The sequence below is a fragment of the Rhodoferax sp. genome (genome assembly GCF_028715765.1).
In the GTDB taxonomy this organism is placed as follows: domain Bacteria; phylum Pseudomonadota; class Gammaproteobacteria; order Burkholderiales; family Burkholderiaceae_C; genus Rhodoferax.
Genome location: NZ_JAQURE010000001.1, coordinates 54,829 through 112,499, shown reverse-complemented (window position 1 = coordinate 112,499; position 57,671 = coordinate 54,829). Strand labels below are relative to the sequence as shown.

Genomic DNA, 57,671 nt, shown 5'->3' with positions numbered 1-57,671 from the left:
GCCGTGCCTTGCATCATCACCAGCAGCGCCTCATAGCCCTGGCGCTGATGAAAAGACTCTTCTTTGCAGACCCGGATCATGGCGCGGGCGTAGGGACCAAAGCTGCAGCGGCACAGCGGAATCTGGTTCATGATGGCCGCGCCATCCACCAGCCAGCCCACCACACCCACGTCAGCCCAGTTGAGCGTGGGGTAGTTGAAGATGGAGCTGTATTTGGCTTTGCCGCTGTGCAGGTCGGCCAGCATCTGGTCGCGCCCCTGGCCCAGGGTTTCGGCGGCGCTGTACAGGTACAGGCCGTGACCGCCTTCGTCTTGCACCTTGGCAATCAGGATCGCCTTGCGCTTGAGGCTGGGGGCGCGGCTGATCCAGTTGCCCTCGGGCAGCATGCCGACAATTTCGCTGTGGGCGTGCTGGCTGATCTGGCGCAGCAGGGTTTTGCGGTAGGCCTCGGGCATCCAGTCTTGCGGCTCAATTTTGCCGTCGGCAGACACCTTGGCATCAAAACGCGCCTGAAACTCGGGGTTTTCCAGGGCCGCCGGTTTGGCCGCTTTTTTCTGGCCGGGGGTCTCCTGCACGTTGAACGATTGCGTGTACATAAGTGTGACTCCTTGGGTTAAACATAACTAATTGGCCAGCCACGCTGGTGGGCGCTTGTCCAGAAACGCGGCCACGCCGTCGCGCCCTTCAGCGGTGGCGCGCTGCGCCGCAATGCGCTGGGCGGTGGCCTCGGTGATGACATCGTCAATGGGCTGACCTTGCACGGCGGCAATCAGTTCCTTGGCTGCCGTTTGCGCAGACGGCGCACCGGCCAGCAGCGGCTCAATCAAGCTGGCCAACACGGCATCGAGCCCCTCCTGCGGCGCCACCTCGTTGATCAGGCCAATGGCCAGCGCGCGCTCTGCCGAGATGCGCTCGGCACTCTGAAAGTAGCGCAACGCGTGACGTGGCCCGATGGCGCGCAGCACATAGGGGCTGATCACCGCCGGAATGATGCCGAACTTGACCTCTGAGGTGGAAAACACCGCATCAACGCTTGCCACTGCCATGTCGCAGGCGGCGGCCAGCCCGGTGCCGCCACCCAAGGCCGCGCCTTGAATGCGGGCAATGGTCGGTTTGCGCATGCCTGAGAGCGTGCGCAGCATCCTGGCAAAGCGACGCGCGTCGGCCAGGTTGTCAGCCTCACTGCCCTGAGCCGCGCGACGCATCCAGTTCAGGTCGGCCCCGGCTGAAAAATGTTTGCCGCGTCCAGCCAGCACCACCACGCGCACGCGGGTGTCAGCGTCGAGCTGCAGGCAGGCTTGTTGCAGGTCGTCAATGAGCTGCTCGTTGAAGGCGTTGAGCACTTCCGGGCGGTTCATCCAGATCGTGGCGACCTTGTGGTGTCGTTCAATGGCAAGGGTGTCAAACATGATTTTTTTCAGGAGTGTGATGGCTGGCGACCGGGGTGGCAACGGCAAGCCAACGCATGGGGCGTTGGCTTGTACCTGTCGCCCTTACTTGGCCAGCGTCCAGTCGCCGCCCTTGATTTCCAGCATCTTGAAGGCCGACAAATCCAGACCCATGTGGTCGGTGGCCGACATGTTGACCAAGCCGCCAGTGCCGACAAAACCCTTGGTGGCTTCAATCGCATCGCGCACCTTGGCCTTGTCGGTGCTGCCGGCGCGTTTGATGGCATCCACGGCCAGCATCAGGCCGTCATAGGCATGGCCACCAAAAGTGGAGACATCGGTTTTCCACTTTGCTTTGAAGGCATTGGCGTAGCCTTGGGCCACGGGCTTTTGCGGGTCGTTGGCGGCCAGTTTGTCAGCCACCAGCAACGCCGCAGCGGGCAGGCGCACCCCCTCGGCTGCTGGGCCAGACAGCTTGATGAACTCTTCAGAGGCGACACCGTGGGCGTGGTACAGCGGCAATGTCATGCCCAATTGTTTGTAGCCTTTGGTGGCAATCGCCGGGCCCTGGCCCAGGCCAAAAATGAACACGGCTTGCACGCCAGCGGTGTTGCGGATTTTGGTCAGTTGCGGGCTCATGTCGGTGTCCTTGGGGCCATAGGTTTCGTTGGCTACCAGGTCAATGCCGTACTTGGAAGCCACACCCATGGTTTCCTTTTTGCCGGACTGGCCAAAACCACTGGTCTCGGAAAACAGCGCCACTTTGGTGATGCCATGTTTTTTCATGTCTTCAAACACTTTTTCAGCCGCCATGCGGTCGGTGTGGGGGGTTTTGAAAATCCATTTTTTCACCGGCTCCACAATCACCACGGCACCGGCCAGCGAGATAAAGGGCACACCGGCTTTTTCAACCAGCGGCGCCATCGACATGGTGGCGCCGGTGGTGGTGCCGCCGACGATGATGTCGACCTTGTCGTCGTCAATCAGGCGTTTGCCAAAACCGTTGGCTTTGCTGGCGTCACTGCCGTCGTCGTAATGCACCAGTTCCAGCTGACGGCCAATCACGCCGCCTTTTTTGTTGATGTCTTCCACGTACATCTGCAGGGTTTTCAGCTCTGGGTCACCCAAAAATGCCGCCGGGCCGGTGACCGACAGCACCGAGCCGATTTTGATCGTGTCAGCGGCCATGGCGGCCAATGTGCCCACCGCCAAAGCGGCACCCACAGCGAGTTGTTTCAGTTTGAATTTCATGGTTTTGTCTCCTACAGGGTTAAAAAATTTTCATTCCGTTGCCGGATCACACGCGCTCTATCACCAGGGCAATGCCTTGCCCCACACCAATACACATCGTGCAAAGCGCATAACGCCCGCCACGCCGTGCCAGTTCAACCATGGCGGTGGTCACCAAACGGCCACCGCTCATGCCCAAAGGATGACCCATGGCAATGGCGCCGCCATTGGGGTTGACTTTTTCCTCGTCGTCCCGCAAACCGAGGTCACGCAAGACCGCCAAACTTTGCGCGGCAAAGGCTTCATTGAGTTCAATCACGTCCATCTGCGCCAGCGTCAAACCTGCTTTGGCCAGCACCTTGCGCACGGCCGGGGCCGGGCCAAACCCCATGATGCGCGGGGCCACGCCAGCGGCTGCCATGGCCACAATGCGGGCGCGCGGGGTCAATCCGTTGGCGCGGGCAGTGGCTTCGTTGGCCAGCAACAGCGCGCAGGCACCATCGTTCACGCCGGAGGAGTTGCCGGCCGTCACGCTTAGCTCGGGGCCGTTGACCCCCTTGAGCTTGGCCAGCATGGCCAGCGTGGTTTCGGGGCGGGGGTGTTCGTCGGTGTCCACCACCAGCGGGTCAGCTTTTTTGCGCGCGATGTGCACCGGCACCAGCTCATCAGCAAAGCGCCCGGCCGCGTGGGCAGCCGCCCAGCGCTGCTGCGAGCGCAGCGCAAAGGCATCCTGGTCGGCGCGCGAGATGTGAAAGTCGGCGGCCACGTTGTCGGCTGTTTGCGGCATGGAGTGCGTGTCGTACAGCTGCTTCATCAGCGGGTTGGGAAAGCGCCAGCCAATGGTGGTGTCAAACATGGCGGCACTGCGCGACCAGGCCGACTCGGCCTTGGCCATGACAAAGGGCGCACGCGACATGCTTTCCACACCACCGACAATCATCAAATCGGTCTCACCCGACTTGATGGCGCGTGCCGCCATGCCCACGGCATCCATCGATGAGCCACAGAGCCGGTTCACGGTGGTGCCCGGCACTTCTACCGGCAGGCCCGCCAACAAGCCCGCCATGCGCGCCACGTTGCGGTTGTCTTCACCGGCCTGGTTGGCACAGCCATAGATGATGTCGTCCACGCTGGCCCAGTTGACCTGGGGGTTGCGCGCCATCAGGGCTTTGAGCGGGATGGCGGCCAGGTCGTCGGCGCGCACACTGGCCAGCGCACCGCCGTAGCGGCCAATCGGGGTGCGAATGGCATCGCAAATAAAGGCTTCGGTCATACGTTGCGTGACAAGTCACGTCCTGTTAATCAAAAATAATAGCTACTCACGCTTATTTCATAAGGGCTAGAGCACTAAAAGGCTTATAAAACTGTGGTAAGGAGGCTCACAGCTGTTTGGGCCGCTCGTCAATCACCCGGCGCGCTTTGCCTACCAGCGTGCGCGGTATCGCCTCAGGGGGTAGCACGCTGACCTTGGTGGTGATGCCGATGATGGTTTTGATGTGGTGTTGCAGCTCTCTGGCAACCAGCGCCACATCCGCCGGGGACAGCTGTGCCGCCGCTTCGCGTTGCAGCTCACAACGCACTTCCACGTTGTCCAGGTGGCCGTCGCGGCTGAGCTGAATCTGGTAATTGCCTGAGAGCCGCTTGTCGCGCAATATTTGTTCTTCGATTTGCGTCGGAAACACATTCACACCACGCACGATCAGCATGTCGTCACTGCGCCCGGTGATCTTGCCCATGCGCCGGAACGCCCGTGAGGTGGGCGGCAGCAGGCGCGTCAGGTCGCGGGTGCGGTAACGAATCACCGGGAAAGCCTCTTTGGTGAGGGACGTGAACACCAGTTCGCCGTCTTCGCCATCGGCCACCACTTCGCCGGTTTCCGGGTTGATGACTTCGGGGTAGAAATGGTCTTCCCAGATCACCGGGCCGTCTTTGGACTCGATACACTCACACGCCACGCCTGGGCCCATGACCTCGGTCAAGCCGTAGATGTCGATGGCATCCAGCCCCAGTTTGCGTTCGATTTCAGCGCGCATGCCCTCGCCCCAGGGCTCCGCGCCGAAGATGCCGATCTTCAGTGAAATCTGCTCCGGCGTGATGCCTTGGCGCTCAAACTCTTCGGCAATCACCAGCGAATAACTGGGTGTGACCATGATGATTTGCGGCTGGAAGTCAATGATCTGCTGAACCTGCTTTTCAGTCTGGCCACCCGACATCGGCACCACCGTGCAACCCAGCCGCTCGGCGCCGTAGTGCGCGCCCAGGCCGCCGGTGAACATGCCGTAGCCGTAGGCGTTGTGCAACATGTCGCCGGCGCGGCCACCGGCGGCGCGAATCGAGCGCGCCACCAGGTTGGCCCAGTTGTCAATGTCTTTGAGCGTGTAGCCGACCACAATGGATTTGCCGGTGGTGCCGCTGGAGGCATGCAGCCGCGCCACCTTGTTTTGCGGCACGGCAAACAGGCCAAACGGGTAGTGGTCGCGCAGGGCGGTTTTGGTCATGAACGGAAACCGGGCCAGGTCGGCCAGGGTTTTCAGGTCGCTCGGGTGCACCCCCTTGGCATCAAAAGCGGCCTTGTGAAACGGCACGTTGTCGTAGGCGTGTTGCAGTGACCACTTCAGGCGCTGCAGTTGCAAGGCGCTGATTTCGTCGCGGCTGGCGGTTTCAATGGGGTCGAGTTCACCGGGCTGGGGGTGTTTGGCGGTCATGTCAGTCTCCTCGGGTTTGGATGTGTTGTGATGTGAATCGGGTGCCGCGTGGCGGCAGCTCAGGCGCTGGCATCGGCTTGTTCAAAGCCGGCAATCACCTCGCCTTTGATACGGTAGCTTTTCCCGCGAAACAAGGCAATGGTTTTGCCGCTGCGGGTGCGCACCGTGATGTCATAGACACCGGTGCGGCCCGACAGCGAGCGCTCCACCGCTTCGGCTTCCAGCACATCGCCTTCGCGTGCGGGTGCCAGAAAGTCGATGTTGCAACTTGAGGCCACGGTGTTCTGGTTGTAGCTGTTGCAGGCGTAGGCAAAGGCTGTGTCGGCCAGGGCGAACATGAAACCGCCGTGACAAATGCCGTGCCCGTTGACCATGTCGCCACGCACTGACATGGCCAACAGAGCGTAGCCCGGTTTGACGCTGAGCATTTGCAGGGCCAGGCCTTGGGCAGCATGGTCGCGCGACCACATGGCCTGGGTCACGGCATCAGCCAGTGCTTGCGGGTTGGCGTATGAATCGGTCATGAAAACACCTTTGCGGCATAAAGTTGCTGTTGAATCAGGGGCGAGGTGCGGTAGCGGTCTTCGCCATAGGTTTGCGCCAGATGAGCCAGCACGGTGCTGACTTGTGGCAAACCCATGGCGTTGGCCCAGGCCAGCGGGCCACACGGGTAATTGACACCCAGGCGCATGGCGGTGTCCACCGCGGCTGCGTCACACACGCCCTGGTTGACGGCATCCGCTGCCTCATTGGCCAGCATGGCCACCGTGCGCATGACGATCAGGCCGGGGATGTCTTGCAGCTGCGACACGGCAAACCCTGCTGCTTGCAGCAGACCCATGGCGCTGTGGGCGGCCGCGCTGTCGCATTGGGCGGCCACACTCACGGCCAGCCGGGTGGCTTTGGCATAGTCCAGCGCCAAATCGATCAGCACGGTGTTGGGCGTGTGGGTGTCAAAGGCGCAGCGGGTGGCGCTGCGGCCATCGGTCACGCGCAGGGTGGCGCCGCCCGCAGTGGCCAGCGCGTCGCCCATCGCCTGCGCTTGGGTGAAGCTGACGTTGTGGGTTTGCAAGCGCGTTGCCAGCGCACGGGCCGCGGCAGATGGCCCATACACCACGATGTCATGGGGCAGGTCTTGCGCTGGCACGCTGTCGGGCAGCGGTTTGCTGGCGCCGTCCTGGTAGTTGTAAAAACCCCGGCCCGATTTTTTGCCCAGAAAACCGGCATCGACCATCTCTTGTTGCACCAATGAGGGCAAAAAGCGTGGGTCATTGAAAAACGCGCGCCAGACCGAGTTGGTCACGGCAAAATTGACGTCATGGCCAATCATGTCCATCAGCTCAAACGGCCCCATGCGAAAGCCACCGGCCTCGCGGCAACACGCATCGAGCGTGGCGCAATCGGCCCCGCCCTCGGTCAACACGCGCAAGGCTTCGGCGTAATACGGGCGCGCGACACGGTTGACGATGAAACCGGGCGTGGACTTGGCGTGCACCGGGGTTTTGCCCCAGGCGGCAGCCGTGGCAAACAAGGTGTTGGCCACGTCCCGCTCGGTCGCCAGGCCGGACACCACCTCGACCAGCGCCATCAGCGGGGCTGGGTTGAAAAAGTGCAGCCCTGCCAGGCGTTGTGGGTGTTTCAGCGCCGCGCCAATGGCGGTGATGGAAATCGACGAGGTGTTGCTGGCCAGAATGCAGGCCTCAGACACCACGGCTTCCAGCTCTTTGAACAGCGTTTGCTTGACCTGCAAATTTTCCACAATGGCTTCCACCACCAGGGCCGCATCAGCCAGGTCAGCCACTTGTTCGGCCGCCTGCAGGCGCGCGCCTGCCGCCTGAGCCGCCTCCAATGTGAGCTTGCCTTTGGCCGCCAATTTTTCAAACTGGGCGCAAATGCCGTCAATCGCTTGAACCGCAGCGCCAGGGCGGTTGTCGAGCAGCTTGACGGTGTGCCCGGCGGTGGCCGCCACCTGGGCAATACCGGCCCCCATGGCGCCCGCGCCAATGACAGCGACCACGGCTTGGGTTGAAAGCGCTTGTGTCATGGCGGTTCAGTTACCGGTGAATTTGGGCGCGCGCTTTTGCTGGAAAGCGGCCACGCCTTCCTTGAAGTCGTCGCGCCAGCCCAGCTCGCGCATGAAACCGGCTTCAAAACCGAGTTGTTGTTCCAGCGTGTGGTTGGGTGCCGCGTGCATGGCCAGCCGGGTGGCGACCAGCGCGCGGGTCGGCATCTGCGCCAACTGCGCGGCCAGCTGGTTCACGGTGGAGGTGAGCTCGGCGTCGTCCACGGCCTGCCAGATCAGGCCCCATGCTTCGGCTTTTTCGGCAGGCAATTTGTCGGCCAGCATCGCCAACCCAAGAGCGCGGGCCATGCCCACGCGCTGTGGCAAAAACCAGGTGCCACCGGTGTCGGGAATCAGGCCGATTTTGCTGAAGGCCTGCAAAAACGAGGCCGATTTGGCAGCAATCACCAGGTCACAGGCCAGCGCCAGGCTGCAACCTGCACCAGCAGCGACGCCATTGACCGCTGCTACCGTGGGCACCCGCAGGTTTTGCAGTGCCAGAATCAATGGCTTGTAATGTTGCTCCACCACGGCACCAATATCGGGCTGCAAATGGCCCACCGTCATGTCGGGGTCGGCCAGGTCTTGCCCGGCGCAAAAGCCGCGGCCCGCACCGGTGATGACCAGCACACGGATGCTTTTGTCGGTTTGCACCACATCAAGCGCGCTGCGCAATTCAGCGTGCATGGCGCCGGTAAAACTGTTGAGTTTGTCGGGGCGATTCAGCGTCAGGCGGGCGATGCCGTCTTGGGCTTCAAAACGAATGTTCTGGTAGGTCATGGTGCGGCCTTAGACGTGATAACGGCGCTGCACCACGCGGAAACGGTTGGCCACAAAAGCCGAGTCCGAATACGAGGCGTTGGCCGCCGGGTTGCCGCCAGTGCCGTGGTAATCCGAGAACGCGGCCGACTGGTTGACAAACACCGCACCGGTCAGATTGATGGACAGCGCCACTTTGGCGCGCCAGGTGGCCGCCGTCATGGCTTCAATGACTTCCGGGCGGGTGGAGTAAATACCGGCGGTGAGTGCGCCGTGGGTGGCAATGACGCGCTCCGACAAAGCAATGGCAGCGGCGGTGTCGGCTACTTTCACGACAAAGGTGATTGGGCCAAAACGCTCTTCCAGGTAAGCAGATTCGTCTGCTGCATCGCAGGCCAGCAGCACCGGCGTGCGCACTTGTGCCTTGGGGAAATCGGGGTTGTCGAGCTTTTTGGAAGCCAGCAGCACGCGGCCCAAGGAGCCACCCTCTGCCAGCGCAATACGCGCCAGCGTGTCGGCCGACTGCACCGCGCCCAGCACGGCACAAGCCACTTCGGGCTTGGCCAGAAAGCCTTCAATGGCACGCGCCAAGTCCGCACACACCTCGTCATAACTCTTGTGGCCGTCTTCGGTGTCAATGCCGCCCGCAGGTACCAACAGCGCCTGCGAGGTGGTGCACATCTGGCCGGAATACAGCGACAGGGTGAACGCCAGGTTGCGCAGCATGGGTTTGTACGCGTCGGTGGAGTCGATCACCACGTTGTTGATGCCAGCCAGTTCGGCATACACCTGCGCCTGGCGGCAGTGGTCAATGAGCCACTGGCCAAACACATTGCCCCCGGTGAAGTCCACCGACTTGACCGCCGGGTGGGTCACCAGTGCTTGCGTGGTTTCGGGCTGGTTCGGCACGCACAAGGTGACCAGGTTGGGGTCGATGCCGTGCTCGGCCAATACCGCACGAAGGGTGCGCACGGTGATGGCTGCGGGCAGAATCGCATTGGGGTGCGGTTTGACAATCACCGCGTTGCCAGTGGCCAGCGCGGCAAACATTCCCGGGTAAGTGTTCCAGGTGGGGAAAGTGCCACACCCCACCACCACGGCCACACCGCGGCCGACGATCTGAAAATGTTTCTTCATCACCAGCGGCGGGTTTTTGCCCTGCGGCTTTTCCCAGGTGGCCTCAGCCGGTACAAAACTTTGCTCGCGGTAGGCGTAGGTCACGGTTTCCAGGCCACGGTCTTGCGCGTGCGGGCTGCCGGCCTGAAACGCCATCATCCAGCCCTGGCCGGTGGTCATCATCACCGCGTGGCCGATCTCGAAGCTTTGTGCGTTCAGGCGGTCCAGCATCTCGATGCACAGCCCCGTGCGGCCCTCTACTCCGGCGGCTTGCCAGCCGGTCATGGCGGCCTGGCCCGCCGCAATCAGCGCCTCGATGTCGCACACCGGGTACTGCACGTTCAACTCCACGCCATAGGGCGAGTTTTCACCGCCTTGCCAGCCGGTGCTGCCGGGCTGCTGCAGGTCAAACTGCTGGCCGAGGTGCGCTTCAAAGGCTTTTTTGCCGTCGTCCGCAGCGGTTTCGCCATAGGTCTTGGGGCTGGGCATCTCGTTGTAGGCGGCCCAGTAGCCACGGGTGTGGATGGCATCTAACGCTGATTCGAGTTTGGCGCGGTGTTTTTCGAAAAGTGGGTGGGTCATGGGGGGCCTTTGTGTCTTGATCAAATTAGTAAAAAAGATAGCTGCTTGAGCTTGTTGTATAAGGGCTAGAGGCTCAAATGTTATAAATTAATGGGGGTCAGATTCCAATTAATTTGGATTTGGTTGAGGTTTGGCTTGGCAATGGTGGGTTACAAAAGCTAAAAAATTAACCATGGCTGGCGCTCACAAGATAGGGATTGAGAGGAAGCAACTGAGTCAACGGGAACTCAAGCGCCCACCGAGCCATACCGCTCAACCATTTGGTCAATCGCCCCAAAAATCGACCCCCCTTGCGCATCCAGCATCTCAATGCGCACCTTGTCCCCAAACTGCATATAGGGCGTTTGCGGCTTGCCGGTCTCAATGGTTTCGTACATCCGCACCTCGGCAATGCAGCCATAACCGACCCCGCCGTTGGCAATCGACGAGCCCTGCAGCCCACCTTGCTTGTTCGACACCGTGCCGGAGCCAATGATGGAACCCGCACACAGTTCACGCGTTTTGGCGGCGTGGCTGATGAGTTGTGCAAAGTTGAACACCATGTCGGTGCCTGCATCGGGCTGGCCAAACAGCGCACCGTTCAGGTGAACGGTCAAGGGGCGATGCACCCGGCTGTCCGCCCAAATGGCACCCAGTTCGTCAGGCGTGACCGCCACCGGGCTGAAGGCCGATGCGGGTTTGGACTGGAAGAAGCCAAAGCCCTTGGCAAGTTCGCCGGGGATCAGGTTGCGCAGTGACACGTCGTTGACCAGCATCAGCAAGCGCACCGATTTGGCCGCCTGTTCGACATCAAGGCCCATGGCCACGTCGCCGGTGACCACCGCCACTTCAGCTTCCATGTCAATGCCCCAGTCTTCGGACAAGGCACGCACCGGGTCGCGCGGGCCGACAAACGAGTCCGAGCCACCCTGGTACATCAACGGGTCGGTCCAGAACGAGGGCGGCAATTCGGCCCCACGGGCGCGGCGCACCAGCTCCACATGGTTGACATAGGCCGAGCCATCGGCCCATTGGTAGGCGCGTGGCAGGGGAGAGTGGCAGGTGGCCTGGTCAAACACATCGGGGTTGCTGAAGGCACCGCTGTTCAAGGCCTCATACACCTGGCGCAACTGCGGCTCGCAAGCCTCCCAGTCGTCCAGCGCCGCTTGCAAGGTGCGGGCAATGGCGGGCACGGCGCGGCAGTGGGTCAAAGCGCGGTTGACGACCACCAAGGTGCCGTCGCGTCCGCCTTGTTTCAGGGTGGCAAGTTTCATGTGTGCTTACTCCCCGGCATAAGAGCCGTCGTGCATCCAGCGGGCGTGCTGCGGCGCTTTTTTGGTGATGGCCCATTCGTTGAGCATGTCCCATTTGGCCTCGTCAAGCAGCTTGGCCATCTTGGGTGTGCCGGTGTTGGCGGCGAGTTCCAGCCGGTGGCCACTCGGGTCAAAAAAGTAGATCGATTTGAAGATGGTGTGGTCGGTTGGGCCCACCACTGCAATGCCATCGGCCTCCAGCTTGGCCTTGGTTTCCAGCAACTCGTCGACCGTGGCCACTTGCATCGCCAGGTGCTGCGTCCAGGTTGGGGTGTTGAGGTCGCGGCTCATCTCAGGTTTGGTAGGCAGCTCAAAAAACGCCAGCACATTGCCGCCGCCCGCATCCAGAAAGACGTGCATGTAGGGGTCGGGCTCGTGGGTGGACGGCACTTCGTTCTCGGCAATCGCCAGGATGAAAGCCATGTTGAGGTACTTGCCGTACCACTCCACGGTTTGTTTGGCATCTTTGCAGCGGTAGGCCACATGGTGAATTTTCTGGATGTGCATGGGGGAAACCTTTTTATTTGTGGGACAGACCGCAGCTACGCTTGGCGAGCCAGCTCTGTCCTCAACTGATTAAGAGTCGTTTCGGGCGATTTGCATGGCTTCGCGCAGCACACTGATGTCGCCCACGTGGTTGGCCAGCAGCAGCACCAGCTTGGCGTTGACCATGGCGCTTTGTTCGTCGCTTAAATCGCGGTGGGTGTCAATCAGTGCTTCGTAAAAATCATCGCCGGGGGTGAAGGCGCGAAAGTAGCGTTTGCCGGGCTCAAAAAAATGGGCTTGCAGGTTCAGGGACATGGCGGGTTCCTCAGTGTTGGTTGCAGGTGGCACGGGCCAGCGCGGCTTGGACCTGAGCCGCATCAAACACACGCCAGCGCGCGGCCACATGCTGATCGGGGCGAATCAGGTAAGTGGTGCCGTCTTGCGCATCAAAGCGCTCGGCAAAACGGTCGGTGTGGTCTTGCAACAGCGTCAAACCGGTGGCTGTTGCCGCCTTGGCTGGCGACACCAGTACCACGTCAACTGCAAGGGCAGCGCCCGTGCCAGAACGCGAACCGCCATCTGAGCCAGACCCCACCGCTGCACTGGCCAAGCCTTTGAGTTGCGCCAGGGAGTCCACGCTCAGGCTGGCCGGATCGTTCACATACACCAGCAGGCAAAAGCGCTGCCCCACTTGGTCCAGCAGCCAGACATCCTGTCCAGCCACGCGCATGGGCGCATCGTCCATCGGCGCACCGGGCACCATGTCGCCGGCAAAAGGGTCGTCATCGGGCGTGTTCAGGCGTGATTCGGTCAGGTAACTCGGCACCGACAAACGCCCTGAATTAACCAGTGCACGGGCAAACGCATGGTCGCGCGCCAGGCTCAGCACCGCGTTGCGAAACATCAGCGAGGTTTTGCTCTTGGGTGTGATGAAGTCGGTAGAGCGGGTCGAGTTGAGCAGGTTTTCTTCCGCGGCAAACACCCGTTCTTCCGAATAGGTGGCCAGCAGATCGGGCGGTGCTTTGCCTTCAACCACCAATTTAAGCTTCCAGCACAGGTTGTCGGTGTCCTGAATGCCGGAGTTGGCACCGCGCGCGCCAAACGGCGACACCTGGTGCGCCGCATCGCCCACAAACAACACATGGCCGTGCGTGAAGGCGTTCATGCGGCGGCACTGAAAGGTGTAGACGCTGACCCATTCCAGCTCAAACTCACGCTCATCACCGAGCATGGCCTTGATGCGGGGGATGACTTTTTCAGGCTTCTTCTCTTCTTCCGGGTCGGCATCCCAACCGAGTTGAAAGTCGATGCGGTACACGTTGTCAGCCTGGCGGTGCAGCAGCACCGACTGCCCAGGGTGAAACGGCGGGTCAAACCAGAACCAGCGCTCATGTGGAAAATCGGCCTTCATGACCACGTCGGCAATCAAAAAGCGGTCCTTGAAAATCTTGCCTTCAATGTCCAGCGCCATCATGCGGCGGATGTTGGAACGCGCCCCATCGGCCACCACCAGCCATTCGGTCTCCAGCGAATAAATACCGTCTGGCGTTTCCACTTGCAGCATCGCACCGTCGCCCTGCGGTGCCACCGACAGCACCTTGTTTTTAAAGCGCAATTCCAGATTGGGCAGCTCCTGGGCGCGTTTCACCTCAAACGCTTCCAGGTAATACTGCTGCAGGTTGATCATGCCGGGGCGTTTGTGGTCGGGCTGCGGCAGCAGGTTGAAGTTGTACACCTCTTGCTCGCGGAAAAACGTGCGCCCCACGTTCCAGCTCACCCCCTTGTCCATACACGGCTCGCCCAGCTCCAGGCGGTCCAGCACTTCAAGCGTGCGCTTGGCGTAACAGACACCACGCGAACCCACCGACACGGTGTCGTCGTCGTCGAGCAACACCACCGGCACGCCGGACTGCGCCAGCTCGATAGCCGCCGCCAGACCCACCGGGCCGGCACCCACCACCACCACCGGGTAACGCTTCTTCTTTTCCCCGCTTTGCTCGGGCGGGCGAACGTAGTCAAATTTTGGATACTGGTAAGTGCTCAACATGGCTGGTCTCTGGTGTTAATTTTTTTGTGCCGATGTAGGTGTGACTTACTCTGCGGCTTGCAGGCCGTGCCACATTTCCTTGTCGCGCTCGGCCGTCCAGATGCGCGGGTGTTTGATGCCGCTGGCCTCGTCCACGGCGCGGGTCACGTCAAACGGCAGGCAGTGTTCATAAATGAAGACCTGGCCAAACTTGGGGTCCATGGCTTGGCGGCAATGCGCCATGGCTTGCTTCAGGTTCATGCCCTGGGCCACGGCTTCTTTGGCGGAACCCAGCAAGGTGCTGACAAAGTCCCGCGTGTAAGCCAGGCCGGCGGCCACACGCTCTGGGGTGTCGAGTGCCGGGCCACGGCCGGGCACGATTTTTTCTGGCTTGAGTGCGGCCAGCGCATCCAGCGTGGCGGGCCATTCTTCCAGCTGCGCGTCGCCGGTGTAGCAGGCGGCATCGGCTTCCAGCAGGTCACCCGAGAACAGCACCTTTTCGCTGGGCACCCAGACAATCGTGTCGCCCTTGGTGTGGCCCGGGCCGATATGCATGATTTTGACCTCTAGCCCGCTTAGATAAAGCGTGAGCTGCTCCTGAAAAACGAGCGTTGGCCAGGTCAGGCCGGGGATCGAGTCAAAGGCATCAAACAGGCGCGGAAAGCGTTCGTACTCAGACTGCATGTCTTGTGCGCCACGCTCTTTGATGAGGTCCAAAGTACCCTGGCTGGCAATGATTTCCTGCATGCCGTGTGCCTTGTAGCCCGAAGCCCCCAGCACCCGCACCGCGTGGTAGTGCGACAGCACCACGTATTTGATCGGCTTGTTGGTGATCTTGCGAATCTCGGCCACCAGGTTTTGCGCCATCACCGGCGTGGCCAGCGCGTCACAAATCAGCACCGCATCGTCTGTGATGATGACACCGGTGTTGGGGTCGCCCTCGGCGGTGTAGGCCCAGCAGTGCTCGGAGAGTCGGGCAAAGGTGGTCTTCTTGACTTCGAGGTCGGCTTGCGAGGCAAATTTTTTGGTCATGTCTTGTCCTTAGGTTAATTTTTTACATTCCCAGGTACGCGGCGCGCACCTGTTCGTTGTTGATGAGTTCCTGGCCGGTGCCCGTCAAGGTAACGCTGCCGGTTTCCAGCACATAACCCCGGTCGGCAATGTCCAGCGCAGCCAGCGCGTTTTGCTCCACCAGCAAAATCGTCATGCCTTGGGCTTTGAGGGTTTTGATGACCCCAAACACCTCTTGCACCAGCAGTGGTGCCAGCCCCATGCTGGGCTCGTCGAGCAGCAGCAGGCGCGGTCGCCCCATCAGCGCCCGACCAATCGCCAGCATTTGCTGCTGACCGCCGGAGAGCGTGCCGGCGGGCAGGGCGCGTTTTTCTTTCAGGATCGGGAACATGGCAAAAATCTTTTCCATATCGCCAGCCACCTGGTGCCTGGGCTGGGTGTAAGCCCCCAGCGCCAGGTTGTCTTCAATCGACAGCGGGCCAAACACCTGGCGGCCTTCCGGGCTTTGGCAAATGCCACGGCGCATGCGTTTGTCAGAGCGCAAGCCGCTGATGTCGTCGCCATCAAAATGAATGCGGCCCGCGCTCATGGGCTGCACACCTGAGAGTGTGCGCAAAAAGGTGGTTTTGCCCGCGCCGTTGGCCCCTACCAGCGCCACGGTTTCGCCCCGACGCACTTCCAGGCTGATGCCCTTGAGCGCCTTGATGCGGCCATAACAGCTTTCCATGCCTTGCACGCGCAGCAGCACCTCTGAAGCCGCCACAGTGCGGGTCGGCAAATGACCGGCGCTTTGGCCACCCAAACCGATGGATTCGGGCGCCGTGCTGACGATGCGGTGGTACAGGTCGCGAAACTCGGCTTGTGCAACCTCGCCAAACAGCGGGTCTTTGTTGTCCAGAAAAGCCTGGTTGATGCTTGCCCAGTCTTCTTTGAGCAAGACTTTGCGCGCCACCGGCAGCACCTGCTTTTCTTCCATCAGGATGTGGGCTTTGAGCCCGGCGGTGTAGCTGCGCAAGGCGCTGGCCAGCTCGCTCAGTGGCAATTGACCGACATGTGCGCTGGCCAGTTGAATGCGCAGGGCGCTCAGGCGCGCCGGGCCTTCGGCATGTTGCAACTGCAGCGCATCCAGCGTGGCGACAGACTCGGGGCTGCGCTGGCGCAGCAGGCGAAACAAATAGTCGTCTTCCTTGGGGTGGTGTGAGCGCTCGACAAACTGGTCGATGTAGTTGAACACCGACTCGAAAAAGTCGTGCGCCAAGGGGGCGCCGCCTTCCATGTCAGTGGCCAGCTGGTCAACCGCCGTGGCCAGACGCCACAGGTTGTTGTGGTCTTCGCTGATGATGCGCAGTGCGTCCATGGGTGGGTCTTTCAGTCGCGGCTCAGGCGTGAGCGCCCAGGTAGGCGGCGATCACATCAGGGTTGTTGCGCACGTCCATGGCGCTGCCTTCGGTCAATTTTTTGCCGTAGTCCAGCACCAGGATGCGCTCGGAGAGGTTCATCACCATCTTCATGTCGTGTTCCACCAGCACCACCGTCACACCCGAGTCGGCCACCTTGCGCACCAGTTGGTCCACTTCAATGGTTTCCTTGGGGTTCAACCCGGCGGCGGGTTCGTCCAGAAAAATCAGGCGCGGCTTCATGGCCAGGGCGCGGGCAATCTCCAGCCGCTTCAATGCGCCATAGGGCATGCAGTCGGCGCGTGCGTTGACGTAGCTTTCCAGCCCGACAAAAGACATCAGCTCGGCGGCTTCGGTGTGCAACTCGCGGTCGCGCTGTTTGATCGAGGGCCAGCGCAGCGCGGCCTTGAACAGGTTGCGGTCGAGCCGCAGGTGGGCACCCACCATGACGTTCTCAATGGCGCTCATGTTCATGCATATCTGCAGGTTTTGAAAGGTGCGCGCTACCCCACGGCGGGCCAGCTCGTCGGGCGACTTGCCGCCGATGGCTTCGCCGTCGAGCGTGATGGTTCCGGTGGTCGGGGTGTAAATGCCGGTGATCAGGTTGAACAGCGTGGTCTTGCCCGCGCCGTTGGGGCCAATCACGGCGTACACCATGCCGGCATCAATGCTGAACGAAACGTTTTGCACCGCCTTGACACCCCCGAAATGGATGGAGAGGTCTTTGACTTCAAGCAGGGCCATGCTCAGTCTCCCCGTCCAAATTTGGCGGCAAGGGTGGGCACCAGGCCCTTGGGCATGAAGATCATGCTGAGCATCAAAATGCCGCCAAAAGCCACGGTTTCCCAGCCTTCGAACGAGGTCAGGGCTTGTGGCAACGCGGTCAGTAACACGGCACCCAGCACCGAGCCATAGACCGAGGCCATGCCGCCAATCACCACCATGGTGACCAGCTCAATGGAGTGAAAGAAGTCGGCCAGATTTGGCGTGACAAAACCCACGTAGTGCGCCGTGACGCTGCCCATGATGCTGGCAAACACGGCTGAGAGCACAAAAATGGCCACCTTGTAGCGCACCACATCCACACCCACCACCCTGGAGGCCACCTCACTGCCATGCAAGGCGCGCAAGGCCCGGCCAAACGGCGAATTGATCAGGTTCAGCGAGGCCCAGACGCTCACCGACAGCAGCAAGGCCACCATCCAGTACCAGTGTGTGTCACCCGACATCTCGAACCCGGCCAGGCTCATGGCGGGCACCGGCATGCCGTCGGGCCCGCCGGTCCACTGCGCCTCGGTGCGCAGCACAATGTTGATGATGATGCCCAGGCCGAGCGTGGCCATGGCCAGGTAATGCCCTTTGAGCTTGAAAATGGGCCGCGCCACCATGGCCGCCAACAGCCCGGCCGCTGCTGCCCCGGCCACCAGGGCCAGCAGCGGGTGCCAGCCAAAATGGGTCGGCAACGCGGCGCTGGCATAGGCGCCAATGCCCAGAAAACCCGCATGCCCCAGGCTGATCTGACCGGCAAAACCAATCAGCAAGTTCAGGCCCAGCACAATCACGGCGTTGATCGCCATGCGAATCGCCAGGTCGACATAAAAGCTGTTGGGCAACACAAAGGGCAGCACCAGCAGCACCGCCATGATGAGGTACAGGCCCAGATAAGGATGCTTTGACATGCTCAGACCCGCTCGGTGGATGTGCCGCCAAACAGGCCGCGCGGCATGAAGAACAGAATCAACAGGATCAGCACAAACGGCATGGCATCCTTGTAGGCAGAAGAGATGTAGCCCGCGCCCATGGCTTCCAGAATGCCCACCAGCAAGCCGCCCAGCACGGCACCCAGCCCGTTGCCCAAACCACCCACCACGGCGGCCACAAAACCTTTGAGCCCGAGCATGATGCCCACGTCATAAGACGTCAGCGTGAGCGGCGTCACCAGAATGCCGCCCAGCGCGCCCAGCGCCGCCGACAGGGCAAAGCTCAAAAACAGCACCCAGTTGGTGTTGATGCCCACCAGCTCGGCCGCCACCCGGTTGAATGAGGTGGCCAGCATCGCCTTGCCGTGCAGCGTGCGGTTAAAAAAGTACCACAACGCCACCACCACGATGGCGGTCACACCCAGCACCCACAGGCTTTGCGGCATCAGCGTGGCACCCAGAATGTGCAGCGGCACATCGCCCGAGAACGCCGGCAGGCTGAAGGTGTTTTTGCCCAGCCAGACCTGAATCAGGCCGCGAATCACCAGCGACGCACCGATGGTGATGATGATCAGCGTGACCGGCTCGGCCCCTTTGACCGGTTCAATCGCCAGCTTCTCAAGCACCACACCCACGATGGCTGGCACCAAAATCGCCAGCACCAGGGCTACAGGCAAGGGCAGACCGGCTTGCGAAAAATACACCGCCAGCATGCCACCGAGCATGATGAACTCACCCTGGGCAAAGTTGATGACGTTGCTGGCGTTGTAGATCAGCGTGAAACCCAAAGCGGCCAGCGCGTAAGTGGCACCCACGGTGATGCCGGAAAACAAAAACTGCAGAAATTCGGCCAGCATCAGAGGCTCCCGCTATTCATTTGCAAACTCAGACCTAATTTTTGACACATCAACATGGCTTGTCTCCTGTTGTGAGGTGGTTTGTGTAGAAAGTATAGTCCTGATTTTGTGTCAAATTCTGAAATATGGAATTGATTCTGAAAATTTTATAAAGAAAAAGAATGCCAAGCGGCATTCATGCGATTGCTAAAAGATGGTGCGCATCAGTGAATGCATCACGATGCCAAGACAAGCAGCAGCATCAGCGGCCACCCATTGGGTGAACCAGGCTGCTAGGCCAGGAGTGAGTTAGGGCTGGGAATGGGCTTTGAAAGAACCGCCACTGACGTGCCCCAAACGCTCTGACAAGCCTGCAGCGCAGCGTTTCAAGGCTGTGATAACCTTGCCTTCAGGGGCAAGATCAATCATGCCTTTGACCCCAATGGCCAACACAGAAAGTGTGAGTTCATGCTTGAAGTTGAACACTGGTGCAGCTGCAGCGGCAACCCCTGGCACCAGGTGGTAATCGCTCACGATTGAAACGCCGTCACGACGCACCTGATCAAGCATGGCATCTATGCCAGATTGGGTTTGCAACTCTTGCGAAAGTGAAAGAGTGGCGCGTTCGCGCCCGATCAAGGCATCGGTGATGTTGCTTGGCAAACCTGCGGCAAACACCCGACCACTCGCTGAGGTGAGCAACTGTAAGGCTGTGCCTGTGACCACATTCACGGTGATGGGGCGATACGGCCGCAGTGATCGAATGATGACGGGCCCGTTGTCACTCCAAACCGCTAGCGCAGTGGTTTGGTTGATGTCGTCACGCAAATCCGCAATGGCCAGCAAGCCCAACTGCACGCGGTCTAGCCGGTCTACCGCCACCAGCCCCAAACTCAAGGCAAAGGGCCCCAGGTCATAGCGTGAAGTCATGGGGTCTTGTTCAACCAGACCTGAGCGCACCAAGCTGACAATGTAGCGGTGCACTTTAGAGGCTGGCATGTCAGCGGCGGCGGCAATGTCTTTGAGCATCATGGCACGGTGTCCGGTGCTGATGGCGCGCAAGATGGTCATGCCAATCTCTAACGATTGAACGCCGTTTTTGCCTTCGGCATCGCGGGCACTGGTTGTGGCGTTTTGCAGCGGCATGATGCGATTTAGAACTGAATGCCAGCCGGGTTGTTGGGGTTATGGGAGGATACCGGTGCGGACTTGGCTGGTTTTGGCTGAGCAACTGCGTTCGGGGTGGCTGCTGGCTCTTCGCGTGGCGCTGGTTTGGGCAAAGCAACCAGCGGGCTAGCCGCAGGCGCTCGGTAACTGGCTGGTAGTTTGTTTTGCGCGGGGTAGCCTGCTGCGTTGAGGTAGGTGGTCCATTCGCTGCTGGAAAACCCCGCCACATGCTGCGTGCCAAGCGTTAAAAAGGGCAGGGAGGTGGCGCCACTCAAATTTTTCAGAGCATCAGCATCTTGGGCAGTGGTGACTGTTTTTTCATTGAACGGCACACCGCGCATTTGCAACAGGCTGCGGCCACTGTCGCACGGGGCGCAATTGCTGCTGGTGTAAAGCGTGACTGGAAACTTGCTGACCACTTGGCGCAATTCAAACGGCAAAGGCACGGCGGGATCCGTTGGTGTGTTGGCAACACCTGCCAGCGGTGCAACTTTAGCTGCGCCAGACAAGGCCGGTTTGTCTGAAAACGTGACGCGGCCGTCTGGCCCTGTGATGCGGTAGACCGTCTGTGCCTGAACCACGGCACTGACCACAAACAGTGCCACGCAAGCACCCCAACGCCATCTGGCAAGTGATGACGTGGGTTTAAAACATGCAAGAGGCGTCATGAAAGACTGGTCTGCCATGAGCTTGCTCCGCTACACGCTTTCAGCCATGCCCTGATGCCGCAACAGTGCGTCAAGGGCTGGCTCGCGCCCCCGAAATGCTTTGAACGATGCCATAGCAGGGCGGCTGCCACCCGACTCCAAAATGGCTTGGCGAAATTGTTGGCCAGTGTGCACATTGGGTGTGCCATCTGCACCCACTGTTTCTTCAAATGCAGCGTAGGCATCGCTGCTGAGCACTTCTGCCCATTTGTAGCTGTAGTAGCCCGCCGCGTAGCCACCGGCAAAAATATGGCTGAAGGTGTGCGCCGTGCGCGACCAGGCAGGCGGTTGCAACACCGCCACTTCAGCGCGCACCTGGGTCAGTAAAGGCATGATGTCCTGATCTGGGTCATGTGCGGTGTGCAGCAGCATGTCAAACAGCGAAAACTCAATTTGTCGCAGGGTCTGCATGCCGCTTTGGAAGTTTTTGGCAGCCAGCATTTTGTCAAACAAGGCGCGGGGCAGCGGCAGGCCGGTGTCGACATGGGCGGTCATGTGACTGAGCACACTCCATTCCCAGCAGAAATTTTCCATGAACTGGCTGGGCAACTCGACTGCATCCCACTCAATGCCACTGATGCCTGAGACATCTCTTTCGTTGACTTGCGTCAGCATGTGTTGCAGGCCATGGCCAAATTCGTGAAACAGGGTGGTGACGTCGTCATGGGTCAGCAACGCCGGTTTGCCATCGACACCGCTGGCAAAGTTGCAAACCAAATGTGCCACTGGTGTTTGCAGTTGCTGGGTGTCTGGGCGGAGCCAGCGGCTGCGCACATCGTCCATCCAGGCACCACCGCGCTTGCCGCTGCGGGCTTGCGGGTCAAGGTAAAACTGACCCAGCAGTTCAAGCGCACCCGTCGCGTTGGCACGTTCAATGCGGAAAAACCGCACCGACTCGTGCCACACCGGGGCATGGTCTTCACGGATGCGCACCTCAAACAAGGTTTCAACAATTTTGAACAACCCGGCCAACACCTTGGGCAAGGGAAAGTAGGGTTTGACTTCTTGCTCGTTGAAGGCGTAACGCGTTTCTTTGAGCTTTTCGCTGATGTAAGGCCAGTCCCAGGCTTGGGGGTCAGTCAGGGCTAAATGTTCGGCCGCAAAAGTGCGCAGGTCGGCCAGGTCTTTTTCGGCAAATGGGCGCGCACGCTGGGCCAGGTCGCGCAAAAAATCGAGCACTTGTTGGGCTGATTCAGCCATTTTGGGCGCTACCGAAAGGGCACCAAAATGTGCAAACCCCAGTAGCTTGGCTTCTTCTTGGCGCAACGCCAGCAGCTCGTGGATGATGGCGCTGTTGTCAAACGCAGCACCCGCTCCCTGGGCTTGGTCTGAGGCACGGGTGACGTAGGCGGTGTAGAGCTTTTGGCGCAAGGCGCTGCTGCGGGCGAATTGCATCACCGGCAGGTAGCAAGGCATTTTCAAGGTGAGTTTGTAGCCCTCTAGCCCATCGGCTTGGGCCGCACTGCGGGCGGCTTGTATCACGTCGTCAGGTAAGCCATCAAGCTCTTCAAGCGATGCCGTGTAGGCAAAGGCATCGGTGGCATCCAAGGCGTTTTCACTGAATTTTTGGCTTAACGCCGCTTGGCGCTCGGCAATGGCGGCAAAGCGGTCTCGGTCAGCGCCTTTCAGGTCAGCGCCGCCTAAGACAAAGTTACGCAACGCGTTTTTTAGGGCTTGTTGCTGCTCGGCGTTCAAACTGGCGGGGTCAATGGTGCGGTATTTGGCATACAGGCGCTCGTCTGCGCCGAGTCGGGTGTAAAACTCGGTGACCATAGGCAGGGCTGCATTGAAGGCGGCGCGCAGTTCAGGCGTATCAAGCACGCTGTTGAGGTGGCTCACCGTGCCCCAGGCGCGGGACAAACGCTCTACCGCTACATCCAACACGGTGGCCACTGCATTCCAGCGGGCTTCAAACTCGGGCGCAGTCACGGTTTCCAGGGCGGTGTTGGCCTGAGCGAGCAGCTGCGCCATGGCAGGCGCCACATGCTCGGCACGGATTTGGTCAAACAGCGGCAGGTCGTCAAAAGAAAGCAAAGGGTTAGTCATGATGCGAGGGTGCGTTCGGCAGCTTCAAGGGTGTTCACCAGCAACATGGTAATGGTCATCGGGCCAACCCCACCGGGTACCGGGGTGATGTAGCTCGCCACTTGGCTGACGCCGGCAAAGTCGACATCGCCACACAGCTTGCCGGCGTCGTCGCGGTTCATGCCTACATCCAGTACCACGGCACCGGGTTTGACCATGTCTGCGGTCAACACGTTGCGCTTGCCCACGGCCGCCACAATCACATCGGCCTGCAGTGTCATGGCTTTGAGGTCTGGTGTGGCACTGTGACAAATGGTCACAGTGGCATTTTTTTGCAGCAACATCAGCGCCATGGGCTTGCCCACAATGTTGGAGCGCCCAATCACCACCGCGTGCTTGCCGCGCAAGTCAAACCCAATTGACTCCAGCATCTTCATGCAACCGTAGGGTGTGCAGGGCCAAAAGCCTGGCATGCCGGTCATCAGGGCACCCGCGCTGGCAATGTGGAACCCGTCTACGTCTTTCAACGGTGAAATGGCTTCAATGACCTTATTGGCATCAATGTGCTTGGGCACCGGCAACTGCACCAAAATGCCGTGAATGGCCGGGTCGTGGTTAAGCGCTTCGATGCGCGCGAGCAAGTCAGCCTCTGACATGTCAGCGTCGTATTTTTCAAGCACCGAGTGAAAGCCGCAGTCCACGCACCCCTTGACCTTGTTGCGCACATAAACCTGCGAGGCGGGGTTTTCTCCCACCAAAATCACCGCCAAGCCAGGGGTCACGCCTTTGGCTTTGAGGGCTTGAACACGTTGTGTAACGTCTTGGCGCAGTTGGTGTGACAGCGCGACGCCGTCGATGATGTGGGCAGACTGATGAGGCGTGTGGGTCATGATGATGACAAAAATATATATGAATAAAAAATCCCGCTAGACCAAGTGGAGCGGGCGTGAGCAGCTATGCTAAATGAAGTAACTTAGGCTTTGACTGCATTTGGGCCTAAGGCAATTTTCAGCAAGTCTGCCACGGTGTTGGCGGCCAGTTTTTCCATGATGTTGGCGCGGTGAGCTTCTACGGTTTTGATGCTGATGCCCAGGTCGTCGGCAATTTGTTTGTTCAGCCGTCCCGCCACAATGCGCTCAAGCACTTGCGACTCACGCAGCGTCAGTCGAGCCATCAAGGCATCGCGGTTTTGGGCATTTTGGTATTCGGCAAACGACTCTTTGGCTTGCTCCAGCATGCGTTCCACCAACGGCAGCAACTGCTGTTCATCGAATGGCTTTTGGATGAAATCCATGGCACCTTTTTTCATGGTGTCTACGGCCATGGGCACATCCCCATGACCGGTGATGAAAGCCAAGGGCAGGGGGGAGTGGCTTTCGATCAGGCGGCTTTGCAGCTCAAGCCCGGTCATGCCATCCATGCGAATGTCAACAATCAGGCAGGCCACTTCGCGCGCATCAAACCGGCTTAAAAAAGACTCGGCAGAGTCAAAGCAGCGCACCCGGTAATCTTTGCCTTCAAGCATCCATTGCAGCGAGTCGCGTACCGCCTCGTCATCATCAACAATGTAAACCGTGCCTTTTTTGGGAATCAAACTCATGGTGCAACCTGCAGTGTGGGGGAATCAGTTCGCTGGGTGGGCGAGGCCGGTGGCGGGTTGGCAATGGGTAACCAGAAGGTAAAACAGCAACCCGTCACGGTTGAACCATTGTAGAGGTTCTCCGCTTTCATCCAGCCCAAATGCGACTCGACGATGGAGCGACACAGCGACAAGCCAATGCCCATGCCCTCGGCTTTGGTGGAGTAAAAAGCCTCGTAGAGCCGAGTCATCACTTCAGGCGCAATGCCGCCACCGGTGTCGGTCACCATGAATTCAATCACCGGTTTGGTGCTCATCACGGCTTGCGCCACCCGCAGTTTTACCAGCCGCTGGGCGGTAGGGCGCTGTGCGGTGTCGACTGATTCCGCCGCATTTTTGAGCAAGTTCAGCAGCACTTGCTCGATCAAAATGGGATCCACCAGCAGGCTGGGCAAATGTGGTGCCACATATTGGGTGAGCTTGACGTTGCGCCGTCGCAGTTCAATTTCAGCCAACTCCACGGCCTCGGCCACCAGGGTGGTCACGCTGGCCAGGCTACGGTTGGGTTCGCTGCGTTTCACAAACGAGCGAATGCGTTGGATGATTTGCCCGGCGCGTGAGGCTTGCCGCGCGGTTTTCTCCAACGCCCCCAACAACTCGTCTTTGTTGATCTGGTCGGCTTTGATGCGCGAGACCATGCCGTTGCAATAGTTGTTGATGGCCGTCAACGGCTGGTTGAGCTCATGCGCCACGCTCGACGCCATTTCGCCCATGGTGATCAACCGGCTGGAGGCTTCGGCGCGTTGGGTTTGAATTTCAGACTGTTCTTCGGCCACGCGCCGGGCGGTGATGTCGGTGGCAATCACCATTTGCGCCAGTCGCCCATCGACCCAGCTTAAATAGCGTGTGCGCACTTCCAGCCAGCGCCCCAAACTGCCCAAATACACTTCGGCGCTTTCGGTTTCTTTGTCGGAGAGTTGGTCGGTGGGCAGGCCGGCAAAGGCATCCACGGTGTCTTGCGTTTCATCACTGGTCACAGGGCTGGGCACACCAGCTTCTTCCACCAGTTGCAAATGTCCCCCGGCTTGCGTGCCAAACCACAAGCGGTACAACTTGTTGGCAAACAACAGCTCGTCACTGCCCAGAGGTGCGACAGAAATGGATGCGTCAAGCGCTTCCAGCACCGCGGTGAAGCGCTCGTGTGAGGCCGCCAGCTGATCCCGCACCCGATTGGGTTCGGTGATGTCGGTCATGGAGGTCATCCAGCCGGTTTGCTGGCCAAAAGCATCGATCAGGGGTGACACATACAAGCGGGCATCCATCAGTGAGCCATCTCTGCGTTTGACCCGAAACTGAATGCCTCCGGCTTGGATTTTGCCCTCCAGCTCGTCTTTCAAGCGGGTGTTGAGAAGCTCTATGTCTTCCTCTGGCCAGTAAGGAAAAGGGGCGGTTTTGTCGACCAATTCGGCCTCAGACCAGCCGGTCATGCGACAAAAAGCTTTGTTGACGTAAGTGATGCGTCCTTGCAAGTCAAGCGCCCGCATGCCCGTCAACATGGAGTTTTCCATGGCACGGCGAAAGGCGGTTTCTTGCACCAGTGCATCTTGCGCCTTGATGCGCTTGCGGGTGTGCCCCCAGTTGGCAAGCAATAACCAAGCGGTGATGCCTGCAAGCACCATCACCAGCCAAAACAGCCCACTGCCAATCACCCCCAGCGAAGTGCGGTAGGCCATGCCGCGCACTGTCAAGCCGTTGCCCACCGGTGTCAGCGGCATCTCGTAGGTGTTCACCGGGCTTGCCCAGGGCAGCAGGTGGCGCTTGAGTTGGCTTTCAGAGCCGGTGGTGCCAGCCAACAATTTGCCTGCTCCATCATGAAATGAGAGTGCGTATTTGGAGGTGAGCTCTTGCGGCACACCGTAGCGAAACAGGGCATCAATGGAATACTCCACCCACAAAACGCCTTTGAACTTGGCTTTTTCGATCAACGGCAAGTGCAGTTGTAGCAATGCTGCCTCGTCTGTTTGGGCTTTGGGTGTGGAGTAAATGGGCAGCAACAAATCTCGCGACAGCCTGAAATTGACCAGCGTGTCGCTGTCTTCAAGTGTTTCACTCCTGGCCGCAGGCCGTTTGGTGGTGCCGCTACCACTGCGGTAATTGACGCGAATTTTCAGCTTGTCATCCACCCAGTTGAGCGCACGCAATTCAGGAAACAGGTTAACCAAGGCTTCAGCCCGGGTGACAAAGTCGTTGTGACTGACTTCGCGGCTGGAAATCTCGCGGGCAAAGCGCATCAGCTGCTCTTGCTGCTCCAGCAGACGCAGGCGCAGGCGTTGTTGGGTGTATTCCACATCCCGGTTGATGGCTTCCCGCTCTCTGGCATTTTCTTCAAACCGCAAATAGCCAAAAGCCGACATGATGGCGACCAAAAAAAGCAGCACCGCAGCCAACGGTGCCAGCACGGCAAAACGGTCTTGCCGGTGGGGGGACTGCCGAGCCCACCAGCGCTGAAGCGGTGCGGCAGGTTGTGGGGCAAAGTGCTCAAGTTGACTGAGAAGGGATGGCGTTGGCATTTCTGAAGTGTAGAGGCATGGTTTCTTGGGCGGGTTTGATGGTCTTGGGTTGCGTGCTTATATTTCATATAGTGGTTTTTAAAAACACTATTTGAAATATTATGGAAAGGGTTATAAAATTATTTCAACCATTCCTATGGTCAATTCCCCTAAGATCAAATGGCTTAACAACAACGGAGACAAGCATGTCAGCAACCCCCACAAGCCCTTCTGGCGCCCCTGTGCCCAGCCAAGACCTCGATAGCCAAGAAACCCGTGAATGGATGGACGCTTTAAGCGCCGTCATTGGCCAAGAAGGCCCCGAGCGCGCACACTACTTGCTGGAGCAGCTGCTTGAGCACGCACGCCAAAGCAGCATTGACATGCCTTTTTCAGCCAACACCGGCTACGTCAACACCATCGAGCCCGACCAAGAAGAACGTTGCCCCGGCAACATCGAAATTGAAGAACGCTTGCGCGCTTACATGCGTTGGAACGCCATGGCCATGGTGGTCAAAGCCAACCGCCATCACCCTGAAGACGGTGGCGACCTGGGCGGCCACATCGGCTCATTCGCCTCGCTGGCACACATGTTTGGCGCTGGCTTTAACCACTTTTGGCATGCAGAGAGCGAAAACCACGGTGGCGACTGCCTTTACATCCAAGGCCACGTGGCGCCAGGTGTGTATGCCCGTGCCTATTTAGAAGGCCGCTTGACAGAAGAGCAGTTGCTGCATTTCCGTCAAGAAACTGGCGGCAAGGGCTTGAGCAGTTACCCTCACCCAAAATTGATGCCTGAGTTCTGGCAATTTCCCACGGTGTCAATGGGTCTAGGCCCACTGATGGCCATTTACCAAGCCCGCTTTTTGAAATACCTGCATGCCCGTGGCATTGCCAACACCGAAAACCGCAAGGTTTGGGTGTTTTGTGGCGACGGCGAAATGGACGAGGTGGAATCTTTGGGCGCCATTGGCCTGGCCGCTCGTGAAAACCTGGACAACCTGGTGTTTGTCATCAACTGCAACCTGCAACGCCTGGACGGCCCGGTGCGCGGCAACGGCAAAATTGTGCAAGAGCTCGAAGGCACGTTCCGTGGCGCCGGCTGGAATGTGATCAAGCTGCTGTGGGGTAGCAACTGGGACCCACTGCTGGCACGTGACAAAGACGGCGCCTTGCGTAAGGTCATGATGGACACACTCGACGGAGACTACCAATCCTTCAAAGCCAATGACGGCGCGTTTGTGCGCAAAAACTTCTTTGGCCGCGACCCCAAAACTGCAGAGATGGTGGCCAAGATGAGCGACGACGACATCTGGAACCTGCGCCGTGGTGGTCACGATCCACAAAAGGTGTATGCCGCCTACCACGCTGCGGTCAACCACAAAGGCCAGCCCACGGTGCTGCTGATCAAAACCGTCAAAGGTTTTGGCATGGGCAAGAGCGGTGAGGGCAAAAACAACGTGCACCAAACCAAAAAGCTCACTGACGACGACATCAAGACGTTTCGTGACCGCTTCAACATTCCAATTCCCGACAGCCAGATCAAGGACATCCCGTTTTACAAACCGGCTGACGACACACCCGAAATGCGTTACCTGCACGAGCGCCGCAAAGCGCTGGGCGGCTACCTGCCGCACCGCCGCACCAAGGCTGACGAGCACTTCACCGTGCCATCCATCGACACCTTCAAGGCGGTGATGGAGCCCACGCCTGAGGGGCGCGAAATCTCCACCACACAGGCCTACGTGCGCTTTATCACCCAGCTGTTGCGTGACCAGGCGCTGGGCCAGCGCGTGGTGCCGATTTTGGTGGACGAAGCTCGCACTTTTGGCATGGAAGGCTTGTTCCGCCAGATCGGCATCTACAACCCAGCCGGACAAAACTACACCCCGGTCGACAAAGACCAGGTGATGTATTACAAGGAAGACAAAAAAGGCCAGATTCTGCAAGAAGGCATCAACGAAGCCGGTGGCATGGCCAGCTGGATTGCAGCAGCTACCAGCTATTCAACCAGCAACCGCATCATGGTGCCGTTTTACGTGTACTACTCGATGTTCGGCTTTCAGCGCATTGGCGACCTGGCCTGGGCTGCGGGCGACATGCAGGCGCGCGGCTTCTTGCTGGGCGGCACCAGCGGGCGCACCACGCTCAACGGCGAAGGCTTGCAGCACGAAGACGGCCACAGCCACATCCTGGCGGGCACCATTCCCAACTGTGTCAGCTACGACCCCACCTTTGCGCATGAGGTGGGCGTGATCTTGCACCATGGCCTCAAACGCATGGTCGAAAAACAAGACAACGTGTTCTATTACTTGACGCTGTTGAACGAAAACTACGCCATGCCTGGCCTGACCCCTGGCACCGAAGAGCAGATCATCAAAGGCATGTATTTATGCAAGCCCGGTGCCGAAGGTGCCGCTGGCCCGCGCGTGCAGTTGCTCGGTAGCGGCACCATTCTGCGCGAGAGCTTTGTGGCGCAAAAACTGCTGGCCGTGGATTGGGGGGTGACCGCTGACGTGTGGAGCTGCCCCAGCTTCAATGAGTTGGCGCGTGACGGCCAAGCCTGCGAGCGCGACAACCTGCTCAACCCCGCTGCACCCGCCAAAGTGTCGTTTGTGGCGCAGCAGTTGGCCGGACACGAAGGCCCGGTGGTGGCCTCGACCGACTACATCAAGTCGTATGCCGAGCAAATTCGCGCCTTCATTCCGAAAGACCGCACCTACAAGGTGCTGGGCACCGACGGCTTTGGCCGCAGCGACTTCCGCTCCAAATTGCGTGAGCACTTTGAAATCAACCGCCACTTCATCGTGATTGCCGCGTTGAAAGCCTTGAGTGAAGAGGGCAAAGTGCCAGTGAGCAAAGTCAGTGAAGCCATTGCCAAATACGGCATCCACACCGACAAGGTCAACCCGCTGTACGCGTAAGTCACAACAACTCACTAGAAAGAGACATCATGGCAATCATTGAAATCAAAGTCCCTGACATTGGCGACTTTTCAGACGTGGCAGTGATCGAGCTGCTGGTCAAACCCGGTGACACGGTCAAGGCCGAGCAAAGCCTGCTGACGGTTGAGTCTGACAAGGCGTCGATGGAAATCCCCTCCAGCCATGGCGGTGTGGTCAAAGAGCTCAAAGTGGCGTTGGGCGACAAGGTCAGCGAAGGCAGCTTGGTGCTGCTGCTTGAAGTGGAAGGCACTGCATCAAATCAGGCTGCAGCCCCCGTTGATACTGCGCCAGTAGCTACAACTTTTGAAGCGGCACCAGTTTCAGTATCAAATCAGCCTGCAGCGCCCGTGGCTGCTGCGCAAACTGCTATTAACACCGTAGCAAGTGGCCCGGTTGAGCTGCGCGTGCCTGACATTGGCGACTTCAAAGACGTGGCCGTGATTGAGGTCATGGTCAAGGTCGGCGACACGGTCAAGGCCGAGCAAAGCCTGATCACCGTGGAGTCTGACAAAGCCTCGATGGAAATCCCCTCCAGCGCCGCTGGCGTTATCAAAGAGCTCAAAGTCAAACTCGGTGACAAGGTCAACATGGGCGACCTGCTGGCCATTTTGGAAGGCGCGGCCGCTGGTGCTGTGTCTGCGCCGCAAGCCAGCCCGGCATCTAACTCTCTCCCTCAGGGGGGTGAAACCTTTAATCCTCCCCCGCTGGGGGAGGGCAGGGTGGGGGCTTCTGCGCAAGCAGCTAGTTCAGCCGGCTCGCCCCCACCCCAACCCTCCCCCAGCGGGGGAGGGAGTCAGACAGTGGTAACCACCCCTGCCCACCAACCTGGTGGTAGCTTGCTGGGTCTGCCCCATGCCAGCCCCTCAGTGCGCAAATTTGCGCGTGAACTGGGTGTACCGCTGAGTGAAGTCAAAGGCAGCGGTTTGAAAGGCCGCATCACTGACCATGATGTGCAGGCGTTCACCCGCTCGGTGATGAGCGGCGCAGTCCAAACCCTGGCCATTGCCGCCAGCCAAGCTGCCAAACCGGCCGCCGCTGCCGCCAATGACGGCGCAGGCTTGGGCTTGATCCCCTGGCCGAAGGTGGACTTTGCCAAATTCGGCCCGGTTGAGCGCAAAGACTTGAGCCGGATCAAGAAAATCAGCGGCGCTAACCTGCTGCGCAACGCCATCATGATTCCGGCCGTCACCAACCATGACGACTGCGACATCACCGACCTGGAAGCCTTCCGCGTCAGCACCAACAAAGAAAATGAGAAGAGTGGCGTGAAGGTCACCATGCTTGCCTTCTTGATCAAAGCCTGTGTGGCTGCGCTCAAAAAATACCCTGAGTTCAACAGCAGTTTGGACGGCGACGCGCTGATCTACAAGCAGTATTACCACATCGGTTTTGCCGCCGACACGCCCAACGGCCTGATGGTGCCGGTGATCAAAGATGCTGACAAAAAAGGCATCTTCCAGATCAGCACCGAGATGGGCGAACTGGCCAAAAAAGCCCGCGACGGCAAACTCGGCCCAGCCGAGATGACCGGCGCCAGCTTCACCATCAGCAGCCTGGGCGGCATTGGCGGGCGTTACTTCACACCCATCATCAACGCGCCTGAGGTCGCCATTCTCGGTGTCTGCCGCTCAACGATTGAACCGATTTGGGACGGCAAAGCGTTCCAGCCACGCCTGATGTTGCCCCTGAGCCTGACCTGGGACCACCGCGTGATTGACGGCGCAGCTGCAGCACGGTTTAACGTGTACCTCGGTCAAATCCTCGGCGATTTCCGTCGGGTGCTGCTTTAAAAATAAAGAGAGAGACAAATGGCACAAATCGACATCAAAGTCCCCGACATCGGCGACTTCAAAGACGTGGCAGTGATCGAACTGCTGGTCAAACCCGGCGACAGCGTCAAAGCAGACCAAAGCCTGATCACCGTTGAGAGCGACAAAGCCTCGATGGAAATCCCTTGCAGCCACGCAGGGGTGGTGAAAGAACTCAAGATCAAGCTGGGCGACAAAGTTTCTGAAGGCTCGTTGCTGTTGACGCTGGAAGCCGCAGGTGACGCTGCGCAACCTGCCGCATCCCCGGCTCAAGATTCCAAGCCAAATCAGCCTCTAGCCCAGGTACAGCAAGCGCAACCAGCTCCACAATCTGTAGCGCCTTCAGCAGCTGCACCGGCTCCCAATGCAGCCAGCTTTGGCGGCACAGCCGACCTGGACTGCGACCTGCTGGTACTGGGCGGCGGCCCCGGCGGCTACTCGGCAGCTTTTCGCGCCGCCGACTTAGGGCTTAAAGTGGTCATCGTCGAACGCTACGCCACCTTGGGCGGTGTCTGCCTGAACGTCGGCTGCATCCCCTCCAAAGCCCTGTTGCACGTGGCCAGCGTGATCGACGAAGTCAGCCACCTGGCCGCTTTGGGTGTGGACTTTGGCAAACCCGTGGTCAACGTGGACACCTTGCGCGGCCACAAAGAAAAGGTCATTGGTAAATTGACTGGCGGCCTGGCTGCCATGGCCAAGATGCGCAAAGTCACCATCGTGCGCGGCTACGGCGCGTTCGTCGGCGCCAACCACGTCGAGGTGGAAGAAACCAGCGGCACATCCCAAGAAAAAACCGGTGGCAAAAAAGTGGTGGCGTTCAAAAAAGCCATCATCGCCGCCGGCAGCCAAGCCGTGCGCCTGCCCTTCATGCCCAACGACCCGCGCGTGGTGGACTCCACCGGCGCACTGGCGCTCAAGCATGTCCCCAAACGCATGTTGATTTTGGGCGGCGGCATCATCGGCCTGGAAATGGGCACGGTCTACAGCACCCTGGGCGCACGGCTGGACGTGGTGGAAATGCTCGACGGCCTGATGCAAGGCGCGGATCGTGATCTGGTCAAAATCTGGCAAAAAATGAACGCGCCACGCTTTGACAACATCATGCTCAAAACAAAAACGGTAGCGGCAGAGGCTACACCCGAGGGCATCAAGGTCACCTTTGCGCCAGCAGAGGAGGGCGGCACTTGCCCCGAACCGCAGGTGTATGACCTGGTGCTGCAAGCTGTCGGCCGCACGCCCAACGGCAAGAAAATCGCCGCCGACAAAGCGGGCGTGGCCGTGACAGACCGCGGCTTCATCAACGTCGACATCCAAATGCGCACCAACGTGCCGCACATCTTTGCCATCGGCGACATCGTTGGCCAGCCGATGCTGGCGCACAAGGCGGTGCACGAGGCGCATGTGGCGGCCGAAGTGATTGCCGGTGAACTGCAAGGCAACAAGGAACTGGCCGCCGCTGCTTTCAACGCCCGCGTCATCCCCAGCGTGGCCTACACCGACCCGGAAGTGGCCTGGGTGGGCCTGACCGAAGACCAGGCCAAGGCGCAAGGCATCAAGGTTAAGAAAGGCCTGTTCCCATGGAACGCGTCAGGTCGCGCCATCGCCAATGGCCGTGACGAAGGTGTGACCAAGCTGCTATTCGACGACAGCCCCGAAGCGCATGGTCACGGCAAGATTCTGGGCGGTGGCATGGTCGGCACCCATGCGGGCGACATGATTGGCGAAGTGGCTCTGGCGATCGAGATGGGTGCCGACGCCATCGACATCGGCAAAACCATCCACCCGCACCCGACGCTGGGTGAGAGCATCGGCATGGCGGCGGAAGTGGCGCATGGCAGTTGTACGGATTTACCACCTGCGCGCAAGTAACGCTAGACCACAGATCCAAATCAAAGCCCGAATCTTGACCGCTTCGGGCTTTTTGTTGTCTGGTTCATCGCTATCGTCAATGCGGCGTTTGGTGTCAGTGTCAAGCAGGTGTTGATTTTCGGATGTCTGCTTGAAGTGCGGGCGAGGCAATATCGGCCAGCTCGCGCATGGCGGAACCCAGTTGGTCAATCAGGCGCGGGCTGGCCCCCATGTCTTCAAAGGCGGTGCGCCATTGGCGCAACTCGCTCCAGATACGGTGAATGATGGCGATGGCTGTGGTGCGCTGCGGTGTAAAAGCGCTGTAGGCCGACATGGCGTTGTCCAGCGTGGCCAGTTTGCCAAAGCTTCCCACTTGCAGGTGAAGCTGGCGCTCAAAGGCGACGCTGGGGCGCGGCACCACGTCATACAGCGGGCTCAGGCGCCAGCCGGGCAGGCACGGGTCGCGCACAAAACCGTGGTTGCGCAGGTGGTCGTCGTCATTGCTGACGAAGATGTTGAACACCATGCGGGCAAACAGCTCTTCGGTGTTGCTGCGGATCACGCCGGGGTGAGCGTGCTCACGCACGGCAAGTGCCAGGTCGGCGTAGCTTTTGAGGCGCGATTCGAACTCATCACAGGCCACCAGCGTCAGTCCGCTGACAAAGGGCAGGCGTTGCTCGGTCAGCCCAGTTGCGGGCAGTGTGTCATGCAGTGGCGTGTCAGGACTGATGTGGGTACCGGGTGTATGCCAGTAACGGTCGAACCGGCGAATCAGCAGCACCGATTTGCCACCGATGTCTTGTACTTTCACCTGAGGCACACACAAGCCGCAGCGCTGGGCCAGTTTTAAAGTGCAGCACTCGGCCCAAGCCACATCAAAGCTGTCGCCAACCGCAGGGAACTTGGCCAGCCAGAGCAAGCCGGTGTCATCCCGCACGGAAGCCTTGGGTCGCGCACCACCTGCGCCGGGCGCTGAGCCAAAAAAATCGATCAACGTGGTGGGGATCGGAAGCCCTTGCTCGATGCGCTCTGTAGCATCAAGCATGTAGGGCAGGGACTGAATGGGTGTGGCACCGGCTTGCACCGGGCTGCTTAAAGATTCGCGCACGTCCAGCGCACCCACGCGGTCGCTGCCCGCGCCGAGCAGGTAGTCGACCTCAGTCAGGCTGTTGGCAGGAACCTGACGCTGCGCTTCAATGACGCGGCGGCCCTAGGCATCAGGGGTGGCATCGCGAATGCCGCCAAATTGGGTGAGCTGGTTGGCTGGGAACAGCTCGGCACCGCGCACGCGTGGCTTGTCTGTCAGGCTCAGGCTGACCGGGTCGATTTCAATGGCATCAGGCTGATCAATGTAGCGGGTGCCATAGGCAAAACGCGAGGCCAACACATTGCGTTCTTGGGTGATGGACAAGCGCCCTGCAGGTACCCAGGCTTGCGGCAGGTGAGCGAAAACATAGACGTCGCGTTTTGCCATCAGAAGTCCAGTTTTTGCAGTTCTGTTGGGGACAAGGGGCGCACGCGCTGGGTGACTTCAAGCTGTTCCAGCGCTTTCAATGACGGGTCACTTTCCTGCAGCAATGCCAACATGGTGAGCCCAGGGGCAATGGCTTCCAGATACCGAAGAATCTGGGCCACAGTGCGGCCAGGGTCGCCTTTTTCAATCAGCGAGGCCGTGGAACGTGACAACCCGGCACGCGCCGCGACATCGAGCTGGCGCAGCTTGCGCGCTGTACGTAGGCGCGTGAGCTTGGCTCCCATGTCGGCAGCTTCAGTCAGGCGGCTGGCTGGAATCAGCGGGGATTCGCAGTATTTCATGTCCGTAAAGTCAGTCTTAAAGTCGATAAGGATTGATATTACGGACATTTACGACATAAATCAAGCGATACAAAGGGGTTCAGCGGCACGACTTTGTGGGTGGGAATGACGTGGCCTGTACCCATCAGGTTGCCATGGCTCAAAATCATGAAGCGGCAGTTGCCTGTTCTTTTCTAAACAGCGGTTTTCTTATTAAAAGGGCACAACTCCCAGGTTTTTTTCAGTAAGGCTTGGATTTTTGGACGCCCACCAGATGCGTCAAAGTTGAGACCAGCGCGGTAGATTTCAGGGGCGGATTCAGACTTTGGCATTGCTTGGCGTTATGGGGCATCCTGAACCAGCATGGTTTGGCTGGCATTTCGCTGCAAAATCACGGGCTACAAAAAGGGTCTCCTCTGTGAAAACAATAGATATCAAGCATGCCTGGGTGCGCCGTCTGCGCTGGGTGGTGGGCAGTTTGGCCGTGCTGTGGCTGCTGAGTTGGCTGGTGGTACCGCCCTTGCTGAAGTCTCAGTTGCAGTCGCGCCTGGGCGAGCAATTGGGGCGCACTGTCACGGTGGGGCAGGTGGACTTCAAACCCTGGACGCTCGAACTCACTTTGCAAGATGTGGCTGTGGCACACGCCAGCAATGCCTCGCCCCAGGCATCGTTCCAGCGCCTCTATGTCAATATGGAACTCCAGTCCCTTTTGCGCTTGGCGCCTGTGGTTGACGCGCTTGAGCTCAATGGCCTGCAACTCAACCTGACGCATACCGGCGGTGGCCACTACGACGTGGACGACGTGCTGGCGCGGTTGGCTGCCCAACCCAGCCAACCGACCGATTCCCCGCTGCATTTCGCTCTGTACAACCTGGTGCTGTCCGATGCGGCGGTACTGTTCACAGACACACCACACCACAGCGTGCACCGCTTGAGCCGGCTCAACCTGAGTGTGCCTTTTGTCAGTAATCTGGACTCCAAACGTGACGTTTTGGTGCAGCCGCGGCTGGCCTTTGACCTCAATGGCAGCCAGTTTGACTCAAGCGCCAACGCAACACCGTTCGCACAAACACGCCAGGCCGATGCGCAACTGGTCGTCAAGGCATTGGACCTGGCTCCGTACCTTCCTTACTGGCCAGCCAATCTGCCCGTACGCTTGCAGACGGCCGTGCTCGATGCCAACCTGAACCTGTCGTTCAAGCAGCAGGAACGCCCGCAGGTCTTGCTCAGCGGGCAAGTTGGTGCCAGCGGCGTGCGTTTGGCGCAGGTGGTGCAGGCCGCAGGCCACGCCTCAGGCACTGTGCATGAGCTGCTGGCCTTTGATCGCCTGAATGTGGTGCTGGCGGATGTGCAGCCGCTGGCGCAAAAAATCGCCTTACAAAAGGTCGAACTGTTACAGCCGCATCTGCTGTTGCACCGCAATCCATCAGGTGCTTTGAACCTGCAAGCCTTGGCTGGTATGGGGTCACCACCCAAAAATACTCTCAAAAATGAAGCTGTCAGCGCAGGTATAACAAGGGCTATAGCCAAAAATGATGTAAAAAATTCAAACGTCACCCCACCCGCCTCCAGCTGGCAAGTGAAGGTGGACGAACTGTCTGTGGCCGGTGCTGAAGTGGTGTGGGTTGATGATTCAGCCGCCCAGCCGGTGCGTTTGCGTGTGACGCCGCTGGCGCTGAACGCGCACGCTTTGTCTTGGCCAGTGACGCAGCCGATGCCGTTTGACGGCACTGCTGAGCTTGCTGTGGCCAGCCTGCGTTTCAAGGGCGAAGCCACCGACGCCTTGGCCGATGCCAGCGTGCAAGTGACCGGGTTGCCTTTGAGCATGGCAGCGCCGTACCTTGCCAGCGTGCTCAAACCCCGCTTGGACGGCGTGTTGACCACCGATCTGGCACTGCATTGGGCCGCTGCCACCGCCAAACAGTCGGCGCAGACCCGGGTGCAGGTAGCCAGCCTGGTGTTGGATAAGTTGGCTTTGCGCAATGCGTCCAAGTCGCCGCTGGCCAGCGTTGAGCGACTGGCCGTGACAGACGCGATGGTAGATGTGCTGCAGCAGTCGGTGCAGCTGGGGCGCGTGCTGGTGAGCCAGCCGCGCACCACGCTCAGCCGCTCGTCAGACGGCCGCTGGAAGGTTGAAGATTGGCTGTCATCGGCTCAGACCAACGCCCCCCATCCTGCCAGCGCGGCTGCAACCCCCACCCAGCGGCCGTGGTCGGTTGCCCTGAAAGAGGTGGGGGTCATTGGCGGTGCGCTGGCCTTTCGTGACGCGTCGATCAACCCCGCCGTGGCGCTGGATGTCTCGGGCCTGGCCTTGCAAGTCAGGAATTTTTCGAGCACGAGTGCCAAGCTGTTTGCCACTGAGTTGTCGGCGCGGGTGAGCAGCGCAGCAACCGAACCGGGCACGTTGTCATGGCGCGGCAGCGTTGGCTTGAGCCCACTGGCCACGCGGGGCGACCTCAAAGCGGTGCGGCTGCCACTGCACACGCTGTCGCCCTACCTGAATGACAAGCTCAACGTATCAGTGCTGCGTGCCGACACCAGTTTTGACGGCAAGCTCCAGTTGGCGCAAAGCGCAGATGCCTTGGCCGTGGATGTGCTTGGTAACGCGCGTCTGGATGACCTGCAGGTGCAGACGCTGGCGCAGACCGAGCCGTTCAAACCCGCTGAAGACTTGCTTAATTGGAAAAGCCTGAGCTTGACCGGCCTGCGTGTGGCGCTGGCACCGGGCGACGCGCCGCGGGTGGATGTGGCTGGCACCGCGCTGAGCGATTTTTACGCCAAGGTGGTGATCGACCCAACCGGGCGACTGAACCTGCAAGACATGGTCAAACCAACTGCTCCGACGACACAGAAAGATGGCGCAACTGCCACCGCTGATCGTGCAGCTGCCCCAGTGCCAGCTTCAGCGCCGGTGCAAACCCAGGCCACCCCATCGACGCCAACCGCAACAGTGGACTCGGTCAGTGCTTCTTCAAAGCCGCTGATTCATTTTGGCCCGGTCAGTCTGGTGGGCGGCAACGTCAACTTTACCGACCGCTTTATCCAGCCCAACTATTCGGCGGATTTGACCGAGCTGGTGGGCAAGCTCAGCGCGTTTTCGTCGCAACCGGTGAACGGCGCGCCAGAGCTGGCCGACCTGGAGCTGCGTGGCCGTGCACAGGGCACAGCCAGCTTGGAGGTGCTGGGCAAGATCAACCCGCTGGTGCAACCGGTGGCGCTGGACATCAGCGGCAAAGTGCGCGACCTGGAGCTGGCACCGTTGTCCACCTACTCGGCGCGTTACGCGGGCTATGGCATCGAGCGCGGCAAGCTCAGTGTCGATGTCAGCTACTTGATAAAACCCGACGGCCAGCTCAGTGCCAACAACAAGGTGGTGCTCAACCAACTCAAGTTTGGCGAGGCCATTCCCAATGCGGTCAACACACTGCCGGTCAAGCTGGCCGTGGCGCTGCTGGCAGATCGCAACGGGGTGATCGACATCGACTTGCCGATCAGCGGCTCGCTCAACGACCCGCAGTTTCGCTTGATGCCGCTGGTGTTCAAGGTCATCGGCAACCTGATCGTCAAAGCCATCACGGCGCCGTTCAGCCTGCTGGCCAACGCGTTTGGTGGCGGCGGTGATGACCTCAGCAGCGTTGCGTTTGACGCAGGTTCGGCCCGGTTGACCGACGCGGCCAAAGCCAGCTTGGCCAAGGTGGTCAAGGCGCTACAAGATCGCCCGGCGCTGAAAATGACCGTGACGGGCACGGCCAGCCTGCAGGCCGAGCGCGATGGCTACAAGCGTGCGCAGTTGCAAACGCTGGTGTTGAACGAGAAGCGGCGCAGCCTGGGTGCCGCTGCAGCGCAGGGTGCGCCAGGGCAACCCGTTGAGCCACAGGTTACGCCGCAAGAATATCCGGCACTGCTCAAGGCGGTGTACAAGCGAGCCGATTTTCCCAAGCCGCGCAACCTGATCGGCATGGCCAAAGACTTATCTGTGCCCGAGATGGAAGCTTTGCTGCAGAGCCACTTGGACGCCACCGAAGCGGCCATGCAGGCACTGGCTTTGCAACGCGGCGTGGTCGTGCGCGACTATCTGGCGAGCCAGCAGTTGCCCATGGAGCGCCTGTTTTTGGGCGCTGCCAAAGCCGTCGCGCCGGATGCCAAGTGGCAGCCGCACGCTGAGCTGAATTTGACAGCGCAGTGAGCTGTTGAGGCTACAACCCCAGTGGTTTTTAGAAATAGACCCCTGACCCACACGCTGTATGCCGGTGCAGCTATCATGAAAATAGTAGTTATTGACTCATTGCACCTCTAACCCACCACCGCATGCCTCTTATGAAGAAACATCACGCAGCATTTTTGACTTCGATTGTCTTGACCCTGGCATCCATCACCTCGGGCGCTGTGGCGCAGACCAAGTCAAAACTGCCCCAGATTCTGGAGCGCGGCACCTTGCGTGTCGGCACCACGGGCGACTTCAACCCCATGTCCATCAAGGACACGGCCACCAATTCTTTGACCGGTTTTGACATTGAGGCCATGAACCAACTGGCCGCTGACATGGGCGTGAAGGTTGAATTCGTTCCTGCCGAATGGGCCACATTGGTCAATGGCCTTGTTGCCGACCGCTTTGACATCTTCTCGGGCGCTTCCATCAGCATGGCGCGAGCCAAGACCGTGGCGTTTTCTGACCCCTATTTGTATGCGGGCGCTGTGCCGCTGGTGAGTCAAAAGTCAGCGGCCAAGTTTCCCACCTGGAACAGCGTCAACCAACCCAATGTGACGGTGGCCGTCTTGATGGGCACCACATTTGAGCAGCAGGCACGCGCGCATTTTCCCAAGGCGAAGATTCGTGCCGTCGAAAAGCCAGCCACCGGCTACCAAGAGGTGCTGGCCGGGCGCGCTCAAGTTACGCTGACCAGCAATGTCGAGGCCGCCACCCTGATGAAGACTTACCCTGACCTTCAGATGGTTGGCACCAGTGCCGAGATGCGCAACAAGCGACCCTTTGCCTACCCCATGCCACAGGGTGACGATGTGTGGTTGACCTTTGTCAATAACTGGATCGCCTTGAAACAAGCCGAAGGTTTTTTTGATGCCCTTGAGACCAAATGGCTTGCCGCCAAAAAATAGCTCTTTTTTGCATCGCGCTTGCCCTGAGTTTGCTGTGCGGGTGCAGCAGCATCTCATCAGAGGCCAGCAACTACACGTGGGGCTGGCACATTCTCAACCCCCTGCAAGACAAGGGCGCCTCTAACCTGCGCTTTCTCGCCAGCGGCCTGGTGGACACCGCGTTGGTGTCCGTGTGTGCGATTGCGTTGTCGGTGTGTGTGGGCTTGCTGGTGGCCATGGCGGGGTTGTCAAAACGGCCTGGGCTCAAGCACATGAGTCGTGTCTACGTGGAAGTGTTTCGTGCCATTCCTTTGCTGGTGTTGCTGTTGTGGGTGTTTTATGGCCTGCCGGTGATCATTGGTCTGCAACTGGGCGTGTTTGCCACCGGTGTGCTGGCCATGGCCTTGAGCGACAGCGCTTTTGAGGCGGAAATCTTTCGCGCTGGCATTCAGTCGGTGCCCTCTGGCCAGATCGAGGCGGCCAAAGCGCTGGGCTTGCCATGGGCGCTGCAAATGCGGCTGGTGGTGATTCCGCAGGCGGTCAAAGTCATCTTGCCCGCGTTGGGGAACCAGTTTGTGTATGTTCTGAAAATGTCCTCGCTCATCTCAGTCATTGGTTTGTCGGAGTTAACGCGCAAAGCCAATGAACTCAATGTCAGCGAATACCGACCCTTGGAGATTTACACCCTGCTGGTGGTGGAGTACCTGGCGCTGATTTTGCTGGTGTCTTATGGGGTGCGAAAATTGGAGCGCAAGCTCTCAACGCCTCATTGATCTTGTTTTTTATATTTGTTTTTCTCTTTTTAACCAAAGGAAATTTTCATGGGTTTGTTTGATTCAGTGGTGAGCGCCGTCAGTCAGCAGATTGAACAGCAGGGCGGTTTGGCGCAAGTGGTCAGCGGCTTGCTGGCCAACAATGGCGAGTTGGGTGGCCTCAATGGCTTGGTTGAGAAATTCAATCAAGCGGGTTTGGGCGATGTGGTGAATTCTTGGATTGGCCACGGTGCCAACCAAGCCATTTCTGCCGACCAACTCTCTGGCGTGCTCGGCAGCGACTTTTTGACCCAAGCCGCTGGCCAGCTGGGGCTGGATGCGGCACAACTCTCCAGCCAGCTTTCCCAATTCTTGCCCGGTGTGGTTGACCAACTCACCCCGCAAGGAAGTTTGCCTGCAGCGGGTGCGGGCAACGCTGGTGACTTGCTAGGCATGCTGGGCGCCCTGCTGCCACAGCGCTGAACTGCCATTGGGCACAAGCGTTTTTGCACGCTTGTGCACCCACTTGAGCGCTGAGCCTTCAGCCGCAGCACCAAAAAATTCAAAAATTTATAAGAAATCAGGCTCTAGCCCTTGCTGTGTAAGCGTGGGCAGCTATGAAAAAAATTAACCTAGGCCGGTCACGCCAGGCGATAGGTTTCCAGATGGATGCTGGTCTCGGTGCTGCTGATGCCACGAATGAGCCGGATGCGCTCCAGCACATGGGACAGCTCGGCCAAATTGGCAGCGCGCAGTTCGGCCAGCAAGTCCCAGCGGCCATTGGTGTCGTGCAGGCAGGCCACACCGGGTTCGCCGAGCAGGCTGGCAATCACGGCGCGGGTCTCGTTGCCCGCCACGGCCACGCTCATCCAGGCGCTGATCTCGTTGGGCTCTGCCTCCGGGCGCAAACGCACGGTATAGCCGACGATGATGCCCGCGTCTTCAAGCTTGGTGATGCGGTTGCTGACCGTGCCCCGCGACACACCCAATTTACTGGCCAAGGTGGCCACACTGGTGCGGGCGTCTTTGCGCAAAAGTGACAGCAGTTGTTGATCTGTAGCATCCATATTGCCATTTTGGCACCTGGGTATGACTAAATGGTAGTTTTTTGCCATAAAGCCAACAGAACTGCCAATTTACATTGGCATGCCCATTGGAGACACTGCTGCTACTGCATTGGAGACACACACCATGAAAAACCCAGCCCTCAGTCAACCACCCACACAAACCCAATTTTTAAGCGTCCAGGACGTTGCCACGCTGGTCGCCAAAGCTGGCACGGCCACCACCTTGCGCCGCCTGGCGGACTACATTGCGATTGATTACCGGCGCTGGCAAGACTTTGACAAATGCGCCCGTGTGGCCAGTCATTCAACGGACGGCGTGATCGAGCTGATGCCAATTTCAGACGCCACCACCTATGCCTTCAAATACGTCAACGGCCACCCCAAGAACACGCGCCTGGGGCTGCCCACCGTGATGGCTTTTGGCGTGCTGGCTGATGTGGCCACCGGCATTCCGCTGCTGCTCAGCGAGCTGACGCTCAGCACCGCCTTGCGCACCGCGGCCATGTCGGCCGTCGCAGCCCGCGCGCTGGCGCGCCCCAACAGCAAAAGCATGGCGCTGATTGGCAACGGTGCGCAGGCGGAATTTCAGGCACTGGCCTTCCAGCATTTGCTGGGTATTGAGGAAATTCGGTTGTTTGACACCGACGCCTTGGCAACGGCCAAACTCATGCGCAATCTGCAAGGCACCGGGTTGCGTTTGATCGTTTGCAACAGCATTGCGCAGGTTGTGCGCGGTGCGGACATCGTGACCACGGTGACGGCTGACAAGACCAATGCCACCATTTTGACGCCCGAGCTGATCGAGCCTGGCATGCACATCAACGGTGTCGGTGGCGACTGCCCAGGCAAGACCGAGCTGCACCCCGATGTGCTGCGCGCGGCCAGTGTGTTTGTTCAGTACGAGCCGCAAACCCGCATTGAAGGCGACTTGCAGCAGCTGCCGCCTGACTTTGCCGTGACCGAGCTCTGGCAAGTGCTGCGTGGCGAGGCGCCGGGGCGCACGTCAGAGGCTCAGATCACGCTGTTTGACTCGGTTGGTTTTGCGCTGGAAGACTATTCTGTGCTGCGCTACCTGCGCGATGTGGCGGCGCAGGCAGGTCTGGGGCAAAAGCTGTCGCTGCTGCCCGAACTGGCTGACCCCAAAGACCTGTTTAGCCTGATTCGCCCGGCGGCCACTTCGACCAGCGCCGCGAAGCCGTCAAACCCTCGCACCCATGATCTGGCTCAAGCCGCGCTAGCATTGGCCGCATGAACACCCGCCCACTTATCCCCAAAGCCAGCCACGCCCTGGCCAATGTCAGTCTGATTGGCGTTCCCACCGACATTGGCGCCGGTACGCTGGGAGCCCGCATGGGACCCGAGGCGCTGCGGGTTGCCGGCCTGGCGCAGGCGCTGGCGCACTTGGGTTTGACTGTCAAAGACTGTGGCAACCTGCAAGGTCCGGCCAACCCGTGGCAAGCTGCGGTTGACGGCTTTCGCCATCTGCCCCAAGTGGTGCAGTGGAACCAGTTGCTGCATGACGCCATGTACGCTGAACTGCAAGCCGGGCAGTTGCCCATCATGCTCGGTGGCGACCATTGCCTGGCCATTGGCTCCATCAGCGCGGTGGCACGGCACTGCCGCGGCCAAGGCAAGAAACTGCGGGTCTTGTGGTTTGATGCGCATGCCGATTTCAATACCGCCACCTTGACGCCCAGCGGCAACATCCATGGCATGCCGGTGGCTTGCCTGTGCGGCCATGGCCCGCAGGCGTTGATTGAGATCGGTGGCCATGTGCCGGCGCTCTTGCCCAAACAGATTCGCCAGATTGGCATTCGCAGTGTGGATGCCGGTGAAAAGCGTCTGGTGCATGACATGGGCATTGAGGTGTTTGACATGCGTTTTATTGACGAGATGGGCATGCGCCACGCCATGGAACTGGCGTTGGCTCTGGTGGATGCCAACACCCATTTGCACGTCAGTTTGGATGTTGATTTTCTCGACCCGGCGATTGCCCCTGGCGTGGGCACCACCGTCCGCGGCGGCCCGACCTACCGCGAGGCGCAGCTGTGCATGGAGATGATTGCCGACACCGGTCGCCTTGCATCGCTGGACCTGGTAGAACTCAATCCGGCGCTGGATGTGCACAACCAGACCGCCGAGCTGGCGGTGGACTTGATTGAGAGCCTGTTTGGCAAAAGTACCTTGATGCGCACGGCTTTGCAACCCCATAGCCTCTAACCCGTTCAGTGATTCGCGCAAGTGCGTTGGTGTGTGACAGCTTTGGCTCAGCCCGTGCCGCTAACATCACCCGCTTATTTCACAAGGAGCTTCTCAAATGATGATTTCAACAGTGGGTATTGTGGGTGCGGGCACCATGGGCAACGGCATTGCGCAGGCCTGCGCTGTCAGCGGGCTGAATGTGGTGATGGTCGATATTTCAGAGGCTGCGGTGAACAAAGGCATTGCGGCAGTGTCTGGCAGCTTGGACCGGCTGCTGAAAAAAGAAAAAATCACCGCTGCCGACAAAGCTGCTGCCCTGGCGCGCATCAAAGGCTGCACGCACTATGGTGACCTGACTGGCGCGCAACTGGTGATTGAAGCCGCCACCGAAAACTTTGACCTCAAGGTCAAAATTGTCAAACAGCTTGACGACATGCTGGCGCCAGAGGTCATTGTGGCCACCAACACGTCGTCTATCTCCATCACCAAGCTGGCCGCTGTCACCGGGCGGGCTGACCGGTTCATTGGCATGCATTTTTTCAACCCGGTACCGATGATGGCGCTGGTTGAGATCATTCGTGGCCTGCAAACCAGTGACGCCACCCACGCCGCCGTGCATGCCATGGCCACCCAACTGGGCAAGACACCCATCACGGTCAAAAATGCACCGGGTTTTGTGGTGAACCGGATTTTGGTGCCCATGATCAACGAGGCTTTTTTTGTGCTGGCCGAAGGTTTGGCCACGCCTGAGGACATTGATAACGGCATGAAACTGGGTTGCAACCAACCCATTGGGCCGCTGGCGCTGGCCGACATGGTGGGGCTGGATGTGTGCCTGGCGGTGATGGACGTGTATTTGCAAGAATTTGGCGACAGCAAATACCGCGCTTGCCCGTTGCTCAAAGAGATGGTGGCTGCTGGCTACCTGGGGCGCAAAACCGGGCAGGGCGTTTACAGCTATTAAAATAGAAGCTACTTACGCAATATCCATAAGCGCTAGAGGTCTATTTTATTGTTAAATTTTCCAGCCAACCAGGTGTTGCAGTTTGCGCCCAGGCTGGCTGCGACAATGCAGCTCTTTTTTGACACTTGCCGGGTTGGTGGCTTCACCAGCCAGCACTGACTGCAGCGTCTGCCAACCGGTACTTTCTACTTTTTATGACAGAATTTTCAACCATTCAAGTGCGGCCCGCCAAAGAGCGCGATGCCCAAGCCATTGCCCAAATTCAAGCCGCTGCCAGCCAGGCCGCCTTCAAGGCGCAGTTTCCCGGCGAAGCCATGCCAGAGTTTGACAGCCTGAAAAAAAGCCAGGCCTATTGGCGCGAAGCCATTGAGTTTGCCGACCCCCAAGTGGTGGTGGCCGTGAAAGGCGCTGAGGTGATGGGTTTTGTGGGGTTTGACCGCTCGCGTGACCCCAAAACCCCGGCCACCATGGGTGAGATTTGGTCTTTGTACGCGCACCCCAGCCACTGGGGGCAGGGTGTGGGGCTGGCGCTGTGGGACGCTGCTTGCGAAGGGTTGCAAGATGAAGGCTGCACCAAGGTCACCGCTTGGGTGCCATTGGGTTATGAGCGTGCCTTGCGGTTTTTTGACATGGCTGGCTTCAAGCGCGAAATGACCAGCATCAAAACCGTGCTGGTGGGGCTGACCCGGCTGGAAGAAATTCGCTTCAAGCGCGATTTGAGCTGACATGTCGCCGGTTTTTTCAAGGGGTCTGTGATGGCTGGAAGTTTGTTGCTGCTGTTGGACGACATCGCCACGGTGCTGGACGATGTGGCTTTGCTGACCAAGGTGGCGGCTAAAAAGACCGCAGGGGTGTTGGGTGACGACTTGGCGCTGAATGCCCAGCAGGTGACCGGGCTGACTGCCGACCGTGAGCTGCCTGTGGTGTGGGCGGTGTGCAAGGGGTCTTTGGTCAACAAGGCCATTTTGGTGCCTGGTGCCTTGCTGCTCAATGCCGTGGCTCCTTGGTCAATCACACCGCTGCTGATGGCAGGTGGGCTGTTTTTGTGTTTTGAGGGGTTTGAGAAAGTCGCTCACAAGCTGCTGCACAGCACCCAAGAGCAAGCCAATGAGCATGCAGAGCTGGTCAAAGCGCTGAGTGATGAGGCCACCGACCTGGTGGCTTTTGAAAAAGACAAGATCAAAGGCGCGGTTCGCACCGACTTTATTTTGTCAACCGAGATCATTGTCATCACGCTGGGCACAGTGGCTACCAGTTCGTTTTTGACGCAATTGAGTGTGCTCAGTGGCGTGGCGGTACTGATGACGTTGGGCGTGTACGGGCTGGTGGCTGGCATTGTCAAGATTGATGACCTGGGGCTTTACCTGAGCCAACGGTCGTCCAGCGTGGGGGCAAATTTTCAGCAAGCGCTTGGCCGCGGTTTGCTGCGTGCCGCCCCGGTGTTGATGAAAACCCTGACTGTGGTGGGCACCGCTGCCATGTTTTTGGTGGGTGGCGGTATTTTGGCGCATGGTTGGCACACGCTGGGGCAGGGCATTGAGCACATCAGCGCAACCCTGCCTGGCATGCTGGGCGCGGTGGTGTCGCTGGGGTTGAGCGCGGGTGTGGGCGTGGTAGCTGGTGGTTTGGCTTTGGCCACGGTGACTTTGGTACAGCGCGTGAAAGCCAAATTTTTGTAAGCCTTTTAGTGCTCTAGCGCTTGTTATATAAGCGCTAATAGCTATTATATTTGAAGCAAATTAAATGCTGCTGCGAGGCTTTAGACTTCGCCGCCAAAATGTGCTGTGAGCTTGTCTAAATAGAGCTCGACCATTTTTTCAAATTCTGATCCCACCACAGGAGCCACCACCATTTTCATCAAACCAGGCAAGGGCAGGGTGAGCTCACCTTTGGATTTAAAGACCAAGTGGGTGGATTTCTTTTTGTCGGTGATTTTCCAGCTGCCCGACACCAAGGCATTTCCTTCACCTTTGACCGGCGTCCAGACGACCGAGCCTTTGGTTTTGTCGCTGGTGTATTTGCAAGCGTAAACGGTTTGCAAATTCACCTGTGCCAGCCCAATTTTTTCCATTTCCCAGCGGTAGACGCCCTCACCGAGGTCGGTGAGCTGGTCTACTTTGGGGAAAAAACTGGCTGATTGAGGCACGTTGCTGAGTACTGCAAAAACAGTCTCAAAATCTGCCTTGACGTTGAGTTCATAACCTAGATCGATGTTCACGGTGATGGCCATGTGTGTGTCTCCAAATGTTGTTTGTCGGGCAAGCGGGTACAGCGCGCTTTCGGTGGGGCTGCCCAAGCCAAGCAAAAGCGTCACACTACTCGGCTCACCCTCATCATAAAACCCCTCATGACTTTGCTGCTTGCGCCCATGGAAGGGCTGCTGGATTTTGTACTTAGAGACATTTTGACCCGTGTCGGTGGCGTGGACAGGTGCGTGTCTGAGTTCATTCGCATCAACGATACCTTGCTGCCTGAGCGTGTGTTTGTGCGCTGTGTGCCTGAGTTGTTGCAGGGCAGCAAAACAACCTCAGGGGTGGCGGTGCGGCCGCAATTGTTGGGTTCAGACCCACAGTGTTTGGCTGACAACGCAGCTTGTTTGGCTGGGCTTGGCGCTGAGGGAATTGACTTGAATTTTGGCTGCCCGTCGCCTGTGGTGAACCGGCACCGCGGGGGCTCTGCATTGCTGGACGAGCCCGAGATGCTGTTTGCCATTGTGTCGGCGGTGCGCCAGGCGGTGCCTGCGCAGGTGCCGGTGTCGGCCAAGATGCGATTGGGCTTGCATGACGACCGCCGCGCCGAGGCTTGTGCGTTGGCCATTGAGGCGGGGGGCGCCAGCGAGATCGTGGTGCACGCCCGCACCAAACAAGACGGTTACCGCCCGCCTGCATATTGGCACCGCATTGCCGACATTGGCGCGGTGGTGCAATTACCATTGATTGCCAACGGTGAAATCTGGTCTGTGGCCGATGCCCTGCGCTGCCGCGAGGTTTCAGGCTGTCAGCGCTTGATGTTGGGGCGTGGCATGGTGGCCAACCCGGCGCTGGCGTTGGCCATTCGGGCCCATGATGCGGGTCATGTCACACCGGTGGCGTTGAGTTGGCCAGCGTTGTTGGCACTGCTTGATCAGTTTTGGCAGTTGGTGGTGCAGCATTTGGACAAAGAGCAGCAAACTGGCCGACTCAAGCAGTGGTTGAATCTGCTGCGCCGTGTTGACCCGCAGGCGCAAGCGGCTTTCATGGCGGTGCGCACCTTTCACCAACCGCATGATGTGGCGCTTTGGTTGGCAGCGCAGCACAAGGCCCTTGAGGCACATGGTTGAAGACTCACTTGAATTTAGATCAGGCAGCACCAACTGTGAAAGCATGTCGCTTGCTCCATGCGTGCCAGATAAAATGACCTAATGGCAACCAAAACCCCAAAAAAATCCACCCCTATTGCACCCCGTGTGCAAGAGGATGATGGCGACGGCACGGTAGTGCTGGAACGGCGCACCCAAAAAACCCGCCCCCCGTCGATGTACCAAGTGGTCATGCTCAACGACGACTACACCCCCATGGAATTTGTGGTGATGGTCATTCAAGAATTTTTCTCCAAAGACCTTGAAACCGCCACGCAAATCATGCTGCAAATTCACATAGACGGCAAAGGTGTGTGTGGCGTGTATTCGCGTGACGTGGCGGCCACCAAGGTCGATCAAGTCATGGATGCGGCACAAAAAGCCGGTCATCCTTTGCAGTGCGTGAGTGAGCCGGTGCCGACCTGAAGCCCCTGTATTCCATTCATGCTGAACTGATTTTTAAATCAGATTACAGTCAACTCCCAACCCAAAGCTATCCAAAGGAACACCATGATTGCCCAAGAACTGGAAGTCAGCCTTCACATGGCATTTGTGGAGGCGCGTCAACAGCGCCACGAATTCATCACCGTAGAGCATTTGTTGCAAGCCTTGCTGGACAACCCCAGTGCGGCCGAAGTGCTGCGCGCTTGCTCAGCCAATATGGATGATTTGCGCAAATCATTGCTCACTTTCATCAAAGACAATACCCCGCAAGTGGCGGGCAGTGATGACGTTGACACCCAGCCTACGCTGGGTTTTCAGCGCGTGATTCAGCGTGCCATCATGCATGTGCAGTCCACCGGCAGTGGCAAAAAAGAAGTCACTGGTGCCAACGTGCTGGTGGCCATTTTTGGCGAAAAAGATTCGCATGCGGTTTATTACCTGCATCAGCAAGGCGTGACCCGGCTGGATGTGGTGAATTTCATTGCCCATGGCATCAAAAAGAGTGATCCACCTGAGCCCGTGAAATCAGGCGAGGCACCAGCTGATGCCGAAGAAGCGGCAGCTGAAAAAAATGAAAAAGCTTCACCCCTTGAGCAATACACGCAAAATCTGAATCAGCTCGCCAAAGACGGCAAGATTGATCCGCTGATAGGACGCGAGTACGAAGTGGAGCGAGTGATTCAAATTTTGTGCCGTCGCCGTAAAAACAACCCACTTTTGGTGGGCGAAGCGGGTGTGGGTAAAACCGCCATCGCGGAGGGGCTGGCGTGGCGCATCACCCAAAAGGCTGTGCCTGAAATTTTGGCAGAGTCGATTGTTTATTCGCTTGACATGGGGGCACTGCTGGCGGGTACCAAATACCGTGGTGACTTTGAGCAACGCCTCAAAGGTGTGCTGAAGTCCATGAAAGACAAGCCCAATACCATTTTGTTCATTGACGAGATTCACACCTTGATTGGTGCTGGCGCTGCGTCGGGTGGCACGCTGGACGCTTCAAATCTGCTCAAGCCGGCGTTGAGTTCTGGTGCCCTCAAGTGCATTGGCGCCACCACATTCACAGAATACCGTGGCATTTTTGAAAAAGATGCTGCACTGAGCCGTCGTTTCCAAAAGGTGGATGTGGTCGAACCCACAGTGGAAGAAACGGTAGAAATCCTCAAAGGGCTGAAGTCGCGCTTTGAAGAGCACCACAACGTCAAGTACGCCGTGGCTGCATTGCAAGCTGCCGCTGAGTTGAGCGCCAAATACATCAATGACCGGCATTTGCCTGACAAGGCGATTGATGTGATTGACGAGGCCGGTGCGGCACAACGCATCTTGGCGCCCAGCAAGCGCAAGAAAATCATTTCCAAAGCCGAGGTTGAGGAAATAGTGGCCAAGATTGCTCGCATTCCACCAGCCAATGTGTCAAACGATGACCGCGGCAAACTTAAAAGTCTGGAGCGCGACCTGCGCAACGTGGTGTTTGGACAAGATCAGGCCTTGGATAAATTGGCCTCTGCGGTCAAGATGTCTCGTTCTGGCTTGGGTAAAGGTGACAAACCGATTGGCTCATTCCTGTTCAGCGGCCCCACGGGTGTGGGTAAAACCGAAGCGGCCAAGCAGTTGGCCTACATCATGGGCATTGAGCTGATTCGCTTTGACATGAGCGAGTACATGGAGCAGCACGCCGTGAGTCGCCTGATTGGCGCACCTCCGGGCTATGTGGGCTTTGATCAAGGCGGTTTGTTGACGGAAGCCATCACCAAGAAGCCGCACTGCGTGTTGTTGCTTGATGAGGTGGAGAAAGCTCATCCAGCCATCTTCAATGTGCTGCTGCAGGTGATGGATCATGGCACGTTGACCGATAACAACGGCCGCAAGGCAGATTTCCGCAATGTCATCATCATCATGACTACCAATGCCGGTGCCGAGACCATGAACAAGGCCACCATTGGCTTTACCAACCCGCGTGAGGCGGGTGATGAAATGGCTGACATCAAACGCTTGTTCACACCTGAATTCCGCAATCGCTTAGATGCCATCGTCAGCTTCAAGGCGCTCGATGAAAACGTCATTCTGCGGGTGGTTGACAAGTTCCTGTTGCAGCTTGAAGCCCAGCTGGCCGACAAAAAGGTTGAAGTCACTTTCACTGACAAGTTGCGTAAACATCTTGCCAAGAAAGGTTTTGACCCGCTGATGGGCGCACGCCCAATGCAGCGCTTGATTCAAGACACCATTCGTCGGGCTTTGGCCGATGAGCTGCTTTTTGGGCGCTTGGTCGACGGCGGGCGTTTGACTGTGGATTTGGATGAAACTGACACCAGCAAGACCGAGGTCTTGCTGGATATTCAGCCACTGCCTAAAAAAGAAGGCAAATCCAAACCGGAGCCTCAGGAGGCCAGCACTATTTGAAACCAACTCGGTCCAGCAGCTGCTGGACTTTCACTTGGTTCATGCCGACCACACTGACATGAACCGTTTCGCTTTTGAAATGGCCGCTCGTCATGGCCTGCAGGGCAGGGTTATTGATATGCACGCCACGTGCCGCTGGCCACTCGTTGTTGCCATCTGCAAAGTGGTTTTGTGCTGACGGGCTGGCCAGATACTCCAGAAATTTGACGGCATTGGCGGTGTTTGGCGCATTTTTTGCCACTGCACCTCCTGCAATGTTCACATGAGTTCCCCAAGAGGATTGGTTGGGAAAAACCACGCCTACCTTTTCTACAACCGACTTGTCCTCTGGCTTGGTTGAGCGCATCAGCCGGGCCAGGTAATAACTGTTGGTGACTGCAATGCCGCATTCACCCGAGGCAACCCCTTTGATTTGGTCGGTGTCGCCGCCTTTGGGTGAGCGTGCCATGTTGCTTACCATGCCCTGCAACCATTGCTCGGTTTGTTTTTCACCCAGGTGCTCCATGACCGCACCAAACAGCGACAGGTTATAGGGGTGTGAGCCCGAACGAATGCACAGTTTGCCTTTGTTTTTGGGATCGGCCAGTTCTTCGTAGGTATCCACATCTTGCGGTTTGACGCTGACTTTGTTGTAAACGATCACCCGCGCCCGGGTCGAAAAACCAAACCAGGGGGTTTTGCCAGCGCTGTTGGTGTTGGCTCTGAATTGTTCGGGAATCGCGTCGTTGAGTGTTTTGGATTTGATAGGTTGGAACAAGCCTTCAATTTCTCCGCGCCACAAACGAGCGGCATCCACCAATAAAATAATGTCAGCCGGTGACGAGGTGCCTTCAGCCTTCAGGCGGGCAATGATGCCAGCGTCATCCGCATCAACTCGGTTGATTTTGATGCCTGTGGATTGGGTGAATTGCTGGTAAAGCGCGGTGTCTGAGGGGTAGTGGCGTGCTGAATAGATGTTGAGTTCATTACTCTGCCCAAAACTGTTGAAGCTGATGCCTGCAAGCAGACAAAGGGTCGAAATGAATTTGGCTTTCATTGGATTGAGTTTATAAAGTTGTTGAAGATTTCACTTTATCACAAATGCGAATCATTCTTATTAAGAGTTTACTGAAAACCATGTGCTCCACATCTCTTGGATCAAGCTTGTCTGCTGCGGTAGTCGGTTGACACCCATGCTGGGTGCAAATAAAAAAAGGGCTGGTCTTGCGACCAGCCCTGAAGGGATCCCTGAACCAAAAGGTTTCGAAAGGACCCGAGGAGACAACCAGTAAAGGCTAAAAGCCTCAAAAATTCATATGTAGTATCTCAGGGTTTGCCCTTGGTTTTTAGAGCGACACCCCTGAATTCATATTTTTTTAATAAATCAGGGTCAAAAAAGCATTAACGCTTTTTGGCAGCAGGTTTTGTAGCTGCGGTGGCAGTGGCTGTGACTGTTTTGAAGTTGGATTCAGCAACTTCAGTGGCTTGTTTCACAGCTTTTTGAACCGATTCAAGTGCATTGTTTGCAGCAGCCACAGCGCTTTTCATGACAGCCACAGCTGACTCAGATCCGGCAGGTGCATTTTTGGATGCTGCATCAATCAAGCTGACAAATTTTTCTTGTGCTTCTGCGGCTTGGCTTTCTACAGCTTTCGTGAATTCACTGCTGGTGCTGGTGGCAATTTCGTACAAATGACGGCTGTAGGCGGCAGTCTTTTCAGCCAAGGGTTGCAACAGGGTTTGTTGCAAAGCGATCAGTTCTTGAGCGTCTTTCACGCTCAACAAAGCTTTGGCGTTTTCACCTGTTTCATTCAAAGCAGCTTTGGAAGCGCTCAGATTCAATTCAACGATTTTTTCAACACCTTCAAATGCTTTGGATGTCAGCCCCAAGAGGGTTTCGACATTGGCTTTTTGAGCGGCGAGGATTTGTTCTACGGTCAGCATATTAAGACTCCTTGAGGTAAAAAAATGGATGTTGCATTTGAACTGAGACAAATTTGCTCATGTTGTTGCACTGCAGCATGATTTCATTATAGGGTTATCCCGATCCAATGCAAGTATTTTTTGTTGCATTGCAACAATTTATGCAATCTGATCAAAATTGACGATGAATGCGGTTGCATATTGAAAAATATGACAGCCTGGTCTTCTTGATTTCACAGCGCATGAGCTGCGTTGTGCTTCAAAATTGATGAGTTAAAAAATTACAACTTGGAGCACGCCTTGAATCCCTATGGTTTAACTGACCGCATTTACCCAACCAAGCCTACCGATGTGTATTTGTTCGCCACTTGCTTGATTGACCAATTTACACCTCAAGCTGGTTTAGACACGGTCAAGCTGCTTGAGCGCGAAGGCATTCGCGTGCACTATCCAGACCAGCAAACCTGTTGCGGTCAACCTGCACACAGCAGCGGTTACCAAGACGAAGCCCGTGCTGTGGCCTTGGCGCAACTTGACTTGTTCAAAGAACCCTGGCCGGTCGTGGTGCCCTCTGGGTCTTGTGGCGGCATGATGCGCTCACACTACCCGCATTTGTTTGCCCACGACCCGGTGTTGCATGCCAAGGCGGTGGCTTTGGCAGAGCGCGTGTTTGAGCTCAGTGAATTTTTGGTTCATGTGGTCAATTTTGACCATCAAGATCTCGGCGAGCCTTGCACCATTGCTTTGCACACCTCATGCCATGCCCGTCGGCAAATGGGTGCACATGAAACCAGCGCTGCATTGCTTGACAGTCTGGCCAACGTGGAGGTTCGTGAACAAGCTCGTATTGAGGAATGTTGCGGTTTTGGTGGCACTTTCGCCATGTTGTACCCAGACATTTCGGAAGCCATTGCCACCGACAAAGTGGCTGCCATCAAGGCCACAGGGGTGCCACGTGTGGTCAGTGCAGATTGTGGTTGCTTGCTCAACATCACTGGCCGTTCAGCTAAACAAGATGAGTTGGCTGGCAGCAAGCAAGTCAGCTTGGCCGGCGAGCATTTGGCTTCTTTCCTATGGCGCAGAACACAGGGAGAAAAAGCATGAGTGCCCGTGAACACATATTGAGTCGTTTAAAACAAACTCAAATACCCAGTGCAGCACCGTTGCCTGATGTGGCCGCCTGGTTTGAAGGTCGGCAGCGTAACGAAAACATCTCTGAGCGCAAAGCGCGTTTGAAAGCTGCATTAGAAGCCGTTCACACTGAAATTCATGAAGTCACACCAGCCAACTGGACCGCCACACTGGTTGAGCTGGCCAAACAAAAAGGCATTGGCCAAGTTTTGATTGGCACCGACACGCCGCATGGTGCACAACTGCAAGCCACCGATTGCCCTGACCTGAAATTGATTGAATACACCCAGCCGATTGACACCTGGCGCGATCTGCTGTTTGACGGTGTGGATGCTGCATTGACTTTGGCCATGGGTGCGGTGGCCGAAACGGGTAGTTTGATTCTCTGGCCAACGCCGAGTGAACCTCGGTTGATGTCGCTGGTGCCCTCTGTTCATTTTGTTTTGCTAGATGTGGACCACATTCATTCAGACCTCTTTTCAGCCATGAAGGCCAATCACTGGGAAAACGCCATGCCCACCAACGCCTTGCTGATCTGTGGTCCCTCCAAAACGGCTGATATTCAACAAACTTTGGCTTATGGCGCACACGGTCCCAAAGAGTTGGTCGTCTTGTTGCGTCAATCTACGGGAGACCTGTCATGAGCAAAGTGATTCATATTCACCCGGCTGAAGACTTCAAGGCGCGCAGCAAAGCGGTGCTGGACAACCCTGGACAGCGCAAAAATTTTCGTGGCGCCATGGATTTTTTACAGGCCAAGCGGCGAGCCCAATTCAGCGAGCAAGATGAATTACAAGGCCTGCGCGAGCTTGGTGCGTCTATTCGCCGCTACAGCTTGGCCAATTTGCCGCGTTTGCTAGAGCAGTTAGAAGCCAATTTGACCGCCAATGGGGTGCAAGTGCATTGGGCAGAAAATCCAGCGCAAGCCAACGCCATTGCCCTGGAGATTGCCCAGCGGGTGCATGCCAAACGCATCATCAAAGGCAAGTCCATGGTGAGTGAAGAGGTCGGCTTTAACCATGCTATGGAAGCCGCTGGCATTGAAGCCTTTGAATCTGACATGGGTGAATACATTGTGCAGTTGGCGGGTGAAACGCCCTCGCACATCATCATGCCGGCCATCCACAAAACCAAGCAAGAAATTGCGCAATTGTTTGCCGATGAAGTGCCGGGCGTGACCTACACCGAAGATGTGGACGCTCTCATTCAAATTGGTCGGCGTGTGTTGCGGCGCAAGTTTGCCGAAGCAGACATTGGTTTATCGGGTGTGAACTTTGCAGTTGCCGAAACCGGCACCCTCTGCTTAGTAGAAAACGAGGGCAATGGCCGCATGTGCACCACAGTGCCCAAAGTGCACATTGCCATCACCGGCATTGAAAAAGTGGTGCAAAAACTAGAGCACTTGCCACCCCTGCTGAGTTTGCTCACGCGCTCTGCCACCGGTCAATCGGTCACCACCTATGTCAACATGATCAGCGGCCCGCGCAAGGCCGATGAAAAAGATGGCCCGCAAGAGGTGCATGTGATTCTGCTTGACAACGGCCGCACGCAAGCCTATGCCGATGATGAATTGCGCGTTACCTTGCAATGCATTCGCTGCGGGGCGTGCATGAACCACTGCCCTGTCTATGCCCGCATTGGTGGCCATGCTTACGGCACCACTTACCCAGGTCCCATTGGCGCCATCATCTCGCCGCACATGCTTGGACTTGACCAAACCTACCCGTTGGCATTTGCCTCAACCTTGTGCGGTGCGTGCAACGAAGTGTGCCCGGTCAAAATTCCCATCACTGACATTCTGGTTCGTTTGCGCAGTGAAGCACAAGCCAAACCCGAAACTGAAGAGGCCACCTTGCGTGGCAGCGGTGCTGCCCGCACGTTGACCGCTGCCACGGTGTGGGGCATGTGGTCGCAGGTGTACAGCAAATCCGGGCTTTACAAATTGGCCTCGTGGTTCATCAGCCGTGGGCGCGGCATGTCACCCAGCGACCAGGGTGCGTGGACGCGCAGCCGCACACCGCTGGTACCTGCGCCCAAACGGCTGCGCGATTTGATGAAAAACCGCAAACCTTAACGCACGCCCTCAATCGCTTGAGACTGGCAAAATCAAGCGTCATGACAACTCTGACATATTCACCTGATAAACGCATGTGTCGGAGAATTTCAAACCCGTTTTAAGTCAACTATGCCTACTCAACCCTTGCCCCCAGAAGACCTCAATGAGGTTGACGCCGCCATCATCTCCCGCATGTCATGCCGCGCCTTCACGCCGCAAGCGGTTCCCTCAGACATGTTGCGCAGCATGCTGGATGTGGCCAGCCGCGCCCCATCTGGCACCAACACACAGCCGTGGAAGGTGTATGTGCTTCAAGGCCAAAGTCGTCAACTGCTGGTAGACAAGGTCTGCGCCGCCCACGATGCACTTCGCGCAGACCCAAGCAAGGCCCACCAATACAAAGAAGCTTACGACTACTACCCTGAAAAATGGGTCAGCCCTTACATTGACCGACGCCGCGAAAACGGCTGGAGTCTTTACGGCTTGCTTGAAATTGGCAAGGGTGACAAAGACAAAATGCATGCACAGCATCAGCGCAACTTTCGGTTTTTTGATGCGCCTGTGGGTTTGATGTTCACCATCGACCGCGTCTTGGGTCGTGGCTCCATGTTGGATTACGGCATGTTTCTGCAAAACATCATGGTGGCCGCACGTGCCAGAGGGCTGCACACCTGCCCGCAAGCCGCTTGGAACGGCTTTGCCAACATCATCCTGCCACACATTGGTGCACCTGCTGAAGAAATGCTGGTCTGTGGCATGGCTTTGGGCTATGCCGATGAAGCAGCTGTCGTCAACACATTACATACGCCACGCACATCTGTTGCTGAATTCACGCACTGGCTTGAATAAAAAAAGTCACGCTGTCAGCGTTGAGACAGTGAAAAAATTGACAATAGTCCAAAATTCACTGTTACAAATCTTAATTTGACGCGAAGGATGTGTTTATGCGCACGGACATGTTCCAACAATCGTTGGAAGACCTGAATGGCTCAACCGCCGACATTGAAGCCTCAGCTTTGATTTCCACTGACGGCTTGATGATTGCCTCTGCCTTGCCTCACGGCATGGATGAAGACCGCATTGGCGCCATGTCGGCCGCTTTGCTGTCTTTGGGGGAACGAACCGCCCGTGAATTGGCACGTGGTTCGCTTGCCAGAGTTTTGATTCAAGGCGAGCGCGGCTACGTCATCATGAGCTCAGCAGGCCCCGAGGCTGTGCTAACCGTGTTGGCCAAGTCCAACGCCAAGCTTGGCCTGATCTTTCTGGACATCAAGCGTGCCGCCGAGACCTTGTCCAAGCTGATTTAACCAAAGGGC

51 protein-coding genes and 1 pseudogene (1 of these 52 running past the window's edge) are annotated in these 57,671 nt (G+C 58.1%); 20 read left to right on the top strand and 32 right to left on the bottom strand.

From position 1 onward, the window contains the following. The 25 genes and pseudogenes from paaA to PHT20_RS00455 form a co-directional block, all read right to left on the bottom strand. Positions 1–596: the 5' portion of a 1,2-phenylacetyl-CoA epoxidase subunit PaaA gene (gene paaA / locus PHT20_RS00575; RefSeq protein WP_301018972.1), read on the bottom strand. 421 nt of this gene lie to the left of the window's left edge; the window shows 596 of its 1,017 coding nt (coding positions 1–596); the start codon lies at positions 594–596; its stop codon lies off the left edge, out of view. A 27-nt stretch (positions 597–623) separates the two neighbouring features. Then, the gene (locus PHT20_RS00570; protein WP_301018971.1) at positions 624–1,409 is read right to left on the bottom strand and encodes an enoyl-CoA hydratase/isomerase family protein; all 786 of its coding nucleotides are present in this window, start codon (positions 1,407–1,409) and stop codon (positions 624–626) included. Positions 1,410–1,493: 84 nt separating this feature from the next. Next, positions 1,494–2,639, bottom strand: a complete 1,146-nt coding sequence (locus tag PHT20_RS00565; protein WP_301018970.1) for an ABC transporter substrate-binding protein — start codon at positions 2,637–2,639, stop codon at positions 1,494–1,496. Between the two features lie 46 nt (positions 2,640–2,685). Then, on the bottom strand, positions 2,686–3,891 hold the full coding sequence (gene pcaF / locus PHT20_RS00560) for a 3-oxoadipyl-CoA thiolase (RefSeq protein ID WP_301018969.1): 1,206 nt from the start codon (positions 3,889–3,891) through the stop codon (positions 2,686–2,688). A gap of 106 nt (positions 3,892–3,997) precedes the next feature. Beyond that, a complete protein-coding gene (paaK, locus tag PHT20_RS00555) occupies positions 3,998–5,323 on the bottom strand; it encodes a phenylacetate--CoA ligase PaaK (protein ID WP_301018968.1) in 1,326 nt (441 codons plus the stop codon). Between the two features lie 59 nt (positions 5,324–5,382). Beyond that, positions 5,383–5,847 carry a hydroxyphenylacetyl-CoA thioesterase PaaI gene (gene paaI / locus PHT20_RS00550; protein WP_301018967.1) on the bottom strand — a complete coding sequence of 155 codons (465 nt, stop codon included), beginning with the start codon at positions 5,845–5,847 and terminating at the stop codon, positions 5,383–5,385. Then, positions 5,844–7,367 carry a 3-hydroxyacyl-CoA dehydrogenase PaaH gene (gene paaH / locus PHT20_RS00545; RefSeq protein ID WP_301018966.1) on the bottom strand — a complete coding sequence of 508 codons (1,524 nt, stop codon included), beginning with the start codon at positions 7,365–7,367 and terminating at the stop codon, positions 5,844–5,846. Before paaH ends, paaI begins: the two co-directional genes overlap by 4 nt. Positions 7,368–7,373: 6 nt before the next feature. Continuing rightward, positions 7,374–8,165 (bottom strand): 2-(1,2-epoxy-1,2-dihydrophenyl)acetyl-CoA isomerase PaaG, encoded by a 792-nt coding sequence (paaG, locus tag PHT20_RS00540; RefSeq protein ID WP_301018965.1) that lies wholly within the window; start codon positions 8,163–8,165, stop codon positions 7,374–7,376. A 9-nt stretch (positions 8,166–8,174) separates the two neighbouring features. Then, on the bottom strand, positions 8,175–9,842 hold the full coding sequence (gene paaN / locus PHT20_RS00535; RefSeq protein WP_301018964.1) for a phenylacetic acid degradation protein PaaN: 1,668 nt from the start codon (positions 9,840–9,842) through the stop codon (positions 8,175–8,177). 227 nt (positions 9,843–10,069) lie between these two features. After that, positions 10,070–11,095, bottom strand: coding sequence for a fumarylacetoacetate hydrolase family protein (locus tag PHT20_RS00530; RefSeq protein WP_301018963.1), 1,026 nt, complete (start codon positions 11,093–11,095; stop codon positions 10,070–10,072). 6 nt (positions 11,096–11,101) lie between these two features. Next, the gene (locus PHT20_RS00525) at positions 11,102–11,641 is read right to left on the bottom strand and encodes a VOC family protein (RefSeq protein ID WP_301018962.1); all 540 of its coding nucleotides are present in this window, start codon (positions 11,639–11,641) and stop codon (positions 11,102–11,104) included. 69 nt (positions 11,642–11,710) lie between these two features. Beyond that, a complete protein-coding gene (locus tag PHT20_RS00520; RefSeq protein ID WP_300081440.1) occupies positions 11,711–11,935 on the bottom strand; it encodes a DUF2783 domain-containing protein in 225 nt (74 codons plus the stop codon). Positions 11,936–11,945: 10 nt separating this feature from the next. After that, entirely contained in the window at positions 11,946–13,667 is a 1,722-nt protein-coding gene (locus tag PHT20_RS00515; protein WP_301018961.1) for an FAD-dependent oxidoreductase, read from the bottom strand. 45 nt (positions 13,668–13,712) lie between these two features. Beyond that, the gene (locus PHT20_RS00510) at positions 13,713–14,678 is read right to left on the bottom strand and encodes an MBL fold metallo-hydrolase (protein WP_301018960.1); all 966 of its coding nucleotides are present in this window, start codon (positions 14,676–14,678) and stop codon (positions 13,713–13,715) included. 22 nt (positions 14,679–14,700) lie between these two features. Further along, a complete protein-coding gene (locus PHT20_RS00505) occupies positions 14,701–15,402 on the bottom strand; it encodes an ABC transporter ATP-binding protein (RefSeq protein ID WP_301019014.1) in 702 nt (233 codons plus the stop codon). A gap of 216 nt (positions 15,403–15,618) precedes the next feature. Continuing rightward, positions 15,619–16,014, bottom strand: a pseudogene (locus PHT20_RS00500) (hemerythrin domain-containing protein); the annotation flags it as partial. Between the two features lie 22 nt (positions 16,015–16,036). Beyond that, complete coding sequence (locus tag PHT20_RS00495; protein WP_301018959.1) at positions 16,037–16,798, bottom strand: ABC transporter ATP-binding protein; 762 nt, start codon at positions 16,796–16,798, stop codon at positions 16,037–16,039. 2 nt (positions 16,799–16,800) lie between these two features. Next, positions 16,801–17,733: a branched-chain amino acid ABC transporter permease gene (locus PHT20_RS00490; protein ID WP_301018958.1), complete on the bottom strand. Its 933-nt coding sequence runs from the start codon at positions 17,731–17,733 to the stop codon at positions 16,801–16,803. Between the two features lie 2 nt (positions 17,734–17,735). Further along, on the bottom strand, positions 17,736–18,608 hold the full coding sequence (locus tag PHT20_RS00485; protein ID WP_366520863.1) for a branched-chain amino acid ABC transporter permease: 873 nt from the start codon (positions 18,606–18,608) through the stop codon (positions 17,736–17,738). Positions 18,609–18,899: 291 nt separating this feature from the next. Further along, complete coding sequence (locus PHT20_RS00480; RefSeq protein ID WP_301018956.1) at positions 18,900–19,736, bottom strand: IclR family transcriptional regulator; 837 nt, start codon at positions 19,734–19,736, stop codon at positions 18,900–18,902. Between the two features lie 8 nt (positions 19,737–19,744). Beyond that, the gene (locus tag PHT20_RS00475) at positions 19,745–20,362 is read right to left on the bottom strand and encodes a glutaredoxin domain-containing protein (RefSeq protein WP_301018955.1); all 618 of its coding nucleotides are present in this window, start codon (positions 20,360–20,362) and stop codon (positions 19,745–19,747) included. Between the two features lie 93 nt (positions 20,363–20,455). Further along, on the bottom strand, positions 20,456–22,510 hold the full coding sequence (locus PHT20_RS00470) for a M3 family metallopeptidase (RefSeq protein WP_300088403.1): 2,055 nt from the start codon (positions 22,508–22,510) through the stop codon (positions 20,456–20,458). Further along, positions 22,507–23,379: a bifunctional methylenetetrahydrofolate dehydrogenase/methenyltetrahydrofolate cyclohydrolase FolD gene (folD, locus tag PHT20_RS00465; protein ID WP_300088401.1), complete on the bottom strand. Its 873-nt coding sequence runs from the start codon at positions 23,377–23,379 to the stop codon at positions 22,507–22,509. Before folD ends, PHT20_RS00470 begins: the two co-directional genes overlap by 4 nt. A gap of 83 nt (positions 23,380–23,462) precedes the next feature. After that, positions 23,463–24,089 (bottom strand): response regulator, encoded by a 627-nt coding sequence (locus tag PHT20_RS00460; protein ID WP_300088399.1) that lies wholly within the window; start codon positions 24,087–24,089, stop codon positions 23,463–23,465. After that, complete coding sequence (locus tag PHT20_RS00455; protein ID WP_301018954.1) at positions 24,086–26,638, bottom strand: PAS domain S-box protein; 2,553 nt, start codon at positions 26,636–26,638, stop codon at positions 24,086–24,088. Before PHT20_RS00455 ends, PHT20_RS00460 begins: the two co-directional genes overlap by 4 nt. A gap of 185 nt (positions 26,639–26,823) precedes the next feature. Here PHT20_RS00455 and aceE point away from each other — a divergent pair, with 185 nt between their 5' ends. Genes aceE through lpdA form a run of 3 tightly spaced genes read left to right on the top strand, consistent with a single transcriptional unit; the run spans position 26,824 to position 33,239 of the window. Then, on the top strand, positions 26,824–29,541 hold the full coding sequence (gene aceE / locus PHT20_RS00450; protein ID WP_300084785.1) for a pyruvate dehydrogenase (acetyl-transferring), homodimeric type: 2,718 nt from the start codon (positions 26,824–26,826) through the stop codon (positions 29,539–29,541). 29 nt (positions 29,542–29,570) lie between these two features. Beyond that, a complete protein-coding gene (aceF, locus tag PHT20_RS00445) occupies positions 29,571–31,352 on the top strand; it encodes a dihydrolipoyllysine-residue acetyltransferase (RefSeq protein ID WP_300084784.1) in 1,782 nt (593 codons plus the stop codon). Positions 31,353–31,370: 18 nt separating this feature from the next. After that, positions 31,371–33,239: a dihydrolipoyl dehydrogenase gene (gene lpdA, locus PHT20_RS00440; protein ID WP_301018953.1), complete on the top strand. Its 1,869-nt coding sequence runs from the start codon at positions 31,371–31,373 to the stop codon at positions 33,237–33,239. Between the two features lie 100 nt (positions 33,240–33,339). Here lpdA and PHT20_RS00435 read toward each other — a convergent pair whose 3' ends face one another. From PHT20_RS00435 to PHT20_RS00425, 3 genes are all read right to left on the bottom strand, one after another. Then, positions 33,340–34,341: a type II toxin-antitoxin system HipA family toxin gene (locus PHT20_RS00435; RefSeq protein WP_301018952.1), complete on the bottom strand. Its 1,002-nt coding sequence runs from the start codon at positions 34,339–34,341 to the stop codon at positions 33,340–33,342. A gap of 87 nt (positions 34,342–34,428) precedes the next feature. Continuing rightward, positions 34,429–34,692, bottom strand: a complete 264-nt coding sequence (locus PHT20_RS00430) for a hypothetical protein (protein WP_301018951.1) — start codon at positions 34,690–34,692, stop codon at positions 34,429–34,431. Continuing rightward, complete coding sequence (locus PHT20_RS00425) at positions 34,692–35,033, bottom strand: helix-turn-helix transcriptional regulator (protein WP_301018950.1); 342 nt, start codon at positions 35,031–35,033, stop codon at positions 34,692–34,694. Before PHT20_RS00425 ends, PHT20_RS00430 begins: the two co-directional genes overlap by 1 nt. A gap of 397 nt (positions 35,034–35,430) precedes the next feature. Here PHT20_RS00425 and PHT20_RS00420 point away from each other — a divergent pair, with 397 nt between their 5' ends. From PHT20_RS00420 to PHT20_RS00405, 4 genes are all read left to right on the top strand, one after another. Then, entirely contained in the window at positions 35,431–39,198 is a 3,768-nt protein-coding gene (locus tag PHT20_RS00420; RefSeq protein WP_301018949.1) for a DUF748 domain-containing protein, read from the top strand. Positions 39,199–39,329: 131 nt separating this feature from the next. Then, positions 39,330–40,127 carry a transporter substrate-binding domain-containing protein gene (locus PHT20_RS00415; protein ID WP_301018948.1) on the top strand — a complete coding sequence of 266 codons (798 nt, stop codon included), beginning with the start codon at positions 39,330–39,332 and terminating at the stop codon, positions 40,125–40,127. Beyond that, on the top strand, positions 40,106–40,879 hold the full coding sequence (locus tag PHT20_RS00410) for an amino acid ABC transporter permease (protein WP_301018947.1): 774 nt from the start codon (positions 40,106–40,108) through the stop codon (positions 40,877–40,879). The genes PHT20_RS00415 and PHT20_RS00410 overlap by 22 nt, the downstream gene beginning before the upstream one ends. 48 nt (positions 40,880–40,927) lie before the next feature. After that, the gene (locus PHT20_RS00405; protein ID WP_301018946.1) at positions 40,928–41,341 is read left to right on the top strand and encodes a YidB family protein; all 414 of its coding nucleotides are present in this window, start codon (positions 40,928–40,930) and stop codon (positions 41,339–41,341) included. Positions 41,342–41,499: 158 nt separating this feature from the next. Here PHT20_RS00405 and PHT20_RS00400 read toward each other — a convergent pair whose 3' ends face one another. Next, positions 41,500–41,925, bottom strand: coding sequence for an Lrp/AsnC family transcriptional regulator (locus tag PHT20_RS00400; RefSeq protein WP_300084771.1), 426 nt, complete (start codon positions 41,923–41,925; stop codon positions 41,500–41,502). A gap of 124 nt (positions 41,926–42,049) precedes the next feature. Between PHT20_RS00400 and PHT20_RS00395 the strand changes: the two genes are divergently transcribed. The 5 genes from PHT20_RS00395 (at position 42,050) to PHT20_RS00375 (ending at position 46,770) form a co-directional block, all read left to right on the top strand. Further along, positions 42,050–43,177, top strand: a complete 1,128-nt coding sequence (locus PHT20_RS00395; protein ID WP_301018945.1) for an ornithine cyclodeaminase — start codon at positions 42,050–42,052, stop codon at positions 43,175–43,177. Beyond that, positions 43,174–44,145: an arginase gene (gene rocF, locus PHT20_RS00390; protein WP_301018944.1), complete on the top strand. Its 972-nt coding sequence runs from the start codon at positions 43,174–43,176 to the stop codon at positions 44,143–44,145. The genes PHT20_RS00395 and rocF overlap by 4 nt, the downstream gene beginning before the upstream one ends. Positions 44,146–44,242: 97 nt before the next feature. Continuing rightward, on the top strand, positions 44,243–45,091 hold the full coding sequence (locus PHT20_RS00385; protein ID WP_301018943.1) for a 3-hydroxybutyryl-CoA dehydrogenase: 849 nt from the start codon (positions 44,243–44,245) through the stop codon (positions 45,089–45,091). A 194-nt stretch (positions 45,092–45,285) separates the two neighbouring features. Further along, positions 45,286–45,816 carry a GNAT family N-acetyltransferase gene (locus tag PHT20_RS00380; RefSeq protein ID WP_300088340.1) on the top strand — a complete coding sequence of 177 codons (531 nt, stop codon included), beginning with the start codon at positions 45,286–45,288 and terminating at the stop codon, positions 45,814–45,816. A gap of 30 nt (positions 45,817–45,846) precedes the next feature. Beyond that, complete coding sequence (locus PHT20_RS00375) at positions 45,847–46,770, top strand: DUF808 domain-containing protein (protein ID WP_301018942.1); 924 nt, start codon at positions 45,847–45,849, stop codon at positions 46,768–46,770. Positions 46,771–46,850: 80 nt separating this feature from the next. Here the strand turns inward: PHT20_RS00375 and PHT20_RS00370 are convergent, their stop codons facing one another. After that, complete coding sequence (locus PHT20_RS00370) at positions 46,851–47,321, bottom strand: SRPBCC family protein (RefSeq protein WP_301018941.1); 471 nt, start codon at positions 47,319–47,321, stop codon at positions 46,851–46,853. 117 nt (positions 47,322–47,438) lie between these two features. On the opposite strand from PHT20_RS00370, the gene PHT20_RS00365 reads away from it, so the two are divergent. From PHT20_RS00365 to clpA, 3 genes are all read left to right on the top strand, one after another. Further along, positions 47,439–48,410: a tRNA-dihydrouridine synthase gene (locus PHT20_RS00365; protein WP_301018940.1), complete on the top strand. Its 972-nt coding sequence runs from the start codon at positions 47,439–47,441 to the stop codon at positions 48,408–48,410. An 81-nt stretch (positions 48,411–48,491) separates the two neighbouring features. Beyond that, positions 48,492–48,854 carry an ATP-dependent Clp protease adapter ClpS gene (gene clpS / locus PHT20_RS00360; protein ID WP_301018939.1) on the top strand — a complete coding sequence of 121 codons (363 nt, stop codon included), beginning with the start codon at positions 48,492–48,494 and terminating at the stop codon, positions 48,852–48,854. A gap of 84 nt (positions 48,855–48,938) precedes the next feature. Then, the gene (gene clpA, locus PHT20_RS00355; RefSeq protein WP_301018938.1) at positions 48,939–51,266 is read left to right on the top strand and encodes an ATP-dependent Clp protease ATP-binding subunit ClpA; all 2,328 of its coding nucleotides are present in this window, start codon (positions 48,939–48,941) and stop codon (positions 51,264–51,266) included. Here clpA and PHT20_RS00350 read toward each other — a convergent pair. Continuing rightward, the gene (locus tag PHT20_RS00350; protein ID WP_301018937.1) at positions 51,259–52,302 is read right to left on the bottom strand and encodes an extracellular solute-binding protein; all 1,044 of its coding nucleotides are present in this window, start codon (positions 52,300–52,302) and stop codon (positions 51,259–51,261) included. The two genes, clpA and PHT20_RS00350, sit on opposite strands and share 8 nt — an antisense overlap. A 344-nt stretch (positions 52,303–52,646) precedes the next feature. Next, positions 52,647–53,189: a phasin family protein gene (locus PHT20_RS00345; protein ID WP_300087700.1), complete on the bottom strand. Its 543-nt coding sequence runs from the start codon at positions 53,187–53,189 to the stop codon at positions 52,647–52,649. A gap of 279 nt (positions 53,190–53,468) precedes the next feature. Between PHT20_RS00345 and PHT20_RS00340 the strand changes: the two genes are divergently transcribed. From PHT20_RS00340 to PHT20_RS00320, 5 genes are all read left to right on the top strand, one after another. After that, complete coding sequence (locus tag PHT20_RS00340) at positions 53,469–54,272, top strand: (Fe-S)-binding protein (protein ID WP_301018936.1); 804 nt, start codon at positions 53,469–53,471, stop codon at positions 54,270–54,272. Beyond that, positions 54,269–54,943, top strand: a complete 675-nt coding sequence (locus tag PHT20_RS00335; protein WP_301018935.1) for a lactate utilization protein — start codon at positions 54,269–54,271, stop codon at positions 54,941–54,943. Before PHT20_RS00340 ends, PHT20_RS00335 begins: the two co-directional genes overlap by 4 nt. Beyond that, entirely contained in the window at positions 54,940–56,373 is a 1,434-nt protein-coding gene (locus PHT20_RS00330) for a LutB/LldF family L-lactate oxidation iron-sulfur protein (RefSeq protein ID WP_301018934.1), read from the top strand. The genes PHT20_RS00335 and PHT20_RS00330 overlap by 4 nt, the downstream gene beginning before the upstream one ends. A 111-nt stretch (positions 56,374–56,484) precedes the next feature. Next, on the top strand, positions 56,485–57,204 hold the full coding sequence (locus PHT20_RS00325) for a nitroreductase (protein WP_300087708.1): 720 nt from the start codon (positions 56,485–56,487) through the stop codon (positions 57,202–57,204). 107 nt (positions 57,205–57,311) lie between these two features. After that, entirely contained in the window at positions 57,312–57,662 is a 351-nt protein-coding gene (locus PHT20_RS00320; protein WP_300087710.1) for a roadblock/LC7 domain-containing protein, read from the top strand. Positions 57,663–57,671 lie beyond the last annotated feature (9 nt).

Bases quoted from the DNA above. Each gene is read 5' to 3' on its own strand.
- PHT20_RS00510 (WP_301018960.1), bottom strand. From the start codon at position 14,678: ATGACCAAAAAATTTGCCTCGCAAGCCGACCTCGAAGTCAAGAAGACC.
- PHT20_RS00490 (WP_301018958.1), bottom strand. From the start codon at position 17,733: ATGTCAAAGCATCCTTATCTGGGCCTGTACCTCATCATGGCGGTGCTG.
- clpA (WP_301018938.1), top strand. From the start codon at position 48,939: ATGATTGCCCAAGAACTGGAAGTCAGCCTTCACATGGCATTTGTGGAG.
- PHT20_RS00530 (WP_301018963.1), bottom strand. From the start codon at position 11,095: ATGAAACTTGCCACCCTGAAACAAGGCGGACGCGACGGCACCTTGGTG.
- PHT20_RS00330 (WP_301018934.1), top strand. From the start codon at position 54,940: ATGAGCAAAGTGATTCATATTCACCCGGCTGAAGACTTCAAGGCGCGC.
- PHT20_RS00520 (WP_300081440.1), bottom strand. From the start codon at position 11,935: ATGTCCCTGAACCTGCAAGCCCATTTTTTTGAGCCCGGCAAACGCTAC.
- PHT20_RS00335 (WP_301018935.1), top strand. From the start codon at position 54,269: ATGAGTGCCCGTGAACACATATTGAGTCGTTTAAAACAAACTCAAATA.
- PHT20_RS00320 (WP_300087710.1), top strand. From the start codon at position 57,312: ATGTTCCAACAATCGTTGGAAGACCTGAATGGCTCAACCGCCGACATT.
- pcaF (WP_301018969.1), bottom strand. From the start codon at position 3,891: ATGACCGAAGCCTTTATTTGCGATGCCATTCGCACCCCGATTGGCCGC.
- lpdA (WP_301018953.1), top strand. From the start codon at position 31,371: ATGGCACAAATCGACATCAAAGTCCCCGACATCGGCGACTTCAAAGAC.
- PHT20_RS00350 (WP_301018937.1), bottom strand. From the start codon at position 52,302: ATGAAAGCCAAATTCATTTCGACCCTTTGTCTGCTTGCAGGCATCAGC.
- clpS (WP_301018939.1), top strand. From the start codon at position 48,492: ATGGCAACCAAAACCCCAAAAAAATCCACCCCTATTGCACCCCGTGTG.
- PHT20_RS00385 (WP_301018943.1), top strand. From the start codon at position 44,243: ATGATGATTTCAACAGTGGGTATTGTGGGTGCGGGCACCATGGGCAAC.
- PHT20_RS00430 (WP_301018951.1), bottom strand. From the start codon at position 34,692: ATGGCAAAACGCGACGTCTATGTTTTCGCTCACCTGCCGCAAGCCTGG.
- rocF (WP_301018944.1), top strand. From the start codon at position 43,174: ATGAACACCCGCCCACTTATCCCCAAAGCCAGCCACGCCCTGGCCAAT.
- paaH (WP_301018966.1), bottom strand. From the start codon at position 7,367: ATGACACAAGCGCTTTCAACCCAAGCCGTGGTCGCTGTCATTGGCGCG.
- PHT20_RS00365 (WP_301018940.1), top strand. From the start codon at position 47,439: ATGACTTTGCTGCTTGCGCCCATGGAAGGGCTGCTGGATTTTGTACTT.
- paaG (WP_301018965.1), bottom strand. From the start codon at position 8,165: ATGACCTACCAGAACATTCGTTTTGAAGCCCAAGACGGCATCGCCCGC.
- PHT20_RS00375 (WP_301018942.1), top strand. From the start codon at position 45,847: ATGGCTGGAAGTTTGTTGCTGCTGTTGGACGACATCGCCACGGTGCTG.
- PHT20_RS00460 (WP_300088399.1), bottom strand. From the start codon at position 24,089: ATGAGTTTGATTCCCAAAAAAGGCACGGTTTACATTGTTGATGATGAC.
- PHT20_RS00455 (WP_301018954.1), bottom strand. From the start codon at position 26,638: ATGCCAACGCCATCCCTTCTCAGTCAACTTGAGCACTTTGCCCCACAA.
- paaI (WP_301018967.1), bottom strand. From the start codon at position 5,847: ATGACCGATTCATACGCCAACCCGCAAGCACTGGCTGATGCCGTGACC.
- PHT20_RS00400 (WP_300084771.1), bottom strand. From the start codon at position 41,925: ATGGATGCTACAGATCAACAACTGCTGTCACTTTTGCGCAAAGACGCC.
- paaK (WP_301018968.1), bottom strand. From the start codon at position 5,323: ATGACCGCCAAACACCCCCAGCCCGGTGAACTCGACCCCATTGAAACC.
- PHT20_RS00515 (WP_301018961.1), bottom strand. From the start codon at position 13,667: ATGTTGAGCACTTACCAGTATCCAAAATTTGACTACGTTCGCCCGCCC.
- PHT20_RS00405 (WP_301018946.1), top strand. From the start codon at position 40,928: ATGGGTTTGTTTGATTCAGTGGTGAGCGCCGTCAGTCAGCAGATTGAA.
- PHT20_RS00565 (WP_301018970.1), bottom strand. From the start codon at position 2,639: ATGAAATTCAAACTGAAACAACTCGCTGTGGGTGCCGCTTTGGCGGTG.
- PHT20_RS00410 (WP_301018947.1), top strand. From the start codon at position 40,106: ATGGCTTGCCGCCAAAAAATAGCTCTTTTTTGCATCGCGCTTGCCCTG.
- PHT20_RS00480 (WP_301018956.1), bottom strand. From the start codon at position 19,736: ATGCCGCTGCAAAACGCCACAACCAGTGCCCGCGATGCCGAAGGCAAA.
- PHT20_RS00370 (WP_301018941.1), bottom strand. From the start codon at position 47,321: ATGGCCATCACCGTGAACATCGATCTAGGTTATGAACTCAACGTCAAG.
- aceF (WP_300084784.1), top strand. From the start codon at position 29,571: ATGGCAATCATTGAAATCAAAGTCCCTGACATTGGCGACTTTTCAGAC.
- paaN (WP_301018964.1), bottom strand. From the start codon at position 9,842: ATGACCCACCCACTTTTCGAAAAACACCGCGCCAAACTCGAATCAGCG.
- PHT20_RS00570 (WP_301018971.1), bottom strand. From the start codon at position 1,409: ATGTTTGACACCCTTGCCATTGAACGACACCACAAGGTCGCCACGATC.
- folD (WP_300088401.1), bottom strand. From the start codon at position 23,379: ATGACCCACACGCCTCATCAGTCTGCCCACATCATCGACGGCGTCGCG.
- aceE (WP_300084785.1), top strand. From the start codon at position 26,824: ATGTCAGCAACCCCCACAAGCCCTTCTGGCGCCCCTGTGCCCAGCCAA.
- PHT20_RS00525 (WP_301018962.1), bottom strand. From the start codon at position 11,641: ATGCACATCCAGAAAATTCACCATGTGGCCTACCGCTGCAAAGATGCC.
- PHT20_RS00380 (WP_300088340.1), top strand. From the start codon at position 45,286: ATGACAGAATTTTCAACCATTCAAGTGCGGCCCGCCAAAGAGCGCGAT.
- PHT20_RS00415 (WP_301018948.1), top strand. From the start codon at position 39,330: ATGAAGAAACATCACGCAGCATTTTTGACTTCGATTGTCTTGACCCTG.
- PHT20_RS00495 (WP_301018959.1), bottom strand. From the start codon at position 16,798: ATGGCCCTGCTTGAAGTCAAAGACCTCTCCATCCATTTCGGGGGTGTC.
- PHT20_RS00425 (WP_301018950.1), bottom strand. From the start codon at position 35,033: ATGAAATACTGCGAATCCCCGCTGATTCCAGCCAGCCGCCTGACTGAA.
- PHT20_RS00345 (WP_300087700.1), bottom strand. From the start codon at position 53,189: ATGCTGACCGTAGAACAAATCCTCGCCGCTCAAAAAGCCAATGTCGAA.
- PHT20_RS00325 (WP_300087708.1), top strand. From the start codon at position 56,485: ATGCCTACTCAACCCTTGCCCCCAGAAGACCTCAATGAGGTTGACGCC.
- PHT20_RS00395 (WP_301018945.1), top strand. From the start codon at position 42,050: ATGAAAAACCCAGCCCTCAGTCAACCACCCACACAAACCCAATTTTTA.
- PHT20_RS00470 (WP_300088403.1), bottom strand. From the start codon at position 22,510: ATGACTAACCCTTTGCTTTCTTTTGACGACCTGCCGCTGTTTGACCAA.